The organism is Sulfuracidifex metallicus DSM 6482 = JCM 9184 (assembly GCA_032834875.1).
In the GTDB taxonomy this organism is placed as follows: Archaea; Thermoproteota; Thermoprotei_A; order Sulfolobales; family Sulfolobaceae; genus Sulfuracidifex; species Sulfuracidifex metallicus.
Genome location: CP135238.1, coordinates 851,625 through 907,601, shown reverse-complemented (window position 1 = coordinate 907,601; position 55,977 = coordinate 851,625). Strand labels below are relative to the sequence as shown.

Genomic DNA, 55,977 nt, shown 5'->3' with positions numbered 1-55,977 from the left:
TTGAAGCTTTTGCTTAGTCCCCGTAGAGAGGTCTTTTACTTTGTTCTTGAAGAACAGTGAGAGGTTAAGTTCGTCCATGAGATTTACAACGTCCTTGAGGTTAACGCGAAACTCGGAGGCAGCTTCCCTAACCACGTCCTCCACTGTTATAAGGGTCGGTAGGAAAGGTCTATCCAATATGATTGAGAGCCTCCTTGGAAGAGATATTGGTTTCCATGGGTCCTCCCCGAGAACGGAGATGTGACCATAGGTCTTATTGATCAAGCCGGAGATAATCTTGAGAAGGGTTGACTTCCCAGCACCATTTGGACCAACAACAGCTGTTATTGTACCCCTACTTACGATGAAAGAGATTCCATGGAGGGCTTCAAAATCGCCGAACCTCTTTGTTAAGCCCTCGGCTTCAACAACTGACATCGTGTATAGATTGATTGAACTCATAAAAATATGACGTCTAGGCAAAGTGGCGGAGGAAAAGAGATGGAGAAAGATCTAGCAGGGAAGAGTGGAAGATAGTATGCGGAGAAAGTATGAAGTTAAGGGGAAATGAAAATACGCGATGATAATGATGATAAAAAGAAATAAAAGTTTTTATGCAAATAAATATAAAATAAGAAAAGATGTATCTACCTTCTCGGTACTTACATTCTTTCTCTTTTTCCAATTTCTTGTTTTACTTTAACTACCTTCACGTTTAAAATTAAGAAGATTAAGACCTCATTATTGAGCGACTATGTCTTCATTACTAAGCTTATAGAGAGATATACAATATTTTAAATGTGCTAGAGATGACTATTTATACTCTTCAAGAAGAGAGTGAAGAACCAGCCCTTGTGGACGGGATCTTTGCGGCAATAATGAGATAAATGAGAAAAACGAGGATACCATTTATTTTATTTACTAGTTAAGTATTGGAAATGACCAGAAATTTCTCTACTATTTATTTTTAAAATGATAACAAGATAATAAGGGTAGTCTAAGACCGTAGGCGAAGAGGGATTAAGAAACGTTTTTAAAATGTCCTAGTATTGGTAAAGAAGTCGCCAAGAACATATGACGTCTGTTCGTTTATCGTTGTTATGAAAATCCTTATTTCCTACTCTAAGAAACATAGAACGTTGCTTCGGGTATTAAACGTTTCTAAGAGGTTTCGAGGAGGCAATGTATTGGAAGGGATAAACCTTACTCTCGGAAAGGAGAGATTAGCAATAGTGGGAATCCATAACGCCGGGAAGTCCGTACTCCTCAACATTATGGCTGGAATATGTAAACCTACCCAAGGGAAAGTCATAACAGACGAGGGAGAGCTGAGAAAAACAGTTGCCTACATACCCCAAGTACCGTTGTTTGATCCTCTTTTAACGGTGAAGGACATAGCCAACTACGTGGATGCCTTGCCCTACCTAGACCAAGTCGAGCTGGATAGAAACAAGAGAGTAAAGGATTTAACCTTAGGAGAGAGGAAGAGGTTGTCCCTAGCTATTTCCCTTCCTTTCTACCCTTCCTTTTTATTAGTGGACGAAATGGATCAGGAAAATGTAGATTTCTTCTCCCGTTTTATATCCAAATTTAACGGTGGGGTAATATTAGCCCATTATAACACGAAGATTACTAATCTATGCGAAAAAGTAATGATTCTCTCCCACGGAAGGATAACTTACAGTGGTGGGAAAGACGGCCTCAAGTACAAAGTAATAAGGACCAACCAGAATATCGTCAAACGCTTTCCTGACCTATATGTTACCATGGCAGGTGAGATAGGTGAGGTTTGGGAAAGGAATGACCAGAGAAAAGTTGAGGATGCACTAGACATGGAAGGTGTAAAGTACGAAGTGATTCAAGTTGAAGAAGATGAGGTTTTCCTCCGCTTTTACGCTTGAAATGAGGAGGACATATCCATTCCTCATCCTAGCGCTTATTGCTGTATCCTTATCCTTGGTGATTGTCCAAATTCCCTCAGGTTACTATAACGTGGTTGGAATAGTTGAGTACAACTCCTTATATATAGAAGTGGCAGGTTACGCCTTTAACTTTCATGGGGAAGGTATTCCCATTCAAGTTAATTTTTCTGTTGGAGAACTTTACAAGGTGGTAAACTCCTCAAATGGTGTTTTCGAGCTTTCTATTCCGGTCTCAAACGTAAGCGACAACGGGATTAAAATAAGTATAACACCGCTTGAAAAGAAGGACGTGCTTTCCTCATTTCTCCACATAACCGAGAATGAAACGTTCTTAATTCACGTTAGCGGAAAATATTCAACATTTTGCTCGGCTTCTAATGCTTACTCCTCCTTTAACAACGGCACTTTTTCCATGATAACGGTGAAGGGGGAGACTGTGGTGGCTTCGCCCCCAGTCGAAGTAAAGGTGAATGGAGTATACCATGAAATAAATTCTTCCCTCTCAGTGATTCCATCTCAGGATGTGTTACCAGTTAAAGGAGTTCCTATTCAGTATGGAGCTTCGATATTAATTGGAAAAAATATAAATGTAGTATTAGCTACCTTGGGAATTGACATGGCAATGATCGCAATAGCGTCTTACTTCATCTTGTCTCCCTTAACAAGGAGACAGATGGATCTAGTTATGAGGCTAGTTGGTGTTAACCCCGTGTTCATTTCTAAGTTAATATCCTCATTCATCATGTCCACCTCCATTACCTTACCATCGTTAATTGTCCTATACTTGGTGGATGGAATTCCCCTAGTTTACACTATTTCCCTCCTCATTCCTACCATAGCCTTCTCCCTCTCGCTATGTGGTCTATCTTCATTCATGGGAACAAAAGAAATGCTTTACGTCTCAACGATAATAGGAGGTTACCTCTTGGATATCTCTTTCTATAGGATTGAGGAGATTTCTCTTTTAACCTTGGCATTAACCTTGGCAGGCTGGATAAGACTAATAAGGAGATTTCCATGACAGGGAAAGATGTTCTCTCTTTGTTTTGCTTGGTCTTGTTGATGATACCTTTAGCGACGTTAGCACAAGGTTCGGTAGAGCAGAGTTCAACACAGAGTTCAACACAGAATTCTGGATCCAATCAACCATTTCAAAATGATAATTTAACCGTTAGTAATGATAATTTCACCGTTAGTTGCATTCAAGTGAACCATAATATATCCGCTATAATTGAAAAAAATAGTTTTTATATGTGTCATAATATCATTTGTTTTCTTTCTTTTCCTCCACCTCCTTCAAATCTTACTGTAATTTTATTATCTTCCAGCGGGAAAAACATAACTATTATTGGCAATAATGAATCGAAGGTGTCTTTTTCGTCTCATGATGGTTATGTCTTTGTATATTTATACAATTTAGATTTATACAATGGCTCATTCATTAACGGAAAAGTTTACGTTATTAGCCCTTCGTTAAAAATCGTGAGAGTTGTACCCGTTGATCCACAGGAGTATGTTGAAGGGAAAAACATAGTTTCATTTTTTGTTAATGCGACTCTAGAAAGTGTAATTAAAAATTTCTCAATAAATGAATGTATTTATAAGGTAAATATAACTTTTAATTTAATTAATTTAATTAACAATAGTATAGTTCATATAATTATAGATAAACCTATCTACTTACAATTTGATAACCCCTTCTTGGACATCTTGGACACTAATCAATTCAATTACTCTTATTTTAACATAATAAGCTCTTATATTTTATCTAGCTTCCATGGAAATTATTTGATTTTAAGAGGATATGAAGAAAATAAAAATATAATTTATTATGTAATAGATATAAAGAATGGAACTGTATTAGCACATGCTTTTCCACAATCTTCTAACATTATTCTGTTTAACGGAGGAATATCATGTTATCTTCCTTTAAATCAGACATATGAGCAGAACTATCCCGATAATTATGAAATGTTTAATGCAACTTTTTATAACTTTAACTTTCAGGTAATTGCTAATACAAAAGTTAAATTATTTCTTTTAAGTTTTCCACATATTACTATTCCACCTATCCCTTTAAATCAACCTCTTACTGAATATTCGTATTTATCGGGATCAACTATACCTGGACTGGTTTTCCCCAAAGTTTACATAAATAATGGTTACATCTATATTTTTGAAGGAGTTGATGGAATCTTTAAAACTAATGAAACTAATGTCTTTTTTACACGTAACGCGTCTACTACATTCGAAAAATCTACTTACAAAATATTTCAATTCATATATAATGTCACAGTGCTGAAAGGTAACCAATCTGCCTCGTTCTTTTTCAATAACATAGCCAAGTTAGATTTTAATTATTTAATACAATATAAAGATGGAATATACAATGTAATTAGATTCCATGGCTTTAACATTACAGTCACAAGCTTTAAAAACGCTACTATTATACCAGGATCAGTTCAATTCATATCTCCATATAATAACAGCACTGATATGCAAATATATCTTTCAGGCTTAGGAAATTCGGTGGAAGTCTATAAGAACGGATGGTACCAGATAATCAATCTTAATGATAATGAAAACATTTCGCTACCGCTTAAACCATACGGATTGATAGGGATGTTCAAAGGAATGCTGGTGAGTGCTGAACCCAATAAGGTCTTGGTTTATAGACCTTATACTCTACTTACAGTTTCAATCACTAAAGGATATGAATATTCTTTCCAGCTTTACATAATCTCCGTCCTACTGTTATTACCAGTAATTGTGGTCGCGTTTAAGTTGAAGAAGATCTTATAGAACCTCCATAACTGATAAAGAATTAGATCTTCTTCCTTCTTTTTACATATTAAGGTTATTTAACTATTATCCTCATGGTATTACGCTTCCTTCCTTTTTTATCTCTTTTAACTTAATGCTTAACGATTCCTCTTAAGGTGAAAGATTTTTTCTAGAGAATATCCTTTCTGCCTTCATTCCTTAGAATTTACTATGTTGTCCATCAAATATCAACTTCCAGTTATGGATGTGGTATCTCTATTTTATCTCCTTCCCGATTAGTTCCACTCTAAAGAGTAAGTTGAAGTCGCGAAAAGGGATGCGGAGATATCTGCTACTTAGCCCCAGACCTAGGTCTAAGAACTTGGTGAAGTAAGACAAGAGTTTGCACAGGCCTTATGATGAACACTAACGTATTATGTCTCGTGTCTGGTTGATAAGACTTAGCTCATGCCCATCTTTCTAACTCAGATAAAACGTCAGCAAGGGCAGGGGTAGTTTACGTCTACTATAACGTTCCCTCCCCAATTAGAACTTTACTTATAATCTTTATGTAACCTATAAGCCTATAAGGTAAGGCTTCCTAAATCCTACTAACTTAATCCTGGGCTAATCTAAAATGAAAAAGATTAGGCAAAAAATTTCTTATAAAATATTTATAGGAAAAAATAATTTCTAACCTAGAGGCGAATTAACTCATATATGCATAACATATTCTATTAATTTTAAAGAATAGTCTTGTAGTTTATTCTCTATATATTTGACTTCATTGATTAAAGAAGGGCTCAAATTATAAGTGTTAACCCATTCCTTTACCATCTGTGAATCGACTTCTATATGAAATTGAAGTCCAATAGCTTTACCTACTCTGAAAGCTTGAAAGTATTTTTCGCTATAGGCTAGCAGTTTAGCATTACTCGGTAGTGAAAAAGTATCTCCGTGCAATTGAAAAACAGGTATCTTATCAGATTTAAAAAGCTCCATAAATTCATCAACTAATTTAACTTCTTGAACTCCTACCTCCTGACCGAAAGGACCTTTAATTACCTTTCCTCCTAAGGCCTCTGCAATTATCTGAGAACCTAAACATATACCAAAAATTTTCTTTCCTTCCTTATACCCTCTTCTTACTAATTCTATCTCCCTTTTTATGAACGGATATTTATTCGCCTCATATACACCCATTGGCCCTCCCATTAGAAATAGCATATCGAAGTTCTCATTACCTTCTATTTCATTAGCGAATTTCTCCTCCGCATTGATCTTCAAGTTACCTAATCTTTCTACTGGATTATGATAAATTGCCAAGATTTTCATGCTTAGTCTTATCTTTTACTAAAATAAAAGGATTATAGTGTTATAACTAAAAATATTAAATATTGTATCTTGAAATATAATATTTATGACAAGAAAGGAGACTAAAAAGCAAAACTTTCCTAGCGTTGAATACTCCTTGATAACTTAGTGAATATCGACTAAAAATAGAGATAAAAGTGAAAAATGATCTTCGAAATTTAAAGAGACAGTAAGAACAATTATCCAAAAACCCAAATGAGAAAGATAAAGTACCTTAATTGATGACTTCTCACAAAAGATAAAGGACGACGGAATGCAAAATTAAATCTCCAGAAAATAAAGTGTTAAATCTCACGCTCTACTTCCGAGTGTTTCAAGCCGTGCTTTTCTTGATTCCTCTTCTGGCGATTCTCCTTAGAGAGTGAAAGAGAGTATTTACATCCTTAATAATATCTTTTAGGAATAGACTGGATCTAAGCCGTCCTTTTCCATAGGTACAACTTGATTACAGTACTGATCTTTTTAATCTAGCCATGAAAAGAATGAAAAACGAGGTTGAGTTATCAGCTATCATAGCCTTGATAGTTTTCGCTTTGCAGTACTTTAGTAGAGATGGTTTCTATTTTACCTAATTTAACTCCAGCTATTCTATTCCTTCATTCTGAACTGGAAGGTTTAATTTTCGCCATAGTTTCATTAGCATGGAAGATCATATGGCACGGAGGTACGGCTTTCAAGGGATTACATATCAATTTTTAATTTCAAATGTTTACCTCGTCTTTCTCTCCCATATTTTTAAATGATACCCTTAACAATATTTTGTCAACTTTCTCTATTATCTTAGAAATTTATCTACTTTATATATAGTTCTATTTAAACCTATCTAAGAAATACTGTATAATAGTAATATAGATAGTTATGATTCATGGCATATAGATGTTGTGATACAGATTTCAATAAGAAGGAAGAATTCTTCCGTCACGTTAAGTCCAACGACCTCCACTTTCTAACCTTCTCTGATCGAGTGGAACTAGAAATGAATAGGGACTACGTGTCGAAAGTTATAACTAACCCTAACTTGCTCTTCACTGCAAGCGGGAAAATTTCTATTGTAAAGAAAGAAAAAGAAGACGTCTCCAAAAGCGTTTTCGTAAGAAACGATGCGGGAGATAGAATAAGCTTCGGAAGGATCAAGGGTCCTATATTCGATGGACAACTTCTAACCTACGAAATGAAGATCAACGGAAATCCTGCGACATACAAAGTCTCATTTAGACTCCTTGGTAGAGGAGACGTAACTTACGTAACCATAATAAATAGAATGGAAGCTAAGGTAGGAATACTTGGTAAGGCAATGCCATGGTTAGTACCGAAGGTTGTCAAAGGACCCGCAAGGTTCGCGGACATCCTCAACGACATGATAAAGTCCAGCTTGTCTGAAGTTCAGGAAGTAGTTTCAAGAAAAACTATCGAAAGGAGTTGAGTTCCTTACTAGAGTTTCACACTGTATTTAGATTTCATAAGAGATTATAATATCCTATTTCTCTTTAAATTGAAAAACGTGGAAAATAACTACATGCATATGTGTTATTTTCATAACTTTGACAATCTGTAGATTCTACCCCTTTTCAATTCCTCCATTTCTTCCAATATTTCTTGGAATGGAACTAAATGATCTAATTTCTCTTTCCCATCCTCAACTATCCTTTTCGCCTGCGGGTAAAGTTCCTCAATTCTCTTCACTGCGTACTCCTTGGAGGTTACAAGAGACATGCCGAAATTTATGTGTCTTGCTTCGTCCTCTATGATATGTCTTATCCCTGTAACGAATTGAGGTAAAGAATACTTTTCCCCAGCTCTCCTTAAAACGTCTAGACCGGTAGTTGCAAGAATCCCTTCAGTGACAAGGTGAAAGCGAGTCACTATCCTCTCCAATTCGCCGCTTTGAAAGTCCTCTACTAGATCGTCGAAGAACTTTATATAAGAAGAAGGTAACTCTATTTGACTGAGTGGCTCCTCCCTGAAGTATAAATCGAAGAATTGAAAATGATCAAGCTCCTCCTGCACTTGTTGAGGCGAGTACTCCTTAACTTGATCTGCTAATTTCACACTAAGGGGTTTAAGAACGGACCATCTTTCCATATATCTCTTTGGATAAAAATGGGCTGAGAGATATCTTATACCGAACCTTACCTCATTAGGTAAATCGTACCAATTTCTGTCCATAAAGAGAATCTTCAGTTAAAACTTATAATTCTTTCTTTCAAAAATTATTAAAACGAAATAAAACGCGTAATTAAAGGTTCTGGAAAGAAATCAACAGAAGGGAGACATAACGAGAGGAGCATGAAGAAGGATAAAAACTAGTCATGTCTTAGTGCGGTGGAGGGTTCCTGCTTCGACGCCCTATATGAAGGTGCCATGGCTGCAAGAATGCTTAGGGTCACAGCTATTCCTATAGCTTCAGCCAAGAATATTGGCGAGTAAACCGGGGTAACTTGTAGTCCTTTCAGGAACGAGAAGCCAAGTCCAAAGTGTTCAGAGGTAAGAAGGAACGCCATTAGCATTCCCGCTCCTATTCCTATGATACCTCCAATGAAGCCCATGAGAAGTGCCTCTGCAAGAAACATCACTAAAACGTCATGTCTGGTAAACCCCAAAGCCCTCAGCAAGCCTATTTCTCTAGTTCTCTCAACCACGGAAGTGAACATTGTCGTGGTAACCCCCATGAAGGAGACCACAAAAGACGTTGCTCCAGCCGAGATTAGAAGGGAATTCAGAGATACTAAAGTTTTTCCTATTAAATTAATGAACTCTTGTGCAACTACTACATTAAATGAGGAACCGTACTCTTGTTTTATTGAATTAACTATGGAGTTAACTTGTGAAGTGGAAGATGCTACCACTATAACCCCGCTGTAGGACGATGAAAACTGCTCTCCAAAGGAGAGCGGAACTATTATTGATTTGTCCACGTTAACCCCGAGAAAGCTTCCGAATTCGTTAAGGATACCAGTTATCAAGAATGATCTTGAACCGTTTATTCCGTGGTAGAATAATGTTACTTGTACTGGTTCGCCAGAAGAGAAACCATAATCCGAGGATAAATCATATCCTGCTATAGCTTCATAATCCACACATGGAGGATACTTCCCACTCATGAGAGAAAGTGCTGGTGCAGCAACCTTAAGCTGATTGAGGTTAACTGAGAAAATGGAGACCCCGATCTCACCTTGAGGCGTGTTAGCTAAAGCTGGGATAGTATAGAAAGGTATGGACATTTTAACGCCCGGAATCGCATCAAGCTGATCTACAACATACTGGGTAAGGGAAGGTCCGACACCTGATGGTGTTAGCACTATATCATAAGGGGAGAGGAAACCCGATATCTCAGAGAGAATCGTATTTGAATAGCCCTCTACCATGGAGTTAATTGCAACTATTGCGGCAGGACCGACGGCTATTCCCAAGATGGTTAGGATAGCCCTGGTCCTTCTCTCCTTCACTGACTTCATTGCGAACGATAAAAACTTACTGACCCTCATGTTTCCTTCCCCTTAACGTTAGAAATATAATTAGAAAGATAATTATTACAATTCCAGCTCCCGTTATCAAGCCTAACGGTTTCACGCTTGAGTCATGAGAAGTTGTAGTTGGGTAAGATACTCCCATAGATAGGGAGGTAGTCACGCTCTCTTCGTCGTTAACCGAGTTCAAATAGGAAACTGTGACGTTGAAGTGATAGTAACCCGAAGGTACTGTGAATGAAACGCTAAAAGGAGTAGGTGTGTCTGGGGATAAGTCTCCAACGTAAACTGACGTGTAATTGTCCACGTTTACCATTACTCCTTTAGCAGGGGAGTTTCCATTGTTCACTATCGTCCCAGTTATAACCACGGATCCGTTGACCACTGAGCCCGAAACGTCGTTAACGGAGATGGAAACGTTACCCGTAGAGAACAGTTGAATGTCGCTTACTTGGTTGTAAGGTAAACCCTTATAAAGGAAGGAAGTAGTTACCTCCAAGGGGATGGTTGACGTTGAAGGAATTTCAGGAATCATATATTCTACGAACGTGGTCGTGGTGTTTGAAGGAATTTCAGCCACTGAAACTTGGGGAGAGGATATATAAAGAGGACTCTTTGCTAACATGGATACGTCAACGTCGTAGACTGGCGAAGGTAGAGGATTTGTAACCTTAAGCAAGACAGTGTTATTGGAGGAGTAGTAAATAATAGTGGGAGTTAACTGAACGTCAAGAGAGGACGGATCATTGACCACAACTAAAGGTACAATGTAGGTTTCATTAATTAGCTTGGAGTACTCCGAGAAGAACACTTTAAGTAGAGCAGGATAAACGCCGGAGGTGAGGTTTGGCGGAGCGTACAAGTAGAAAACGAATGTTGAATTGGAATGTGGTTGAAGGTAAAGCAGGGTCTGATTGAAGAACGCGGTTTCCTCTAAACCTCTCACTTCAAGGAATGCACTTACGTCTTGTGCTGGGATTGAGCCATTGTTTACGATGGTAACCGTGAGGTTAGAGTAACCTCCAGCTGGAATTGGAGAGATGATGGGCTTTGCGAATACCGGAGAGAACTGGCTGATGACTGCGGTGAAGTTCCCGTTCACAGTCTTACCGTCATAGGAAAGTAGGTACTTGAAGATGTGCAAGCCAGGACTGACGTTGGCTATTTGAACTGGGTAAGCCAATTCATGTACTGAAAAGTTGCCTAATCCTGGCAAAGTGATGTAGGGATATATGTCAGTAATCCCGCTGGGGGGTATCAAGGTTATGTTTACGTTGCTTATGGGAACTGGAAGGGGATTTTCTACCACTAAGGTAAGGGGAGTTACTCCCTCTTGTGGGAAAGCCAAAGTTGTCTGGTTTGGCTCGCCCCAGAATGAATCCACAATTGATGGTGTGGCGTTATTCACAACGTAAATTGACTTAAAGAATGTGAAGTTCTCCACTTGACCCATGGATTCCAGCGTTGCCTTGAAAATGACTGGGAAGTATCCCGTTAAGGTTTCTGGAACGTAAACTTGGTACTCAAAGGTTAAGCTCTCCCCTGGCGTGAGAGAAACTTGGGTAAAGTTAGTGTAAACTGTCTTCAGGGAAGGTATAAGTGACAGAAGAACTCCAGTGGTGTTGGACTTCAAATTGATGTATAAGTCGGTAAGCGAGCCCGCAGTCACGTTTTTGTCGCTCTCGTTACCTTCAACTGAAATACTTAATGGAGAAAGGGGATATATTGTAGTATTGAAGGACCCAGAGGTAGAATACTCGAACTCCAAGTAATTAGTGAAGGAAACCGTATACTTAACTTGATGCTGGCCTTCGGAGAATGGAGTAACGTTGACTGGTTCAGTTATGGGTACGACCTCACCTTCGGGGATAGCAGAAACTTGGAAACATTGGTATTGCTTGCCAGTTAGCGAGAGAACTCCGTGAGGTAAAGTTACATTTATCTTCACGTTTAAGATAGGATGTTCTGATGGATTTTCTACTACTAAGGTAAGGGGAGTAATCCCTTCTCCTGCCCTAGACAGGATAGGAGATGAAGATGTCCCCCAGACTAACTGTACCGTGGGATATATAACAGGCTTTACGGGAATCGTCACCTCCCCTGTTTCCTGTATAGTCTTACCATTTGTCAAGTTGTCGAAAACTAGGTTAAGGTAACCGGTGTAATATCCAGGGGATGTTGAGGAAAGCACAGTCAAGTCGAAGGTGATAACATAACTTCCAAGAGACGACTGCGTGAAGGAACCTTGGGCCTCTACCTCACAACTTGAGGAAAGGATTCCGGACGGAAGGTAGAGGGTAGCTTCCTCTGGCTCCAAGGTTACGGGCGCGCTAACTATCACAAAGAACGGCACGTCCTTGTATCCAGGATGTGCATTTATTGGATCGTTTGGGGTTCCCCATCCTGAAGCTCCTATTGAAGACTGAACATCAAGGGAGTAGATTGGCAAAAGCACCAAAAACAAGGCTGAGAGAATCAACACCAAGATGATTGTAGCTGCATTTCTCTTCATTCTACCACCCTACCGTCTTTTATTCTAATTGTCCTCCTGGCGTAGGATGCAACGTCCTGATCATGAGTGACCACCACCAACGTGGTTCCCATTTCCTTATTTACCTTAGAGAAGACTTCCATTACCTCCTCAGAGCTCTTGCTATCTAAGTTGCCAGTTGGTTCGTCGGCTAAGATAACCTTGGGGGATTGCGCTATTGCCCTAGCTATTGCAACCCTCTGTTGCTGACCTCCAGACAATTGACTGGGCTTCTTCCTATAAAGGGAGCCTATTCCAACGGCATTCAGAGAAGCCATTGCTATTTTCTCCATTTCTTGACTTGGGATTCCCCTGGGTATGAGGGGCACTTCTACGTTTTCTAGTGCGGTTAGTCTGGGAATCAGGTTGTAGCTCTGAAAGACAAAGCCAATGTAGTAATTTCTTACCTTAGAAACCTCGTTGTCTGACATGGAAGTTACGTCCTTGCCGTAAATGTAAACCTTTCCATTAGTTGGACGATCCAAAATTCCCATGAGTGATAAAAGTGTAGATTTCCCAGAGCCTGAAGGACCCATTATTGCAACAAACTCGCCCTCCTCAAGCGATAAGTTCACATCTACTAGGGCTTGAGTGTCAACCTGACCACCGTAAACCTTGCTAACGTTCTCCAGCTTTATTACCTCCACAAGTAACAAGTAAGGATTCGGGGGTTATAGCCGTTTTCGAAAGTGAAATTAACAAGTTTTCAAAAGTTATCACGCTTAATTGTCTGCATCCCGATTTGGGGAAATGGACTAGATTAGAGTAGGAAATTCGACCTTCACGTTAAGATGAAAACATAAATAGACTTAAAGAGATAAAAAATTTTCAATTACCATGAGCATATGTCAAATTCCGTGAGTTAGATAATCTATCCTTCCTCCGTCAACTACCACAGTCTGTCCAGTCATGTATTCTGCTTCGGCTAGGAATATAGCTACCTTAGCTATGTACTCGGGTTTACCTACCATAGATAACATAGTTCTTTCCTTGAACCACTTCTCTAATTCCTTGATTTCCACCTCGCTCTTTCCTCCGATTGTCATATCAGTCTCAACCCAACCGGGAGCTATGGCGTTCACCCTTATCTTGTACTTGCCGAACTCGAAAGCCATTCTTCTTGTCAACATCACCACCGAAGCCTTGGTCAGTGAATAGAAGGTGTTGCCGAAGGCTGAAGTGCCAAGGGACGCGTTAGAAGCCATGTTTATTATAACTCCTTCTCTCTTTTCCTTCATATGAGGTAAAACCTCCAGAGTAGTGTTAATGACTCCTTTAACGTTGATCTCCCACATTCTGTCGAACTTAGATTCGTCGTAGTTCTCAATGCCGAACAAGTACCAAATTCCTGCGTTATTGACAAGTATGTCTACCTTTCCAAGATTCCTCTCTATCTCCTTTACCATGAGGGATACTTGAGACCTATCGGATACATCAGCCCTAAAGATGTCAACGCCTTCTCCCAACTTTTCTTTTAGCTTTTTGGCTTCTTCCTCAGATGAATTGTAGTTGATGGCTACCTTGGCTCCTTGTCTATGAAACTCCTCAGCGATAGCTCTACCTATACCCTTTGAACCTCCAGTTACTAGGACTACTTTTCCTTGAAGGGACATATAGGATGTTTCACTACATCCCTTTAATTGCTGTCTTCTCTAGGTGGAAATTAACTTGACATGAAAGGAGACCTCGTCTTGTTTAAGATACTGAGATATAAGAAAATTAATATTATATGTATATATATAAAGAAAGAAAATATGTATAAGATATCTTATACATATAAGAGAGAAAGAATAACTAAGCAACCTAGTGCACATAGGAAAGAGATAATGGAAACAAGATTAAAAGTAAAATTTAAACATTTACAAGAAACATGATCAAGCTAAAAAACTTGATAAAAAAGAAATACTACTTGTTTCTCTTTACTTTCCTTTACATGAACTTCTTCAGTACGGATATTGGATTAGTTATGTTTGCAGTTAGTAGTGTTTCCTCGGGAGAGTGTCCGAAAGCGAAGGCAACTAACTGTGAAAAGTATACCAGAGGCATTCTCAAATCTTCTCCGTACTTCTCAGCTATCTTGTTCATGTTGGTCTCTATTGCTACATGACCTAATGGGCAGTCGGTTATTAGTAAGTCTGCTCCATTCCTCTTCGCCTCCTTCAGTATTCTAGCTTCTAAGTGGAGGGCTACTTCAACGTCTGAATAGGCGTGAGGACCTCCACAGCACATTGTCTTGGCTTCAAACGGTACGACTTCAGCACCGAGAGCAGTAAGTATCTCATCCATGAATGAAGGTCTCTCTGGGTCATCCCTTAGGCCCATATAACCTGAGAGGGTATAAGACTTGGGTCTGGTGTACAAACATCCATAATATGGTGCTACCTTCAATCCATTGAGTGGTCTCTTAACCTTGCTCTTCACGCCTTCCACACCTACGCTGTTGTATATGTATTCCACCGCGTGTACCATGAGAAGCTTACTGTCGTAGGCTTTGTTACCCATCTTTTCAAGGTAAGCGTTTACCTTCTGAGCTACTTTAGGATACCTAGTCATGAAGAACTGAGTCCTTGATAAGGAATAATGGCAACCTGGACAAGCGGAAACCACTGCGTCAGCGTTCATTTCCCTTGCTAGGGAGAGATTTCTGGCTGGTAGCAGAAGCCCGGCCATGGTGTTTACGTTTTTAACCTCCAAGGCTCCACAGCAGTTATAATCAGTTATCTTGTCCAGTGGCAATCCTAAGTCCTTAGCAACCAACTTCAATGACTCTTCGTATGACTTTCCGAGGCCGTCCAGGGAACATCCTGGATAGAAGGCCACTTTACCGTATGGAGAGTTCATTGTGGCACCACCTGATATCTTATGTTAACATTTAAATCCTCTGGCCTTATTTCATCCTTCATTGCTTCCTCCAAGACACTCTTAACCTTGTTCCAATCCTTGACCCTGCTTGGTTTCATTACGTCCTTTATAAGTCCTGACTTTAGCAGAGCTCCGCTCATTGATATTAGGTCGCGCAGGCTGAGGGTTACAAAGCCAGCCTTAGCTGAGGCTCCGCCGAGGGTTAGCTCTGATATCCTTCCGCCGTTCTTCATTACCACATCAAGGAATAGTTCGTCGAAAACCGTCCCTGGGTCGGTCTGCACTAATCCATGCTTCAGCAAGTAATTATGAATTGAGTGAACTACTTCCTCAACTAGAACTCCTTTAGGACATCTGTGAGTGCACTTCTGGCAGGAGACGCACCTCCAGATGGAGTTCTGAAGTTCCACTAGGGACTCCTTGTCTCCTTTTCTGGCTAGGTCTATGAACCTCCTTGGGCTGTAGTTTGGATCATACTCCCTCATAGTGCAACCTGAGGTGCACGTTCCGCACTGCCAGCAGGCACTTATGGTCGCACCCTCCAAGGTTCCAGCTATCTCGTCCCAGACGGAGGGATCGTAGCCGGTCTGTGTTCTTTCAATCATAAAAGCGTTCCACGTACCGTCTACTTCCACTCCGTCAACTACTACCTTCTCTTTTTCAATTAAACCTTTAATTATAGGTTTTTCAAGATTTGGAATTGGCAACTTGTATCACCTTTAAATAAGATTTTAGCCCCAAAACTAGGGCAGTTGTGGACAGATGAGACGGGTAAAGCCCTCCTGCCTTCCTGTCCACGGCAAGGAGGGTTGCATAGTCCACATAACGGACGTATGCGTAGACTAAAAAAATTGAAGTTCCGAAGTAGTTCGGGACATCTAACCCGAACACCGAAAGGGTATCCTTCAGCTCTTTCACTGCAGCAAAGAAATCCTCATCTTTCTCCAGCTTCAATCCTTCCTTCAGCACATATGTTATGGAGCCAGTTCCCCTCTCCTTATTCCAAATCCATCTAGTCCATAGAGGGTAATTTTCAGGCTCCATGAAGTGTATCAGTTCTCTAGCCATGTCTCTGAGGTCTTCCTTAGCTTCTTGGGACGAGAGGAGTGACTCTATTGCCAAAACCCTCTCTTCATATGGAAGAGAGGAGTCCTGCAATTTGGAGAAAGCTTGGGAGAATTTTGCAACTCCCACCGTATCAATGATCTGATCGCGGTACTTCCTAGCGTAAAACACTGAGTCAAAAACCTTCCTTATGTCATTATCAGTGTATATTTGAATCTCTTTCATTTCCTTGGACTTCAGATCCATAGCTTTCAGAATGTTAGAAAGAGCTGACTTAGGATCCCCTTTCACAGTATTGAAAGAGTCCATACCTAGGACTGCTTGATAAATATCCTTAACATAATCTATTTGTAAAAAATTGTTAATGGTGTACCACCTGGGCCATGGCCTTCTTGTTGAAGTCAGACTCCTCCCATATACCCTTGGTGGCATATTCGTACGCTTTAATTGCTGCAGCAGTTCCTTCAGTTATGGAGTCTGATATGGTCTTGGGCCCAGTTAGCGCACCTGCTAGAAATATTCCCTTCTTTGTTGACTGAACTGGCATTCTGTCTGGATCCATTGGTTTTATGAAGCCATGGTCTTCTAGCTCCAATCCTAGAGCCTTAGCAACTTGCTTTGAACCTAGACCTAACTCCATTCCGTTAGCTAGAATTACCATATCGTATGGTACTGCCAGAGCTCTGTTCAAGTTCATTGTATCTTCGCCCTTAATTATGACTGTATCGTTAGGACCTCTCATGAACTCTGATATCCTTCCTCTTATGAAGCCCACTCTGTACTCCAATTGCGACTTCCAGTATAGCTTATCTTCCATTAGACCGTAAGTCCTTATATCCATGTAATAGATGTGAACTGTAGCATCTGGTACCCTTTCCTTTATTTCCATTGCTTGTTTAGTTGATACTGCGCAGCATACCCTAGAACAGTAAGTGTTTCCTATAGTAGCGTCTCTTGATCCGACACAGAGTAGAATTGCTACCCTCTTCGGCGGCTTACCTGTAGTTGTCACTAGCTTGTTCTCTGAAAGCATCCTTTCAATGTCTGAAATCTGATAAATATTAGGAACAACACCGTAGCCATACTCGTACTTTCTTCTTGAGTCGAAATGTTCGAAGCCTGAAGCTGCAACGATAGCACTTACCTTCTCAGTCTTCGTTGCTCCCTTCTTGTCCTTTAGAGAAACCACGAAACCGTTACCTTCCTGTTTTACGCCATCAACAATAGTCTCCATGTAAGTCTTAACGTTCTTACTCTCTTGAACCGTCTTTATAAGTGGATCAATTACTTCTCCTGCTGGTCTGAGCTCAGGGAAGAGAAGACTGTACTTAAGCTTCTTTGGAGTTCCTCCTAGATAAGACTCTCTCTCAACTAGGACTACGTTCATTCCCATGTTTACTAGTTCCCTTGATGCGGATAGACCTGCTGGACCTGCCCCAATTACCATTATGGGCTCATTTGCCACTTTTTCACCACCTTTATTTAAGTAAAAATTATTAAAAAACTTTGCTTAAGATGTTACTTATTAGCCTGACCTCCCTGCTTCTTATACCAGGAGACTCTCTCCGGCAGGGTCAGGTAGAAATCGATCTTCCTGTGCTTTGGATATAGGTACTGTGGCTCCGCCTTTCCTTCCCTAAGGTCTTGTAAGTATTGTATGAACTTCTCCTTGTAGTCATCAACTGGCACTCCTATCTTCCTCATGAATCCCTCTACGTCTGTTGCATGCCAATGAATTTGCCCTATGGTATATGGGTCTGCACCCATCAGAATAGCACCGAACTGAGCGTCAGCCAAGACGGGCAGGTTATAGTCGAAACCGTGAGCCTTTCCTGCCCACTGACTCTTGTCTAATGTAGTTACACATCCTGTGTCGCTAGTGACGAAGACATCTGCATGACCTTCGTTTACTGCGGGCATCACTTTCTTGAACAGTGCAAATGACCTAGTGAACTCTCTCTCTGTCAATATATGTCTAAATCCGAATCCACAGCAGTCCCACCAAGTTGAGTAGTCAACCAGCTTGGCTCCGAAGTTCTGTACTGTACCCGATGGTGCTGCGGGCCTCCTTCCCTGCCATACTTCACCGTCATAAATTGTGTCCTCTGGAACAAGTTTATAGATGTGACATGGAGTGTGAACTGCAGCCTTTATGTTGCTAACGTCGTATTTCCTCTGAGCTGCAGCCTTTTTGCTCATAGCGTACATCCACTCTGAATAATGTACTACTTCCTCTGGCACTACGATATCCATATCCATTTTCCTCATGATCGGTCTCAACTTGTCTCTTATCTCCTTCTCTAAGATTATACTGTTCCTCACTTCTTTGTAGTGACCGAAGGAAGTCCCACAGTGTATGAGCGGGAAGTAATCAGTCTCGTAAGCTCTCCACATATTCCTTACGTAAACTCCTGCCAAAGCTACTGGGTTAGAAGCTCCAGAAGCGTGATAGTTCCAGCCTGTACAAGAAGTCTGATGTGGCTCGTCTAGATAGTCAACCTCCAACTTGTTCATTATCCAGAACACTGAGGTTGGATATCCAGGTATGTGACCACATTGACCACAGCTCTTATGCTGCCATAACTTAGTAGTAGGGATCTTCTTAGTTAAACCGTTTAATGACTGGAACTCCATTGGATTATTATAAGGCTTTATATGATGTACTATTATTTCTCCCTTATCCTCTAGCTTGTATAACTCCTCCTTTATATGAGCTAGATTATGAGGAGAACCATATCTGTAGATTACTCTCTGGTAAATGTCATCCCAAGTTAAACCGTCAGACATTGGAAATGCGTCCTTTATCTCTTCGTTCATCTTCTTTTCTACATTCTCCTGTGCCAATTTTTCACCATTTACCATCTTCTTCTACAGCTTTAAAAACTTTATTATAAAAGATTTTTTAAGAATCAAAGAAGAAGTTTTAATAATATTGTAAGTTGATAAAAAAAGTATTTTTACATATCTAGCCAGCTATCGGGTAGCTCATCTTCGTTGAGCTCTCCCTTTTCCCACTTCTCCTTAAGGTCTTCCAAGGTTTGTTTCCTTTCCTCATATATGTCCATAATCATGTCATATAGATCTTTGTCTACACCCTTAAGGTACTCAATTACGCCTGACTCTATGAAGATGGTCATCATCTCTACTGCGGTTTGCAGGGATGCGTGCCATCCTACATCAGTCCTTTGCATTAAGTCTACTGGGACGGCTTGTCTGTATACAGTCATGTTTTTTGATTCTTCCACCGCTTGTGGACCCCAGTCTGGGAAGGTATCTGGCTGGATCATATCAGGAGTTACCTGATTACCAGTTGTTATAACTGTAAGCAAGATCCTTCTATAAGGAGCCAAGATTTCCTTAGCTGAGGGAAGAGCAAATCTAACCGAATATTCCCTTAAAACCATTATTAGTCCTGCAATTTCGTTATTGAATGGACACCTCATGGAGCAAGTGAAACATTGTACGCATGCCCATACTTTCTTATTAGTGAATTCCCAGATCTTATCTACGGCATCTCTCATCATGTACTGTATCATCTCCCTAGGACCGAAGTCATAGAACTTAGCTGCAGGACAAGAAGATGTACAGACGCCGCAGTTGAGACATCCCCTTAAGTAATCGTTAAATCTGTGATCTTCCTTTACTGCCTCCCAGAACTTTACAGCCACTTCCCTCTCTTCAGGTTTGAGATTACTCAGAAAATTCCTCTGCTCCTCGGATTCAGCACCCTGAATATCATAAGCCATATCCATATATCTTGGATCGTCTGGAAGAGGTGGAAAAACTGTTTTTGTTGCCATGATACTTCATTATAAAAATAAGATTAGTTACTTATAAATTTTGTTAAAAAAATGGGTTACTTAACCCTCTTAACGAGGATTCTAGTTATGCCACCTTCTTGCTTTATGTCAAGGATCTGATTTCCAGTCCTTCTAGCCCACGCCTCAATATCAGGCTTCGCTGCTGGATCTGTTGCAAGCACTTCCAACACTTCTCCTATGTTTATCTGCTTCACTGCCTTTGCTGTTTCAAGGACTGGACCAGGACAGTACAATCCCTTTGCATCTAGAGTTTTGGCTATTTTTATTTCTGCCATATATATCACCTTAGATGAAAAGGGTTATACCACCTTCGGCTCTATCCAAGAAGGTAGCTACGCCAGCAACATCGTCAACGAATGGAGCCAAATCCTCCCTCTTTATTCCGAAGAATTCCATCGTGGTTGAGCACGCAATGACTTTGACTTCTCCTACTTCCTTTGCTTGCTCTATCAGTTGAGTCCACATTGGGAAGTTCATTTCCTTCATTTTCTGCATCATCACTGGGCCGAATTGCTCGTAGTTCTTATCGATGGGCTGCATTCCTTCCATGCTCTTCTTAGTAATTGCGTTGAGACCCCAGAAGGTGAAGAACACGTTTACTTCGTATCCTGCAGCTGCAGCACCTGAAGCTAATATACCAACTGGCATCAATTTATCTATCGTCCCAGAAAATACTATGAGGGACAGTTTCCTTTTATTATCCGACGTGATTACTCACCTATTCTTATTTAACATGTAAACTTATTTAAGCTTTTCCGATTTTGATGATTAGTTTTATAAATTTTTTACTTAGAAAAAGTTAATGAGTTATAAACTTAGTAAAGAAAGAAGTAATAAAAGTAATTATCGTAGCTTAGAGATAAAAGATATTCCTTTTTTGACACAAATTAACTATAATTAAAGAGCGGTAACCATATTTTCATTCCTAAAATACACGAGTTGTATAAAAAAGTTAATAAAAAAAGGCAAGTTAAAACTAGAAAAAATATATATTCATATAGGTAAGCACTACTTCAAATCTGGAATCACGTAAATCATCGAAAAAAAATTTAAGTAAGAATGTTAAGAAGATATACCAGATAAAAATGTCCGAAGAACAAAAGAAAAAAGTACTAATAGTAGTCACACATGGTCCAGAAGATCTGGATAGGACGTATGCACCGCTCTTTATGTCATCGATTGCTGCCTCAATGGAATACGAGACCAGCGTTTTCTTCATGATAAAGGGACCAAAACTTCTCGACAAGAAATGGCAGGAAAGCGAGAGAACTAAAGGAGACAATCCCTTCATAAGATTCTTTGACATGGCTAAGGACAACGGTGTCAAGATGTACGTATGCGTTCAGAGCTTAAAGGACATGTGCCACATGAACGAATCTGACGTAGTAGAAGGAGTTGAACTAGTGGGTGGATCAACACTCATCGACCTAACTTTCGACGCAGATAGATCACTTTTCTTCTGATCTCTCATGTATGATGTGCTAGTGATAGGTGCTGGATCCGCCGGCTATGTTGCGGCAAGCGTGCTAGCTAGACAGAAGCTTAACGTTGCTGTGGTTGAAAAGGGAAAATTTGGAGGGACGTGCGTAAACTCAGGTTGCGTCCCAAGCATTTTTCTTTTCGATTCTTCTTTCATGTTATCAAGATGGCAGGAGATAGGAGACTATAAAGGGTTAGACGTAAAGGTAGATTTCTCGAATTCCACTTTCTCCAAGAGGGACGACGTGGTATCTTATTTGTCCTCGGCTGGAAGGTCCCTCATCGAGAACGCTGGAGGTCATGTTTACAAGGGTTCAGGAAGGATAATTGACAAAGGAGTTGCAGAAACCGACGAGGGAGAGAAGATCTGCTTTAAGAAGCTCATTGTTGCCTCTGGCTCGGTTCCTAAAACTCCTCCAGGGGTCATGAGCGAGGACGAGGCAGTTAACTTGGAGTATGTTCCCAAGGACATGATAGTAGTAGGTGGAGGTTACGCTGGAGTCGAAATAGCTCAAATATTCTCCAGGCTAGGGTCATCAGTGACATTAATTACAAGAAGCAGGATAATGAAGGGCTTTTCCGAAAAGGCTAGGGAATACTTGTTACAGTCCTTGGAGTTTGATGGTGTTCAAGTGAAAGAATTTCACGAAGTAAAGAGGATGTCTGAGAGAGAAGTCTACACGGAGAACGGAACGTTCAAAGGAGAAGTCGTAGTTTCTGCCACTGGAAGAACGCCTCTCATACCCGATGGATTGAAAAGTTACTCTATTAACGTGAAGGAAAACGGAATTATTGTGAGACCAACCATGATGACTGACGATCCGTCTGTGTTCGCAATAGGTGATGTTGTTGATAAGCCAAACAAGACCGCTCATTCTGCGATGCATGAGGCGATAGTTGCATCGTATAACCTAATTGGAAGGAAATTGGAAGTAAAGTATAACTGCATACCTCAGGTAGTATACACGGATCCCCAAATAGGTGTAGTAGGAAGTGCGAGTCATGCTGTAAAGTTTGCCGAATTTCCCTTTAATGCTGTAACTAGAGCTACTATAGCTGGAATGAGGGATGGGGAAGTTAGAATTGGTTTTAACGAAAAAGGGGAGACTGTATTTGGGGAAGTTATAGGAAAAAATGCTGAAGAGTTGATTAACATTATTACCCTTGCTGTGAGACATAAGATTACAGCATTCGAACTAGCAACTACGGTTTTCGTACATCCGTCCTTGTCTGAGGGCATATCAAATGCGGCAAAAACTATGTTTGACTTGGACATTGATAGGTTCAAGTAACTTGATGAAGATAACGTAGACAGTTTATTAGATACAGTGGAGAAATATAAGGATAGTGATGAAGATTTGTCATTGGAAGAATATCTTAAGGGTAAAGGTGGATCAGTCAGAAGAGAAGGCAATCAGGAATGGATAGACCTTGATGACTATTCTTTTTACATAGAAGGAGATACCTTGTATATTCCTATACCTTTACCTACTGGAAAGGAGAAACTTGACGATCTGGTCGGCATGGGAATAAAGTACGCTAGGGCATCGAGGATATCGCAAGGGATAGGTTCGCCACTATCGTACGAAATTAAGGGAGAAGAAGTAATCGTATACAGGAAATTCTCATCAAGGGAAGAACTCGAGCAAAAGTTAATAAAAGCACTTGAAAGCATTGAAGGGTTGAGGTATTACATTTGAGTTACGATCCAATTGTAGAGCAATATATAAAGGCAATTAAGCCAAACGTAAGGGTAACCCACTGTAAGGCTGGTGACATACTTGAACCTTTGACTTCCGCAATAGAGGTGACGGAAAAGGAGGAATGCGATAAGCCTTTCATAGAGGTATCAAGAAAAGGAGAGAGCAGGAACATATTCGTGTACAAGGGAGTACCAATGATAAACGAGTTCTGGCCTTTCCTCAACGCACTTGTAAGAGTTTCAAATAACCTTGTCCACCTAGAGGACAAGGAAAAGGAAATGGCATCACAGCTAGCAGGAAACGTGAAGTTGTTCGTGACTCCAGACTGCACTAAGTGTCCTATCGCAGCTGAATTGTTATATCAAGTAGCTATCCTTAACGACAAGGTTAACTTGGAAATAATAGACTCAAGTGTCTATGACGATTTAGCAAATAAATTCAGAGTAATGTCTGTCCCAAAGATTATAGTCAACGATAAGACCGAGGTCCCCGGAGGATTCCCGCCAGATATCATATTGAAGATGATCTTGAAAGCGACTCAAAAGTAATTAGCTTTACACCTATCTCGTCGGCTCTCTTAATCACATTCTCATCCAGGGTAAGAAGGTATCCCTCCAGTTCTTTGGCAACGAGAGCGGCCTCGAGCTCGTGATCTTGGATCCCGGTTATTTTTGGGGGCTTGTGAGAATATGCTCTTACCTTGAATCCGGCATCCAAGGAGGAATCAACGTCTATGTTATTCTTTAGAGCGTAAGAAATGCCCATGGTAGTCAAATAGAACGTTACGTCCTTTACCTTGACTAGGTCATTCAGATACACGTACGCGCTGGGAGCGACAACTACTATCATAGGGCGACTGTGCCTTTCATGATTAAAAGTGTTACTAAAGTTTCTGAAAAACGATTAGGTCTAACCGCTAGATGAGGGTATAAGACATACTTTTTAACAAGTTAATATACTTAATAAATAGGTTAGTTAAAAATGTCCTCTTCACAGAAGGTTGTGGATCCTTTAGAAATCCTGTCAAATCAAGAGACAATAGAAAGCTTGTCCAAGTTATTGGAAGGAATGCCATCTCTAGTGAAGGTAACTTCTAAACTTTCTGAAATGGACAAAAAGGGAGAACTTGACGTTCTCATGGGCATCCTTGACCAATCTGCTTCTATATTGGATGCTGTGCAGAAGGCTGACTTGATAAACACTCTGATAACTTTCTCAATGGATCAGATAGGGAAAGTGCAGGCATTGTGGCCTCTACTTGAGAAGATGACAAGCGAGAGAGCTCTGTCCCTCCTACAATCTATGGATATAGACGGATTGTTAACTGCCGCAGAAAAAATGACTCCTCTATTGCAGAAGATGACCAGCGACAAAGCATTGAAGCTTTTGGATGGAATGGATATAGACGGATTGCTGAACGCCACTGAGAAGTTGATGCCGATAATGCAGAAGATGACTAATGAAAGGGCACTGAAGGCTCTACAGAGTATAGACTACGATACTTTGTTAGAAGCTACTGAGAAGTTGACCCCGGCTCTGAATAGGATGGCATCAATGATGGTAGATCTACAGAACAAGGGTCAACTGGACATGCTTTTGAACACCGTGGAGCAGGGATTATCCCTACTTGATGCTGTGCAGAAGGCTGACTTGATAAACACTCTGATAACTTTCTCAATGGATCAGATAGGGAAAGTGCAGGCATTGTGGCCTCTACTTGAGAAGATGACAAGCGAGAGAGCTCTGTCCCTCCTACAATCTATGGATATAGACGGATTGTTAACTGCCGCAGAAAAAATGACTCCTCTATTGCAGAAGATGACCAGCGACAAAGCATTGAAGCTTTTGGATGGAATGGATATAGACGGATTGCTGAACGCCACTGAGAAGTTGATGCCGATAATGCAGAAGATGACTAATGAAAGAACCTTGAAACTGATAGAGGGAATTGACATAGATTCATTATTGTTAACTATGGAAGCCGCAATGCCGTTACTAAAGAAGTTCACAGATCCCAACATGGTGAAAATGCTGACTCAGCTAGACTGGGATTCCATGATGGGGATGATGGGCAAGTTTGCTGAGCTCCAGAGGACCGGCGTAATGGATAAGATGATGTCTATGATGGAGACATTTGGAGACCCACAAGTAATTGACGGATTGGTACTAATGTCTTCAAAATTCGCCACTGCTATGAAGATGTGGATCAATGAGTTACCCTCAGTGAAGCCAGCAGGAAACGGATTTCTACTTAAGACAGCAGGAATACCAGCTGATGAAGACGTGAGATATGCCATAGGTATTATGATGAGCTTGGCTAAAGATATAGGAAAGGTCTTTAGACAAGGCTAAATTTCTATAAACACTTCTTAAAAATAAACATATATTTTTTGATGATGATGTCAATATTTTTTATTTTCTTACTATTATTTTTGTTATTTAGTGTGATTGATTATATACACAGAGATTCACAAATACCTATAATTTAGAGTTGAGAAAGCATAATACAATTTCTCATGTTGTAATATGACTCAACTTTATTTATAGCTACATTGCAGTATGATAGAAAGAGATAAAAATACGTTAACTCTTCTTTAAAGCCTGCATTCTCTTCCTAGCCTCATCGAATATATCTTTGTCAGTACTAGTTTTTTCTCTTTTCAATCCTACAATTGATGAACTGACACCTGAGAGACCTGCAAGGAAACCCACCATTCCGAGATAAGAGTTCTCGCCGTATCCTCCGCCTCCATAGGAGATTACGTTGAAACCTAGATTACGCTGAATTTTAGCTACTTTCCTTCCAAGGGAATAATACGACCATGACGTTAAGTTTAATGACTTTAGGTTATCGTCTATCATTCCATCAACGCCTGCGACTACTAAAACATATGAAGGATCAAAATCCTCCAGCAAATCCAGAAATGACAACGTATCTTCAAAGATGTCATCACCTGAACCCAGCGGAAGACCGATGTTGTAGTTTAGTCCTTTACCTTCTCCTTCTCCCCTTTCCTCTAGTCTGCCCGTACCAGGAAAGAATGAACCATTGTAAGCGAACACATTAATTTTTAACACCTTCTCTTTATAGAGCATTTCCTGAACCCCATTTCCATGATGTGCGTCAACGTCAACTAGGGCTACCCTCTCTCTATTATTCAGAAGTCTCTTCACCGTTATTACCACATCATTAACTGGACAGAACCCCATTGCTTTGTTTGGAAGAGCGTGATGAAACCCACCCAGCGGAACGTATATCTGATCTATGAACTTGGATCGCTCCAACGCTGTTAAAGAAGAACCAACTACCAAAAGGACGTCCTCAAAAATCCCTGGATAATGAACAGTGTCACCAGAGTCTAAAAAGCCCATATGTTCTACCTTGCTCACTTCCTTAAGCTTGTTAACGTATTCCCTGGTGTGAACTTCCAATAGAACTTCTTCAGACGCTTGTTCTGGCTTAATCTCCACAAAAGATAAGGAATCCCTAGCTAACTCTATGAACTTCCTTATTCTAGCCTTGCTCATATCCCTTATCATTGGGTGAGAAAAGGATATGTTCAGGAATCTATCGTCCCAGACTACCCCCAACATTTCTTACACCTAGAAAAGAGCTGGTAGAGATTCACTTCATCTCCCTCCTTGAACTCCGACTTCATGAAGAACCTAATAAGAGGATAACCTCCGTAGCTAAGAACTGCCTCCATGAAGGGGGATCCGCACAGGGGCTCATTTACTAGAACCTTAAACGAAAGATCGTAATCCCAAGAGGAGATTGCTCCAGCCTTCCATTCAAAGAGAAAGGCATTCCTTTTAATCTTCTTTGCCACGTAACCCATTGGAAGATCTTGAATCTCAACTCTCTGACCTAAAGAGGTATACTCTCCGAGAATTCCTCCATAACAAGCAAAGGGATAGCTCACGTTTAGGATGCCTTTAGACACGCCTAAACCGTGGATCTTCCCCGCTTTAGCGTAGTCCACAACTTGAACGTCAAAGAAATCCTCCTCGACCTTGAGAACCTTACCTACGCTTGATAGTTTATCTTCAGTTAAACGTGGGATTCTAAACGTAATGCCCTCCAAATGTGCATGAGGGAAGTCGCCCCCAGTGTAAGGTGTTGAAAGAAACTTGCCTATTGCTTCTCCCTTCCTAAAGGTCTGTCCGGCAGATAAGAAGGGCTCCACGTGAAGCATCTTCACCTTGTATCCATCTACCTCGAGGAAGGAAACAACGTCGTAGTTAACCTTTGCGTGTCTGTTGGGTCTACCTACCTTAACTTTTTCGCTGTGCAATAAGGTTCCTGAGAAGGGAGCAATGAACGTCTCCATGTCTGGGGACGATACGTCTACAGCTTCCCCGTGAACGTGGGAAGGAAAACCGCTGGAGAAAAAACTTAGCGGAGTTGACTCCTCAAGTGAAAGGAGAGGTTTCAAGATACCATGCTCACCAAGGAGGGTAACTTGGTTGCCTTTAATGCCCTTAGTGTCTGCTGTTTAGATGGATACCAAGGGATATTCTTCATGACTCCTCCCGGTCTCTCGTTAGAGTAAGGTCTGTTGCATCCAGGGCAACCACTGGTCATGAATGCTGGGGAGAGATCCTCTACCTTTATATCAGAAGGCAGGTGAATGTCTTTTAGCCTCTCTTCCTCATCGAACTCAAATGCATCAGAACTCACTACCTCGTTCTCGATCAACCATCTGGATAGTTGCATTCTTCTGTAAACGCTGACGGGCACAGGCTTAACCTTCTCCATCGGCGTCATCTCCTCTGGATAGAAGGCAAACAAGCTCAGTTTAGCTCCTCTTGAGTGAGCATATAACATTAAGTCTACGGCTTCCTTCTCCGTCTCTCCTAACCCTATTATGAGGTGAATTCCTGCGTTCATCCTGCCGAAGACGTCCACGGCTTCATCTATAGCCTTAATGTACCTATCCCAGGAATGCATGCTCCTGACCGGCTTACCTCTGACATTATCGAAGACTTCCTTACTTGCTCCATCTATTGCGACGTCTATCATGTTGGCTCCAGCCTTCTTCATTTCCTCCATGTGCCTCCTAAATGTGTACGTTGCTGTAACCAGCTCGGATATTTGGACCTCAATTCCAGCCTCCCTGATCCTCTTTGTTATCTCTATTGCATCAGGAGAGGCTCTCGGATGAGCTAATTGTCCCACACAGATCCTCTGAATCCCGTAAGTGGGGTCTCCTTGTCTCTCCTTTATTCTTTTCAATACGTCATTTAGAGGTCTAAGGGGCCACTCTACCCTAATCAAGGTCTTGCAATCTGGACCTTCAGCCACTTCTCTGGCTTGTCCGCAGTATTGACAGTTAGCCTTACAGCCATCGGGATAATATTGTAGTAGGTTTATTGTAGTGTTCAGTGCGCCCTTTAAAAAAACTCCTGGAGAGTAACCTAGGACCATGTCTGCACCGAAACTTAACCTAACCCAATCAGGACTACTTACTTGGATCATATATCACACCCTTAATATGTCCTGAACAACGTTGCCACAGCAAGCGCTGCTCAGGTGAACTGGACGCCTCCCCTGTGCGTAAACTATTGTTTCCTCCTCGGGGAAGGCTATTCCGTCTATGCCGTAATCTACGGCAAATTTTTCCACCTTGAGGTAAGGTGAGCCCCTTGGTCTAGCACAGCCCAACATAACTGGAACTTGAAACTGATCCCTTGCCTCCCTCATGACTGAAATCATCTCTTCGGGGGATGGTTGTCTGCTTCCCTCCATTTTCGTGCCTACCAAGGGCATCAGCCCAACAACGATAACGGCGTCAGGTTTTACCTCCGTCAGGAGGTCCAGAGCATGGAGGTCTCCTTCTAGTCCCTTTTTGCTTAAGCCGACAATTACGTGGGGGGTTACGCGCATTCCGGCCTGCTTCAAGTACTTGAAGGAGTTCAGGTAATCGTCTACGGTGAAGGGCTGACCTAGAATATCTCTTATTGTCTCGTCGTCTCCAACCATATCAAGGAGAGCTATTCTCACGCCTGCCTCGCTGAACTTCTTAGCTATCTCTGGGGACTTTACAACGCCAGTGTGGGCTATAATCGTCATTTTCTGTGCGTACTTCTTGGTGATGTCAGAATACTTCCAAATTGGCACATCTCCTCTAGCTGTAGAACCGCCTGAGAGGATTACCCCCTCATCTCCCCTCATTATTGCGTCCACGAACTCTTTCTCAAAAGAGTTTACGGTAGAGCCATCCTTCATTCCTTCAAGAACTCTTTTACCGCAATGCTTGCAGTTGAACGCGCAAGAGGTACCAGTTACTGAGATAGGCTTCCAGCCCTTAGATGAATTCATGTAGTCGTTTTCGTATCTCTTAAGCATTGGAGAGTAAAGAAACAGAGGTCTCATGAGTTTATCACCTCCTTTATTAGATTGAATAAATCTTGTGGTGTCATTCCTATCATCTTGACTGAACTTCCCCAATCCCTGATTTCGTCGTCTATCGTCTCCGCTCTGCTCCACTTCAGTCTAGCCTCAAGATCGTATATTGCTCTCCTGGGCTCAACGAAGAAGTCACCTGTAATTAAGACTGACTCTATCATTCCCTTTCCGGCCATCTTAACTTGAATCTTCACTAAACCTCCTGGAAGCTTCCTTTCGAGGTACTTAACTCCCTCTCCTTCCATAGTCTTCCTTATGTTGAAAACCCAGTCAGACGAGGAGTACTTCATGTTAAGCTTTTCTATCTCTTCAACTTCCTGAGAGGTGTATCCTTCATCAACAAACTTAATTCCTAGGACATCGGCAAAGGAGGATCTAGCTTGGGATATGACCTCTCCTATTTCCACGTTGCGACCAAGTTCCCTGTTCACCCAAGTTAGCCTATCTCTGAAGTCCTTGTAGAGTTTGTCCTTCATCTTTTCCGATGACATTTTCATTACTGCAAGCATGTCATCTACGTTAAAGTCAACAAGAATGGTCCCAGTAACACCTATGTATTTTCCCTCGGAGAAAGCTCCAATTCCCGATATCTTCCTACCGTTTACCTCTACGTCGTTCTTGGGTCTAAAGGAAGCTTTTATACCCATCCTATCTAACGTCTCTATTACGGCATCTGCGCTCCTCCTGAGCGCGTTCTCTGGAGTGTCACCTAGGAGGGAGGAGTGTGAATATATTTCCCATCCCATTTGCCAAGGCCCCATAACTATTGTACCCCCTCCTGTAGGTCTCCTTCCAACGGACCATCCACGCTTCTTGATCTCGTCTAAGTTAACCTCTTGTTCCACGGATTGATGGTACCCTACAAGCACTGCAGCAGGATCAAATATGACAAACCTTAACACGGGCTTAGCTCCGTGAGATACTGAATCAAGAAGAGCTTCTTCTCCAGCCAGTATATGAGACTGGTCGTTTCTCTCTAAAATGAACCTGAATTGATCCATCGGTTATAAGAGGTTAAATTAACATAAAAATATTTCTTAATAAAATATACGTGAAAAGCAATTAGAGCCTTCATTTCATTCAGTGAATTTTTAAATGGACAAAAAACATACAAATTAAATATGGAGACAAAGGAAATCTTGACAAATTTCAAGAACGTAGCGGTGGTAGGTTTCTCAAAGGATCCTACCAAGCCTTCCCATAAGGTTCCCATGTTCCTTAAGGAACACGGATATCACGTTATTCCAGTCAACCCAACGGTGAAGGAAATTAATGGAATGAAGTGCTACAACAATCTCGAGGAAATTCCAGACAGGGTAGACGTAGTTGAGGTTTTCAGACCTTCTAAGGAGGTTGAATCAATAGTGGAGCAGGCTGTAAGGAGAGCTAAGGAGAAGGGAGACGTAAAAGTAGTCTGGTTACAAGAAGGAATAGTTAACGAGAACGCTAAGAGGCAGGCAGAAGAGAACGGACTAATATTCGTGCAGGATAAGTGTATGTATAAAGAATACACTAAGTATATTGAAGGAAACTAAAGTTCTCAAAGTTTATAACGATTAAAGTTTTAATACTATAAAATTCAAAGTTATACCATGAGTTCACAACTAGAAATTTTAGATAACGCTAAGGAATCGATAAAGTGTTGTCTTAAGATAGGGGATACTGATTTCGATTCCTTAGTCCTATTAGCAAAGTTAGGAAGACCAATGTCGTCAGAAGAAATGGCCTCTACAATGAACCTTAGCAAGACCACCGTGGAGAATTCCCTAAAGAAGCTTTTAGATCTGGATCTAATAGAGAGACAAAAGGCAAACGATGAAAGCAAAAGGATAGGAAGACCAAAATACCTTTACGTAATTACTGAAGACCTATTCATCAAAATAAGGGAAAAACTGGATAGATGTGCAGATACTATAAAGAACTCGTTTTCAACATCCGCCTAAGTTTTTTAGATCTTTCTCATTAGCGGGCTCCGTCCCGTTCTTCCTCAGTGAGATTATGAAAACTCCATTCTCGCTCTTATCCTCCAATATCTCGCACTTTACCAACTTCGCAGCATCTAAAATCATGCTCCTACATCTGGAATCCTTGAATAGAACCCTTATTTCCAAATTTTTCTCCGTCATTAACTTGGTGGCTACCTTCATGAATGGACCTGGACACTCCAAGCTCGTAAGATCCATTTCTTCCATGGGTTATTAGATGTAAGTCAAAGCTAAAAATGTGTTTAGTGTAAGTAAAGAAAGCAACACTTAGAAAAAATTTTTATGTAATGATTCTTCACGTCTTTGGATGAAGGTAGTCTGTCCAGTTTGTAATAGATTGTTTGAAGCTGAATGTACACCTTACAAGGAAATAGTTGAGGAAATGATATACTACTTCGACACTGAGATGTGCCTGCTCGTGTTCAGAAAGGAGCCGGAGAAGTTTATTTACAAATGTAAATGAGAAAAAATTTTAGTTAAAAGAAGAAATATTTTCAATTTAATTGAAATATAATCTAAATATTAGTGGGCGAATTCGTTACCGAAGGAGCCAGAGAAGATATCCGCACAGTACTTAAAGTCTCTAGCTATCTTCTCGGTTAGTTTCTCATAAGAAATTGAAGTATATATAAACCTAGGTCTTCCCCCCTTGCTGTTAGGATCCTTCTCCCTCTCTATGAAACCTAGGGATGCCAACTTGTTCACGGATCTATTTATGGAGGCTTTACTCAGGTGCAACATAGACGACAGCTCATCCTCTGTCTTTCCAGTGCCCTTCATGAGAACTCTCAAAACCTGAAAGTCGGTGTCTGAAATGTCATAACAGAAACCTAAAGCGTCTATTAAACTAGCTTCCTTTCCTGAAGGTAAACGTATTTTAACATTCTCTATTTCCATATGATATAAAAGCTAATAACAAATATATAAATCTTACCTTATTAAAGAAAAAAAGGTAATTCCCGATATTACATCCACAAGCCCCTATTCATATCGTGGAGTTTGGTAGCCAGGGCTATTTGGAAGTAGCGAAAGACCTCTATGACGAACTTTACAGCTTCTTCATCTGACATAGGGTTTATTTTGTTGTTCAAGTCATTGATGAAACGTGTAAGGTCGTTCATGGTATTTCTCTCCATTTGGTATTGACTTAAGTTGAGAATCTCCCTTATTTCATCCTTAGTATGTGCTTCTTTAATCCTCTTATACATGGCTGAAACGCATCCCTCACCACCTTTGCCGAAGAGAGCGTCTTCCGGGTTCCTGAGCCATCTGGCGTAAGTTGAGGCTATTTTCTTTGCCTCGTTCTCTACTGATGCCATATATATAGATTTGAGAGTCGGTATTAAAATGATGAAAAGATGAAAAGTCTCTTGCTGCTTTCAGGAGGAATGGATTCGTCTTCAGCGGCATACATATTATCTAAGATGGATGACGTAGACGCCATATTCTTCAACTACGGTCAAAGGTCGTTTAAGCAACAGAAGAAGGCAGTCATGAAGGTGGTGAAGGACCTTGAAATGAAGCTAATTGAGGTTGACGTGAAAGGACTCGGAGACGTCTTCGCCCAAGGAGAGTGGATGAGACCTCATGAACCAATCAAACATAGGAACGTCATCCTTGTATCTACAGCGTTAACTTACGCCGCAGAGAAGGGATATGACGAAGTGGTTTTAGCTACTATAAACGAGGACTGTGAATATGAACCGAACAAGGCGACCATACTCAGGGATCTTAAGATATTAGGTGAAACCGTAGGGGTAAAGCTATCTACTCCTTTCGTTAATTTGAGCAAGGCAATAGTTCTCAAGATGGGCGTAAAGAACGGCTTAGATCCTTCAATAACTTACTCGTGCATGTTAGGACATGAGAAGCATTGCGGTAAATGTTCCCAATGCGAACATAGGAAAATAGCATTTAAGAGTGCTAATATTACAGATCCAACGCAATACATGGAATAAAACTTGTCTATCTCTAGATTAAAAATTGACCAGATTAATAAAAATTAATAAAAAAGGAATGACTTCATGTAACCTTCAGAGTTCTTAGGGCTCTTCCCAGCTCGTTCAGATCATTTATCATGAAAGTGGGAGAATACTTGTCGCATTCCTCTCTTCTATTGACACAGATTATCCTCACCCTGGAATCATAGAACCTACAAGAAAGCAGATCCAACGGGGAAGCTCCTATGGTTATCACTTCCAGCGGATCCCATTCGCTGACCTCAAATAGCTCCTTGTAAGGTATTAGCGAAGGCTTCGTCTTGCCCTTGTTATACACTAAGATGCTTGGCTTAAGTTGAACCTTTTTTAAAAGTCTCTCCGTTTCTTCCTTTGAGAAGGGGGAGAGAATTGCCATGTCCTTTTCGTACTCCTTCAGAACCAAATAGTCCCCATATGTCTCAGCGTTACCTAAGGTGGGCAACTCGAATGAGCCTTCTTTGTATATCTTGTACAATCTTTCGGTCAGATTTGCCTTAAATATGACTCCGTCTAACCAGACAGCTAATTTCAAGGTTACTTAATTTTAAAAATTAAAATTTATAAACTTTGAGAGGCAAAGTCTTCTGTGAAAGCGGGTAATTTCTATTTCCCTGACGAACTTTTATATGATACAGAAAAACACATATGGATAAAAATAGAGGAAAACATAATAACTGTTGGAATTACAGACATGGGACAATACGTTGCTGGAAAGATCTTTCAAGTAACATCTAAGGACGTAGGAGAAAAGGTAAATTCTAGGTCAAACTTATTCACTTTGGAGAGCGCTAAGTGGATTGGAAAGTTCAGACTTCCAATTGAAGGTGAAGTGATCCAAGTGAACCAGGAGGTAATTTCAAATCCATCGAAAATAAACGAAGATCCTTACTCAGCATGGATAGTGAAGATCAAGGTGGAAAAACCTGAAGGTGTAAAGGAGAGATTCAAGGATGTAAATCAAGCGATACCAGAGTTCCAAAAGGAGGCGTCTCGCCTTGTCAGAGAAACAAGTAGTACTTAACGCAATAGAGGGTTACAAGTTCGACGTCATGTTAGCTGGAATATTGGACGATTCTTTGCTTATAGTATCCAAGAATAAGGTTCCTGAGTTTTATGAGGAGAACTGCAAAAGGTATAGAATAATTCATTATTACCCTGATGATTACATCAACCTTTTGTTGCAGGGAAAAGAGAACGAGGTTTTCAGACCTTTTCATGTTTATTATTTCGTTAAAGTATACATGAGGAAGGTCCTTGACGTTTTAGCTTCTGTCGAGGTAGCGAGGATGGCAGATGAATGGCATAGGAATCAGCCATAATGGGCTCTAGTCTTCCTTAGCCATTCCCTAAAGCACTTCCTAGAACAGAAAATGTTCAACCTGCCATTTATCATTAAAATAACTTCTGCATAATCAACTTCCACGCCACAATTTGAACATTGACCAAAAGAAGGAATTGAAAATATTTGCCTTGAACGCTTGGACATTACAAAAGCTTAGCTTGTACCTTTAAATAGCTACCGTCATTGTCTTCTGTATAGAGCCCTTTAGCGTGGTCAATAGTTTCTCCAGATCAGTATCAAGCCTGCTGTATAATTTTTCCCTGTCAACCCAATACATGAAGTTTGGTCTTCCTTTTCTCTTGTCCTCACTTTGTACCTTTTCCCTTTCTACCAGCCCCTTGTCGATGAGACTATTTAGGGATTTGCTTATGGAAGCCTTCGTTACGTTAAGTTTAGACGCTATATCGTCAGTAGTCATTTTACCTTCCGTCATTAACATATGAAGTAACTCTACGTCACTTTTAGAAAGTCCGTACATGAATGCTATAAATTCATGTATGTCGACTTCTCTCCCGTCTGGAAACTTTATCTTTTCAGCCATTTGCTTTCACTAATACTTTATTAAAGTTCTAAGCTTAAATAAAGCATATATACTAAGTTATACTAATGTACACAAATGTATTTCATAAAAACTTAACACTGTTAAATAAACTCTGTTAATTAACAGAGTTAAGGTATTCATTTAGTGAAATGAATAACAAAGATAATAATGAAATGTTTCATATACTTTGATTAGGGATCCTTGAGGAAATTTACGTTAAAATGTGAGGAATCATTTTACAAGGTGGTTCCTCCGCTCAGAAATGCATTGGTTGATAAGCTGATGGAAAAAGGTCTTTCATTGAAGAGAGCATCCTCGATTGCAGGGATATCTGTTGTAACATATGAGAAGAACAAGAAGAAGTTTGAGAAGGAAATAGCTATTCTTAAATCCAACGAGGAAATGAACGAAATGTTGGAACTTACATCCATGAAATACGTCAACCGAATTGACGAGGGACCATTTTGTGTAATGTGCAGCATTGCCAGGGTAGTTCTTGATCTTGAGAAATGCGAAAGCGTTAATAAATAATATTATTTCATTTTTATAGTGAAGAAGGGACCTTTACTCTTTATCTGTTCAGCTTCGTTCTTTATGTCCTATTTCTCTAGGCTAGTTTGGAGCATCGTATCAAGCTTCTCTACCTTGAAGCCCACACAGGTGGAGGATGGAGTAATATTTTCTCTGTTTTTCGTTGGTTACGTTGTAGTTCAAATACCATCAGGAATTATAGTCGACTCAGTAGGTCCGAGAAAGGTAATGGTAGGTTCTCTTTTAGGACTGTCAATTGCATCTTTAGGGTCAGCAATCTCCCCTTCAATCTTTTGGGAATATGTAAGTAGTCTAGTAATGGGATTATCTGCTGGCTGGATATATCCAACTACAATAAAAGTAATTTCGGGCAACTATAAGGGGAGGGATCTCCACAATGCGATCGGACTTTACAGCCTGGCTTGGCCTCTGTCTATTGTTACTTCGGGGTTTCTAATTCCTCCTTTGGCTACGATAAACTGGGAGTTACCTTACATCGTTCTATTCTTCATGACATTAGCCCTCTCCATAGTATCATGGAAGGTAATAAGAGAAGAGAGAAAGCCCATTTCCAGAAGGTCGATATCCTTCGCTAAAGATATAAGAGTAATTGCAATCTCCGCAGGTGGGTTCATGTTCTTCTTCTCTTACTGGAGCTTAACGCTTTTCCTGTACAAATTCCTTTTAATCGTACATTATAACCCGATAATCGCTGGAGTCATTTATTCCTTCACCGCGATAGCTGGAATTCCTTCCACTATAATTTCAGGAAGAATACTTGATATCATTGGAACTAGAAGATCCTTGTTAACTTTCGTAGGAATGTACGGGATTTTCATATTGCTCATAGATTTCACGTACAAGTTTCTAATTCCTCTTTCCTTACTCTTCTTAGCTATGGGATTCGTAAGGTTTATAATAACTCCCTCCCATTCAAGTGCCCTCGCGTTCATTGGAGGGAAGAACAGTGGTGGAGTGTCTGGGTTCGCAAACTTCTTCTGGCAATTTAGCGGGATCGTAAGTTCCATCGTATCGCCATTAATAGTTGAAAACTTAAGCTACCAATTACTGTGGGCCTTCATGGGAACCATAACCCTTCTGTCCTTGTTCTTCTATTACATGGTTAGGGTTAACGATTTCAACGTATCCTAAGAAGACTAAAGTGTGTTAAAATTTTCACAAAAAATGTACAACTTCCTATTGATATTATCAAGATCAACATGATTAACGCTTTTCGTTAAGAAAATCGTTTAAGCTAACCAAATGGGTTTCATATAAAAAATATTAAGGAGGAGGTCAAGAAGCTTACTCAATAAGTTTTTATAAATATACATTTCTATACACTTTAATATAGATATGTTAAAAATAATTATAAAGTGTTGGTGCACTCGCATTCACCCAATTAGGAGAAGAGAAATAAGGAGGTGTCATGAGTGGGATGAAAGGAAAAATTGTATATAAAACATACAAATTACTAATCAAAAGGTTTAAATTAAAATTGGAAACTAATTGATTATATTAAGCTCTAATATACAGACATAATTAAATACATACGAGAACCTATTATTGTTTTTGCTGTTCCGTCGATTCCGCTCCGCTATTATTCCCAGTTTGCTGGCTGGGTTGCTCTGAAGTCTCTTGTTTAGCTTTAGTTGGAGGCTGTTCTTCCTTCTTCGATGTCTTCTCCTCCTTCTTCTCTTTCTTAGGCTTAACTATCCTTTGTTGCCTTATCTGAAAAGTTAACTTGGCTCCAGAAGTAGAAGTACACTCCTTGATCCAAACATCTCCTTCCTTCTTCATGGGAGTGCATTGAACGCTGTTTCTTTCAACTACGTTATTCACAAATTTCCTTGCATTAACCAACTTCCTAAATGGGTGCTCCTCAACTTCAACTACCTTTCTCTTGGTTCCTTGCTCTCCCTTCTCATGTTTAACTACCTTTAACTTCACAGGATTTTCTCCCTTATCGTCTTTAACTGTTAGCTTGACGAAATACTTGACAACTTTCATGAAAGAACACTACGTTGATTAAAAATAAAAGTTTGACTAGAGACAATGTTATCATGATCTCAACAAACGAAATAGTGAGCATAGCCGTAACTTTCGTGCTGGGATTATTGATAGGATTCTTAGTGAGAAAGTTGTTTGCGGTTGGCATAATACTTGTGGCGATAGTAGTTTTGTTAATGGCTATAGGGTATTTATCTCCTGCTACGGTTGAATCGCTTCTTGAATCTGTAGGAGCACAAGTTCCAAAGGCAATATCCGAAGCTAAATCGATATCACATTATGTTCCATATGACTCCATAGTTTTCGTAATAGGCTTTATCATAGGATTGGTAAAGGGCTAAGACCAAGCTTGATCCTTCCTTTCTATCTTTTTTAACTTATACCTTCTCTCCTGTTTTTGTTCTAGAGAGATTAAATCACACTGTTAAGTTAGCATTGCTTTTAACCGTTTGAGAGTAGAGATTACACGTGAACGTAAAAAAAGAGAAAATAGGGGATCTGGAAGTAATTAAACTGCCTGACGAGGCAAAGGAGCTACCATATAGCCTTAGAGTGATCTTGGAGAACGCCTTGAGGAACGGCTTTAACGAAAGCGCTGAGAGAATAATGAGGAGAAAAATAGGTGAAGAAATAGAGTTCATGCCTACAAGAATAGTGATGCAGGATTACACTGGAGTTCCTTTACTTGTTGACTTGGCTGAAATGAGGAGTGAGGCTAAAAGGAAAGGTAGAGATCCCAACATGATTAATCCATTAGTTAGATCTGACCTAGTCATAGACCATTCAGTTCAGGTTGACTATTACGGAACTTCCTATTCCTTAGAATTAAACATGAAGAAGGAATTCGAAAGGAACTTGGAGAGATACAAATTCCTCAAATGGGCTCAATCATCATTTACCAACTTGAGGGTAGTTCCTCCAGGGAACGGGATAATACACCAAGTGAACTTGGAATTCCTTTCATCTGTAATAGACGTAAAGGATAACGTTGCTTTCCCAGAGATAGTTATAGGAACTGACTCCCATACTACCATGATAGGAGGAATAAGCGTCTTGGGCTGGGGTGTGGGCGGACTAGAAGCTGAAGGTGTAATGCTGGGAGAGCCTTACTATATGAACGTTCCAGAGGTGGTGGGAGTCAGACTAGAGGGTAAAACGAGGGAGGGAGTGACTCCTACGGATGTTGTGTTATACATTACTGAGATGCTAAGAAAGAAGGGTGTAGTTGGGAAGTTCGTTGAGTTCTTTGGGGACATCTATTCTTTGCCCGTTCCAGATAGAGCTACGATATCCAATATGGCACCAGAGTACGGTGCGACGGTGGGTTACTTCCCCATTGACGATAACACGCTCAAGTATCTAAACGGAACTGCAAGAAATGAAGAACTGGTGAAGAAAGTTTCCTCTGAGATTGGGTTAGTATATAATAATGAGCCTAAATATGACACTGTAATCGAAGTTTATTTAAATGAGATAGAGCCCGCCATAGCCGGACCCAAAAATCCAGAAGAAAGGATACCACTGAAGAAGGTTAAAGAATCAGTAAGGGGGTTAATGGGAAACTCTAAGGGAAAGGTAATAGAAGACGGTTCAGTGGTGATCGCTGCAATAACCAGCTGCACCAACACTTCAAATCCTTCAGTCATGTTAGGAGCTGGAATTTTGGCTAAGAAGGCGGTATCCTACGGACTAAGGAGTAAACCCTTCGTTAAGACGAGCATGGCTCCTGGCTCACCAGTAGTCATGAATTACTTGTCAGACTCAGATTTACTTCCTTACCTTCAAGCTTTGGGATTCCATGTAGTCGGCTTCGGTTGTACAACGTGTATAGGAAATGCAGGTCCTCTTCCTAAGGAAGTTGAAGATGACGTTAAAGGTGGGGTTAGCGCTTTCGCCGTCCTTAGCGGAAACAGGAACTTCGAAGGAAGGATTAACCCTTACCTTAAAGGTGCGTTCCTAGCTTCGCCGGAACTGGTTGTGGCTTATGCGTTAGCGGGTAGAATCAACATAGATTTCTACAACGAACCCATTGGAAACGATCCAAACGGAAAGCCAGTCTTCCTGAAGGATGTTTGGCCCTCTAATCAGGAAATTTTAGAGAAATACGAGATGGCAATGAGACCTGAAATTTACGCCAAGAGAAAGGAATCTATATTTAGCGGAGATAAGATGTGGGAATCCTTAAACGTAGAGGGAGGTACAACTTACTCCTGGGAGAGCTCATCTTACATAGTTGAACCTCTGTGGTTCTCTTCAAGAAGAAAGATTTCAGACGTTAAAGGGGGAAGAATCCTGCTACTGCTTGGGGACAAAGTGACCACTGACCACATCTCTCCTGCAGGTCCAATACTTCCTGACTCTCCAGCAGGTGTTTTGCTAAAATCCATGGGGATAACTGAACTAAACACTTACGGAGCTAGGAGGGGAAATCACGAAGTTATGATGAGAGGAGGGTTTGCAAACCCCAAGTTGAAGAACTTCCTTGTAGAAAGAAACGGTGGATATACGAAGCATTTCCCAGACGCAGAGGAAATGTCAGTTTACGACGCGTCAATGAAATACATGAAGGAAGGAGTGGATCTTGTAATAGTAGCCGGAAAGCAGTACGGTACGGGAAGTTCAAGAGATTGGGCTGCTAAGGTTACATACCTTTTAGGCGTTAAGGCTGTTCTAGCTGAAAGCTTCGAGAGAATTCACAGGAGCAACTTGGTCTTCATGGGCGTTGTTCCCATCGAGATACCTGATTGGAGAGGTCTAGGAGTCAAGGGCAATGAGTTAGTAGACATAGATGGATTATCTAGAGTTAAGGCTGGAGGCAAAGTTAAGGTAACATTTCGTGGAGAGAAGGAAATAACCACAGATGGAAAAGTGAGGATAGACAACGAGGCAGAAATGAAATACGTTAAGGCTGGAGGAATCCTTCATTACGTGTTGGATAAGATGCTCGATAAAAAGTAATTTTTTTATCGCCGTGTATCATAAAAATTTTTTATTTCTCAAAACAGAGTAACAGGGTAATATTTTAAAAAAATTTATATCAAGGGAGGGACAATTATATACTTACAATGAGGCTCCAAGGATATGATATAACCTCCATATTAACGCCTGAGACACATTACGTTGTGTCTCAGTTAGAACCGCTTAATGGAAGAGATTTACCTTCCTTTGTGAGCATGGACGCTTCAATGAACGAGATTAGGAGAATAACTTTCAACGAAAGGAAGACTTCGTTTTATGCCTTCTACAAGTATGCCGTAAAGGTAAAGGGAATTGGAAAGATGGAATCCTTAAGGGGAATGAATAGAATAGAAATTCAAGTTAGAGGAAGACACATAGAGATGAAAGGATTCAGGGAGGGTAAGCTGAGGGCTATCCTGTCAGTATACGACGTGCCTACTTTGACGTGGAGTCTAGAGGAAATTGAATCGTTCCTCAAGGGTAGCTTCGGCCTAGCTCTGAAGAAAGGAGACGTAATAGAGGCGAAAAATCTGGATTTCGTAAAGGATAACGTAAGGGTAAAGATTATCGATGTGGATTCTTGGCCTTTACCCCTCTCTCAACTTCCTGGTAACCTCACTGGTAACCTCTTTTGATAACCTCCTGGTTTGCTCAGTTGAACCTAACCTCTTTGTAGTTTCAAGTTCGTTCGATAGCCTCCTGGTAGTTTCGATTAGCTCTATTCTCCTGGTCTGTTGTGCAACCTGATTTAGCTGTGTCAAAGTCCTCGTAGCTTCTACCAATTCCTCTCCTTGGATCTGCTTAGCATACTTGTTCAAGAGCTCGTAATAACGATACTCAGAGATTAAGTCGTTGTTTACACCGGCCATGAATGTCTGCTGATCCTTTGCAGGTTTAACTTCGATGGGCGTCATGACGGCTTCTTGCTTACCTGTTGCTGGATCCTCGTATTGAACCTTCACAGTTAAGAAAGTTCCGCTATAGTTAGCGGGCATTTCGGTTTCTCCTAGAACCTTCACAACGTTTTCTACAGCGTTCACCTTAACGGGAAGAGACGAGTAATTAAGGAGCTTGGTTCCAGAACCCTCAGTGATCAAATCCACTATAACGTTCTTTGCGGCTATCTCCGTAACTGCCTTCTTTGGAAGCTTCTCCGCTATCTCGTTTGGATCGGATATATGATAGAACAGACCGTTTGTCTTATCTGCCAGTGTCTTCAACAAGACCTCGTTGTAGTCATCTCCTATCCCAAAGGCTATTATTTGAAGGTCTTTGAAGAACTGTATTGCTGAGTAAACTTCAGTGTTAGTTTGATCGGTTGGATTTCCATCGGTCAGTAAAAGAACGTAGCTTGGCATCTCATGAGATCTAGCTATCTTGTTTGCAGTCAACAGAGCAGTGTAGAGCGCCGTTTGACCTGATGCAGTTATTGATGAAAGATCTTCGACAGATTGCGGATCCACAGCCTCCTTTATTACCTTAACGCTATCGGAGAACGTAATGAAAGTAACTTTGTTCCCCTCAGGTATTCTAGAGAGGAGAGCAGAAGCACCTTGTTTAGCTACGTCCATCTTGTATCCCGTCATAGATCCGCTTGTATCCAAGAGGACTATGTAATGGAAACCTCTGGCCGTACCCATTCTCTCTGGTACTAACATTACCTTGAACATGTACCTCAAAGGAGATGAAAAAGAGTACTTATGGCTAGTTTCTACTCTCATAGATAGGGTCATTCATTCTCACCTAGAATTTTCAATACGTGGAAACTTTTGTTCTCGTCCATTATTAACACACCTGCTGACATTTGGTGATACCTGCTAGAAAAAACGGTTATAACTTTGCCATCCATTTCCCACGAGTATCCATCCTTTACTTCATGTGCCCTTATTATACCCTTTAGATTATTTGAGGCAAGGAAATCTTCAACCACGTTCCTGCCAAAGTAGAAAGTGCCCTCCCCCCTTACGTTAGGAAGGAAACCATCAATGCAGTCTCTAGGATCGTTCCAGAGCAATTGCATAGCCACTGGATCTGACGGTTCTTGGTCTCCCTTAGGTAAGGAATTAAGGTTCTTAACATCTTTCAATAAAGGAGACAAAGAATCGCTATTCATGTCCTTCGCGAGTCCTCCGTGCACGCAGAAGTACCCATTAACTGTAATTGCATAAGGCATGTTGGAAAACATCTCAACAAACCTCTCGTAAGGATATTCGGGAACCTTTTTAGATAACTCGTTTACAAAACCGTAGTGATAGTTAGTTATGGGACTCTCATGATTTCCCCTCAATATTACCAATTTTCCTTCATTTCCCTTCTCTTTCTCTGCTAAAGCCTCCCTCAAAATAAGTATTAAGTTCTCTAAGCTTTCAGGTCCCCTATCTACGTAATCTCCCAAGAATACGATCTTACCTACAGTATCATCCCGAAGGAATTTCATGAGGGTATAAAGAGTTACATCGAAGGCCCCGTGCGTATCTCCTACGAACACTATTTTCTTGTCTGTGTTTATTTCCCCCAAATATGCTTGCTGTTCCTTAAATAGAGAGTTGGAGTCTTCAAGTATCTTATTCAAGGTTTCTTTGTTAGAAATTATATCCCTTATTGCTTGATAGGCTTGTTCCTGTTCTTCCTTGTGTTCGGATAGAAATTTAGATGCCTTAACTTCCTCCTCTGTGGGGGCACGGAGCACTTCCATTACTCCTTCACTACTTTTATCACAGTGTTGTTGGCAAGTTTCAACACGGAGTTAGGACCAATCTCTGCTTTACCTTTCACTGGCTGGAACATCTTACCATCATATATGTAAGTTCCATTGGTACTGTTGAGATCCTCTATCTCGAGCTTTCCTCCTTCATACGAGATAATTGCATGCTTCCTTGAGACCTCTGGGTCAGGTATTACTATCACGTTTTCAGGGCTTCTGCCCAATGAGATAGATGGAAATACGTCAAACTCTAGAGGTATCTTTGTTTTGTTAAATTGTGGATTTGGAGTGTTTATGAACTGTAAATAGAACCTGCCTTGCTTCTGTTCCACTGGCTGTTGAAGCTGTACCTCCTGTTGGGTTGCGTTTGTTGGAACTGTAGGTGGCTCATTTATGACTGCTTCGGCTGGCTGGCTTGACTCTTGGGGTGTATCCTGCGTTACTGGTTGAGCCTGCTCCACGACTTGTTCTGGCTGAGGTGAGGTTGGTTGTTCTGGACTCTGAGTTTCGGGAGCCATTTGGGTTTCGTTTTCAGGAGCTGTTTGAGCTTCAGGTATAGATGCAGATGGAGTCAAAGAGTCAGGTTTCTTTGCTCCACATCTTGTACAAAAATTAGCATCGTCTAAATTTTCATTCCCGCAAAATGGGCATTTCCATGTCATGTTTGTATAATAGCTTGCAAAATACTTAAAAATTTCTGTCCATCAAAACATTAGGTAACAGCATTGGTAGTTTCAGTTAAACTGACTCAATCTTACACAGTCGCTAACGTGAATAAACCTACAGAGTCTGGCGTTGTAGTTTATATAATACCGGAGTCTGCAGTTACGCTCACTAATACCCACTTCATAATTGCGGTGGACAACAGTCCTTCCATGAAGAACGACAACAAGCTAGATACTGCAATGCAGGCTGCACAGAACTTCCTGGCAACTTTGCCGCCAGGGAACCTCGTTACATTAATGTACTTTGCAAATCATCCACATATAATATATCAAGGACCCACGGGACAACCTATCACGATTGAGAGAAAATTTGAGGGGACAACAAGGCTTCACGAGGCGTTAAGGGAAATCATAAGAATATCGTCACAGAACAACATGGCCACTAAGGTGATTCTATTAACAGATGGACAATCGGTTGACAAGACCAACGTTAAAGATTACAAGGCACTTCAATTTCCCCCCTATGTTCAATTAATCTGTTTAGGAGTTGGAAGGGATTACAACGAGAAAATATTAAAGACATTAGCTGACATGACCGGAGGACTATTCTATCATGTGGAGGATCCAAATTCCCTTCCTATGTTCTTCGAGAGTCAGAAATCTAGAAGCACAGCAGCTTACAACTTGGAACTTGATACACCCAGAGAATTCACTCCTCTTAACTACAATCCACCAATTAGGATTCCTATAGTCGAAAACATGGTAGCGGTATACGGGACTATTTTAGTTCCTCCTGGGAAAGATCCATACACCGCTAAATTCGTAGTTAAATACATTGAGCCTGCTGATGGAAAAGAGAGGGAGGTGACTAAATTCATTACATTCAACAGAGGAGACGAGCAAGAAGTAATGGCATCTGTTAACGACAGAGTACAAGCCGAAATCAAGTACTATAGACTCTTAAGGGAATACGAACAATCGTTGATGAACGGAAATACAGAGTCAACGCGTATACTACAATCACTTCAGGAGGCAGCAGAACAGACTAGGAGGGAAGACTTAATTGAAAGCACTAGAAAGCTAAGCGGTGACTTTAAGACCGATCTGTCTGAAATTACAAGAAAAATGAGGTCACAATAATTTCTCGACATTCACACAAGGTTAGATTTTTCCTTTAACCTCCTCCATTTAAGAGAGGAGAGATCTTATACATGCTATACTTTATGTAGTATCATGTCTTCTTTTTATAACAGTAATGTAATATTTCCTCTTTATCATTAGAGGAATAGAAAGCTATCCAAACTTTTCCTAAAAGGTACAGAGACCAACGTGTAATTTGAAAACTCAATATAGCTCTTTTTAAAGTGAAAAGTAAGTATAATCCATGAGCCTAGCACCGATTATGGCAGATTATTTGAAGAGAATCGGAGCTGATAACGTGCTCATTAAGGGCATAAAGAGATATGGTAACTCCATCCTTCACAGCATCATGATTAATTGTCTGGTAAACGGTTTCACCATAAAAGAAGGAAATTTCGTTGGAAGGCTCTACGACAACGAACTAGGAATAGAAATATACACGCCTAAAAGGGAAGGAGTTACCGTAAGATATGGAATCAAAAAAGGGGAATTCAACTTAGATCCTATTTTTATTCCTGCATACCCTAAGTTCGTTGTCGACATGAAACTTTGGAACTATCTAACCGATGAGGAGAGGAAGGACTTGATAAGACAAATAGGTCTATCCATTTCTGTTACAAGAAAATATTTCTGGGACGGAAACTTGGTTATAGCAAATCAACCATCTTGTCTGGATTTTATGTTGAATTACATGTTTAATGGCTTCTCCTACAAGGTTCCCAGGGAATTTAAGTTAGAGCATAACTCAGTAGTTCTGGATCCTTATGCTGAAGACGAAATAGATGAAGATTTGATTAGAAGAACGAAGGTCTTTATAATAGGCGGTATTGTAGACAAGGGAAAGAGGTTCGACCGGGCAACCGAGTACTTAACAAAGGTTTCAGGTTACCAAGAAGTGAAGAGATACAGAATAACGTTGAGGTCTTCTATAATAGGAGTTCCTGATAGGATAAATAAAATTCTAGAAATCCTCATGAAGGTAATTCACGGATCTACCCTTGAGGACGCTATAATAGAAGAACAGACTAGCTCCGAGAAATTGGCTAGAGCTAAATATGAAATCGTCAAAGGAAATAAGGACTTAAGTTGGTTGAAGATGGATGATAGACTTGTCGAGAAGCTCAAAGGAGAATAACATCTCTTATTGCAGAGTAACTTTATTTCCTTTAAAAGGGATAAAATAAAAAGCGAGAATATGGTAAAGGTAGCTATACCCGTAACCGATGGAAAGGTATCTGGACCAGGAGAAGCTGAAACCGTGAAGATATTCGAAGTGGCTGGGGAACCAAAACTTTTGGAAGAGTATCCTAACCCTGCTCTTAAAGCTATGGCAGCCAGAGGAGCCCATATGCTTAAGTCCGCTCTGGATAGGGGCGTGCAAGTTTTTATAGTAGCGGAAATGGGACCACCAGGAGTACGGCTAATTCAAGGAAAGGCTAAGGCATACATAGCAAATGAAGGGACTCCTGTAGAAGAGGCACTGAAACTTCTTAACGAAGGTAAACTTCAAGAAATAGTCAAACCTACGCATGACCATCCAAGGACTCATTGAATTACCACGTCAATTGTCTTTTAACCTTTTCTTTAGAACGTAATATGCATGGATTTAGGGACATTCTCTTTGAGTAGACAAGATATAGCAAGGAAGTGTATTGCAGTTCTGGGGATAAGGGGTTCCGGTAAGTCCAACTCGTCTAAAGTACTGATAGAGGAAGCCATTAAGGAAGGACTACCGGTTACCGTTATAGATCCCGACGCTGAATACGTGGAGTTAGTTAACTCCTTGGGAGGAGACGTACTCACAAGCAAAGATGATCCATTGTTGACTTCTTCTATTCATCATAAGCAGGGTAAAAGCTCCGTTATAGACATGAGCGATTGGGACGTGGAATCATTCGCTTTCCTTTTCAAGTACTTGACTAACCTTTGGGAACTATCTAAGGAAGAGAGGAAAGACAGAATAATAGTAGTAGAAGAAGCACATGAGTTCATACCTCAAGGAAAAGTTTCTGGGATATCCGACGTTATAACTAGACTTGCCCTCAGAGGAAGGAAGAGGGGAATAGGAATAGTCCTAATTAGTCAGAGATCAGCCAAGGTAAACAAGGACGTACTGACGCAGAGCGAGATATACCTCCTGCACAAGGTAGTTCATCCTGTAGACTTGAAAGTCTATAGGGAAATATTGCCTATGAAACCGAAGGAAGTTGACGTATTGGTGCCTTCCTTAGGTGTAGGAGAGGCCATCCTTTATATGGAAGGAAAGACACAGAAGGTAAAGTTCAGACAGAGCCCTCATCAAGGTTACGTTGTGCCCGCTTCTTCATCCCAAGTAAGAGAAGAAACCACCATTTAAATAGGAATAATTCTGTTAGTGTTGACCTTAAGGTTTAAACTTTAGATACTGTATATAGACTATTTAGAAAATGTTTATAACTAGGTTCAATTTAAGTTATTGTATGTTAAGGTCAGTTTTCGTAGATTTAGGGGAAACTTTAGTTGGATTCAGACCAAGAACTTTCGAGCTCATATCTTCAGTCTTAAAGGATTACGGCTATAGTTTGGACCCATTGCAGGTATACAGAATAATGATGAGGGTAATGGGAAAATACAACTACCCTGATGAACAAGGAAGTAACCCTTTTGACGTGGAGGAGTTCATGTATGAGCTTGGCATAGTCTCTAAGGATATAATGAAGGAAGTACAAGAAAGGGTTAAGTACGGAGATTCTCACTTCGTTTACGATGATGCAATCCCGTTTCTGGAGGCCGTTAGATCTATGGGATTAACAACGGTACTAGTATCTAACGCTACGCCCAGAGCCAGAGAGATCGTAAAGGAATACGGTTTAGATAAATATCTTGACAGTCTAATATTTTCTTGTGACGTAGGACTAATAAAGCCTAATCCTAGAATTTTTTCATTAGCAATGAAAATAGGGGGTTTTCCTGCGGTTCACGTAGGGGACATATACGAGATGGACGTAATAGGAGCTAAAAGAGCCTTCGTGACTCCTCTACTTTTGGACAGGTTTGGATTATATCCAGACGTAAAAGAAGTCAAAAAAGTCAGCAACTTAAACGATGCCCTCAAGGAAATTCAGAAAATGGTCGAAATAGAGGAAATCCAAAAGATTAAGACAATGCAGCCAGTGTAATAAAAAGAAAAATGTTTGTATCAAATATTAATCAAAAATATTATCATTTTCATTTAAGAAGTACCAACACTTAACTCTATTCTCTCCTACCCTGACTACCTTAGGTTCGTCCAAGATGCACTTAATCCTCAACTTTCTATCCTTTCTTGATAACTCACATGAGTCATGAAATGGACAACCGACGTCTGAAAACGTGATCTGATTATTGACCGGAGTTCTCTCTCCCCTGCTTCCTATTCTCAGAACTGAGTTAATTAGCGTTAAGCTGTAGGGATGATAGAACTCCTTTCCCAAGGCTTCCTCCATAAGCTTTCCACGTGCAGCTACTAGGATTTTATCGCAGAAGTCGATGTACTTAGCCGAGGATAGAAATAACAAGGAATCCGCTCCTACCTCTTTCAACACCTTGTAAGTTTGCTTTATCACAAGCGGTTTGAGAGGATCATCCACCTTAGAGAAAAGGTCTCCCACCAATGCAAGCCTTAACTCGCCTATAAGTAACGTTGAGATATAAGCTACAGCCACCTCCGAGTTGTCCATTTCTGTAAGTTTGAGTCCAGGGTTCAGCCCAGATACCTCAATAGCCCTGATTACTTGGTCTGGATTTCCCTTAACCTTATACATAACTCTTTGCAGAAAGTTCTGAAATGACACTGGAGGTTTGTCCTTAAGGTTTGAAGGAATATACCTTACTTTGGACAAGTCCACGGGCTCACCGTTGTCGTCAAAGATGTTGACCTGTTGTACAAAGTATCTCTCATTGTCCTCTCCAAGCATGCATGATATTCCTTTCACGGAAATTTTATCTATATTCATTTTTTATTCACCAATGGATATAAATTACATTTAACCTTCTTGCCCCCCAAATCTACATAAGGGGGGTTCTGAAGACATTTTGCTGAAGAAAATGGACAGGAAGAACTGAACTTACAGCCTTTTCCTAAAGGAGAAGGTCTTAGATAGCCTCCTAAGTAGGCTTGGGTGTAAGGGTGCAAAGGATAGGATAACACTTCGCTTCCCTCCTCGATCACTTCTCCCTTTAACATAACAACTACATAATCCGCCATCCTGGAGATTACTGCTGGGTCGTTATCCAGAATCACGAAAGATGAGTCAACCACAGACTCTAGATCAAGCAACGAGTTCAAGATTACGTTGACTTGAGTGTCATTGAGCCCACAGCCTATATCCTCTACGAATATCAGCTCGGGGTTCAAGAAAGAGGCTAGAGCTATAGAGGCCTTCTTAGCCTCTACAGGGTTCAGTTGAAAAGAATACTTATCCAGAACGGAAGTCTCTAAACCTAACAGTTTAATGTACTCTAGGGCTAGATCTTCAGCGTAATGTGACTGGTCTGAGTGCGATCTGACTATTTCCACAAAGTGAGATCTAATGTCATACAGCTCGCTGAACAGAACATAAGGATCTGACGGTATCTGACTAATCTTAACCCAGAGGTAAGATTTGAATTCCTCGTCTTTCAAAGCCAGAACATCAACTCCATTTAGATAAAGGCGACCCCACGATTTTACTTGTTTCATAGAAGCCTTAACTATGTATTCCTTGTTGCTGTTCTGTTCTCCTAGAATTCCAACGTTTCCATCCATTTGTCTCAATGTGAAGCAATCTATCTTTCCAGTTACCCTGAGACAGTCGAATTCAATCATTCCTCTGTGCACCGCTTACCATTAAGTAGAGTCCAATCAGGAATATGGCTCTGAAAATTGAAGGTATTAAAAATATCCACCAAGCGTAGAGGATACCGTCTAATCTTCCTGTAACCAAGATAGTAGTCAACGTTGGGAATCTGGGGTCTCCAACTCCTAAAACGCCCATCAAAGTATAGACGCTAGCTCCGTCTACCATTCCGTTGAGGAAACTTATGGTCGTGGTCTTTCTTATCTTGTACAGCGAAACCCTGAACTTCTCTATGAAAGTCTCCGAAAACTGAGGAAAGGAATATTGGGAAGGAGTAACTATCTCTCCTATTTGTCTAGCTAGAGAACCCCAGCCTGTGAAAGATATGATGAGAATTGAGAAAATTATAGGGGTTGCCAATACGAAGCCCTTAGGAACACCAAAGAATAGTGCTAGAGATAACACGAGTGGGCCGCGGGGAATTATAGTCAATGCGTCGGGAATTCTGACTAGAGCATGTTTGGGCTTTCCCCTAAGTGCACCAACTACAATTCCATAAGGTAGACCTATAAATACTTCCAAAGCTCCGACAGAGAGCGCAACTAGGATTGTGTTAAGTAGTGCTAACGCGTTCTGATTTATCATATTAGATCCGTTAATGTACGTGCCTAAAGGGTATTGAAGGGTAGGCGGCGATAGGGGTTTACCACCAGGTAGATTCACTATTGAAAATAAAGACGACACTGCTAACGATATTGAAGTGATAAGTAAACCCATGAGGAGTGTTTTGTTCATTTTCTCACCCTAACTCTTGGGTCGAAAAGACCGTATACAAGGTCCGAGATCAGATTGGATATGGCTATTATGACAGTGTATAGCAGAAAGATACCCTCCAAAACGTGATAGTCGCCGTGAACTACGGCGTTCCAACTTAAGAAACCAATCCCAGGGATGGCAAAAGTTACTTCGGTGAAGAAATCTGAGAGAAGGAACTCTGAGAATATAGACGAAATGGAGTTAAGCAAAACTACGCCTATTCTTCCAAACACGTGACGATAAAGCAGAATTTCTTCCGATAACCCTTTCATGGAATGTCTGGGGATCTCTGTAGACCTGAATTTGAAGACTACGTCATACATTCTGTTTGCAGTTATTCCTATTGTTGGAATAACGAGGGACATGACTGGAAGAATAAGGTAAGTAAAGAGTGGTGAGCCTATACCACCACTGGGAAGTATCTGAAGGCCGTAATGGAAGGCGTATATTAAAGATAAACCCAATACCCAAGAAGCCAGCGAACTACCTATGTACTTCCATTCCCTGAAAATAGTGGAAGGATTAGTGATGCTTCTCATGGCTATTGCGCTGCCTACGAAAACTGAGAAAGGCATTGCTATACTCAATAGAAGGGAAGTGTAACCTAAGGATGTAAGTAAAAGGGAGTCTACGCTAACCTGAAACTGCTGACTTATCCCCCCATTGAACGTTAAGATGTTAAACATTGAGGTAAAAATAGAATTTCCGTGAAGGACTTCTAACACTAAAATTACTGTTACCGTAATGACTATAACCACGAGGGCGTTTACTATCCTCTTCAAAGCGTAAGAGCTAAGGGATCCCGACGGACTTCTAGATTCAGCTAAAGGTCCTATTGCACGATATTGTGCCATGTAAAGTAACGTTTTAAGACCCAGAAGGGTGCCAAGGAAGACAGCGAATATGCCATAAATTGACAAATAGGCAAAAGGTTGCACGTATCCTTCTACAGAATAAACGTAAAAGGATGGCGAACTCAGCTTAACTGGAGCTATACTGGAAACGTTCTCTCTGACTCCATTCACGTAAAGAACTGGATGTGGCAAGCCGTGGGAAAGAACCGACCAGTATCTATATTGCCAGTCCGAAGGAGGAACTGCACAGTCTCCGTATCCATAGTTCACGTCCTTGTATTGATGTGAAATTATGGAAACGTAAGAGAAAAGGATTCCTGAAAAGAGAAGAGCCAAGCTAATGGCCGATAAAAGGTAAGGCTTCATATGTTTGTTGAAAGGTACACCGTGTAGAGTATAAACTTTTTCTACATTTTAGTTAGAAAAGCTACCTTATAAGGTAGAGTCAAAATGGATAAGCAACAGATAAGGGAAAAGATATGGAAAACTTTAGAAGATAATAACGTAGCGTCTTTTCCACGTCCTGTTTTCGGAAGAATTCCCAACTTCAAGGGTTCTTCTATAGCTGGAGAAAGACTATCTAGGCTGGATTTGTTCAAGAAGGCAAGGCTAGTAAAAGTAAATCCTGATTCCCCACAAACTAAGGTAAGGGAATTGGTGCTCTCTCAAGGAAAGAGATTGCTAGTACCAACTCCTAGACTAAATGGCGAGTTCTTTCTCCTCGACGGGAAGGAGGTAGATCCACGAAAGGCGTCATCAATAAAGGGAATTACATCTTTAGGGGAGAGAGTTCCCATAGAAAGCATAGATAAGGTTGACTTAGTCGTGGTAGGTTCAGTTGCAGTTACGATTAAGGGAGATAGAGTTGGAAAAGGTGAAGGTTATAGCGAACTTGAGTATGCTATAATGAGAGAGCTTGGAAAGGTAGATGAAAGAACTCCGATAGTTACCACTGTTCATGAAATGCAAATAGTTGACAGCATCCCCCGAGAACCATTTGACCTCTCCTTGGATTGGGTGATTACTCAAGAAAGGGTTATTAAGATAGATCCAGAAGGTAGAAAGCCATCAGGCTTGATCCTCAATTTACTCCCTAGAGAAAAAGTTGAGAAAACCCCTTTCCTTAAGGAATATTTAAAGCGTTACCATCCTAACTACTTCTATGGCAAGTTTTCAAGTTGAGGAAGAACTTAAGTGCGATAAAGATTCGGTAGTGAAGAAATTAAAGGACATTCAGGCAATGCCACAATACTGGAAGGGAACTAGAGAGATTAACGTATTATCAGATGATGGAAAGATAGCTGAAGCGAAAATCAGGTTCGCATTTCCGGCTTCAGGAAAAGTTAGAATAACTAGGTTAGAGAACGGAATAAGAATTGATTATCTGGAAGGACCCTTTAAGGGATATCAGGAAACCGTAGTTAAAGATGGGAAGATCGTTTCGAAATGGGATGTTAAGTTCAATTGGATGTTTAGAGCAATGGAGAAGAGGAATATAGAACACTTTAAGGAAGGCACAAAACACGCCTTACTTAGACTTCAAGGAATCTAAGTTGAACCTTAACTTAGCTCACTATATTTCTTGAAAAGATTTAGACAATAATAAATGGAAGATGATATTCTAGTTCCTACTTTGTTTCAGAAAACGAGAATTAAAAAACGTTAGCTACGCATTCGTCTTAGTATGTATATTAATATTTATATTAACTTGTTATGTCAAATTCCATTTCCCACTCTTTCCCCTTTATTTTCTTCCTTCTTGAGTTTCCTCTCGTCCACCTTTCTTTCATATTCCATGATAATCCTATAGGAAAGGGAATTCAAATCTCCATTTTCTCTCACGAAGGGGATTACCATATCCTCTTCATGAATATAAAACACGTACTCTAAATCATATCCCTTCAAGTTTCTAACTACGTATTCCAGATTCTTTTCATCGTCATAGGAATTGAATTTAGACAAAAGGCTGTCTAATGCTGGAATCAAAGACTTCATAACTTTGTAACAGCTTTCCACCTCTTCACCGTTGAGTACGTCCTTACCGTTCACTGTAACGCATGACTTATCTTTATAAGCTATTCTCCTCCCTCCTTCATGAATCTCTATTGAAATCCTGTTTCCCTCACAGTCTAAATATTCCTTGAAGAATATCCTTCCAGAGGGATCTAAGCCAGTGATGAGAATTTTCAAGTTATCACCTCATTAAGAGGAAGACGTGATATCTTATGCAGTCCATTAGACGATCATGATAATCTCCCCTTTTCATTGCGATGTAGTCAAGGACTCTATCGTCGTTCAGGAGCGTTTGAGCGTACTCCTTAGTAAAATCGCTCTTTTCAACTAAAGGAGATATATCAATTGTTATGGTGTTTATCTTCCTTCCTTTCACTAGCTCATCCAAGTACGGATTAGTATCCCTAATTAACTTAGAAATTATTTTCTCAACGTCTTCCCTGTTCATGCCTAGTTCTTTAGCTATCGCCTTCACGGGTCTGTTCTTGCATCTCCTTATTGAGACCTCCTTAACCTTATCCATGATATAAATAACGTGAAATGAGAACTTAAACCTTAACAAATTCTCGAAAAAATGAAAAAAGATGGATTAAACACGTTAAGACTCTGAAACCCTTTCAGTATCTGTCTCCCTCCACGGTTCAGGCTTCTTGGTGAAATTGGCCTCACTCTTCATTCCCGCTAACCTCTTAGCTACTTCCTCAGCATACTTGAAGTCGTAAAGTCTGTTGAACATTATCCTTTGTGCAGCAGGGCTTCCTGCTCCGTGGACTGACTCAATCATGAATGCCACTCCAAGGCTTGTGTTTTCCAGCAGTCTCGTCATCCTTAGTCTATCTTCAGCTGAATAGTCCATCATTCCTTGCATATACTTCTCTATGTAACCCCTCAGCTTGGGATTCTTCAAGTCCCATTCGCTTGGTGCTGTACCCAGCATTCCTCCTGCAATGTCAGTGGTTATCTTGGTTATCTCGGACGGGAACCTCGTAACGAGGTGTTTTGTCACGTTTGCGTGCATTGGGTTAACCCACCATGCATCGCCTACCTTGACTGCGTTAAGGCTGGCTGCGATTCCTGCTGCATACATTGTCTCAGTTAGGAAGACGGCTTCAGTTAATTTATCTTGGATATGAGATGCCTTTTCTACACCGTTCTGCTTAGCGAGGTTGGATGCTGAGCCTATTATAACGTCAGCTAAGCCAGCCTTACATCCACCGTAACCTTGTCTATGATAAGCCGAGAATATTTCTACTAGAACTCCGCTGAACTCCCAGTCACCTAACATGAAAACTCTTTCCATGGGAACGAATACATTATCGAATATGACTAAACCTTCGTGGTTATAGAAGTAAGGCAAGCCGTCTATGTCTCCTTCCTCAAAACGTCTTGCGTCGTTTAATTGCCTTCCCACAACTATCTTGACACCCTCTGTATCTAGTGGGACTGAAAACGCTACTGCATAGTCTTTGTCTTCTTTGGTCATCGCTCTTGTGGGAAGAACTATTATTTCCTCACTTGCAGCCACGCCGGTTATGTTAGCTTTAGCTCCAGAAACGTAAATTCCGTCCTTAGTTACCTCGTTAACCTTCACGTAAACATCTGGGTGAGGCTGTTCGTGGGGTTTAAGGGTTCTGATTCCCTTTGCATCGGTCATAGCTCCAGCCAGAGCTATGTCCTCCTTCTGAACATGCTTCAAGTACTCCACAAACCTTTGATAATAGTCCTTCCTACCCTTCTCTGCCATTATAGAAGTAGTTATATACAAGGTGTTGAGGGCGTCGAATCCCACGCACCTCTGGAAACAAGCTCCTACCTTATGACTTATTTTCCTAAGTAACTTTACCTTTGCAGCTAAATCCTCCGGTGATCTGTGTATATGTGTAAACCTGTTTACCTCCTCGTTTATGAAGGGGCTCCAGGCTCTTCCAAGATCCTTAGAGTCTTCCTCCCATGCCGCATCATATGTTGCCTTAAATGCCATTACAGATGGCTTCAAAAATGGATTCCTTGTTACGTCATCTACCTCCTTTCCCATTACAAATATTTCAGCCTTACTTCGATGCGAAATTGACTCTAAATATTGCTCTCCTGTTCTTAGAACCATACCGAGTATGTCTCTGATTTAAAGTTTTTAAGCTTTAGTATAATTTGACCTATTATTCGAAATAATTTTCGCCAGAAAGCTTACGAAAGCGATCTAAATGAACTAATGGAAGAATTTATACATTCCTAAATCTTCCTTCCCTTACCATGTAAATTTAGAAAAAGT

The 55,977-nt window shown here is 40.7% G+C and carries 66 protein-coding genes (1 of these 66 cut by a window edge); 28 read left to right on the top strand and 38 right to left on the bottom strand.

What is annotated here, in order from left to right:
- Window positions 1-417 carry the start of an ABC transporter ATP-binding protein gene (locus RQ359_RS05340; protein WP_054839191.1) on the bottom strand. It extends 459 nt beyond the left edge of the window, so only the first 417 of its 876 coding nucleotides appear in the window; it begins with the start codon at window positions 415-417; its stop codon lies off the left edge, out of view.
- A gap of 749 nt (window positions 418-1,166) precedes the next feature.
- On the opposite strand from RQ359_RS05340, the gene RQ359_RS05335 reads away from it, so the two are divergent.
- From RQ359_RS05335 to RQ359_RS05325, 3 genes are all read left to right on the top strand, one after another.
- Complete coding sequence (locus RQ359_RS05335; protein WP_240900199.1) at window positions 1,167-1,880, top strand: ATP-binding cassette domain-containing protein; 714 nt, start codon at window positions 1,167-1,169, stop codon at window positions 1,878-1,880.
- Window positions 1,843-2,922 (top strand): hypothetical protein, encoded by a 1,080-nt coding sequence (locus RQ359_RS05330; protein WP_156017604.1) that lies wholly within the window; start codon window positions 1,843-1,845, stop codon window positions 2,920-2,922. Before RQ359_RS05335 ends, RQ359_RS05330 begins: the two co-directional genes overlap by 38 nt.
- Window positions 2,923-3,602: 680 nt before the next feature.
- Window positions 3,603-4,703 carry a hypothetical protein gene (locus RQ359_RS05325; RefSeq protein ID WP_054839186.1) on the top strand — a complete coding sequence of 367 codons (1,101 nt, stop codon included), beginning with the start codon at window positions 3,603-3,605 and terminating at the stop codon, window positions 4,701-4,703.
- A gap of 675 nt (window positions 4,704-5,378) precedes the next feature.
- Here RQ359_RS05325 and RQ359_RS05320 read toward each other — a convergent pair.
- Entirely contained in the window at window positions 5,379-5,999 is a 621-nt protein-coding gene (locus RQ359_RS05320; protein ID WP_054839384.1) for a type 1 glutamine amidotransferase, read from the bottom strand.
- 591 nt (window positions 6,000-6,590) lie between these two features.
- On the opposite strand from RQ359_RS05320, the gene RQ359_RS05315 reads away from it, so the two are divergent.
- Together RQ359_RS05315 and RQ359_RS05310 are read left to right on the top strand one after the other, a co-directional pair.
- Window positions 6,591-6,737 (top strand): hypothetical protein, encoded by a 147-nt coding sequence (locus tag RQ359_RS05315; RefSeq protein ID WP_157043063.1) that lies wholly within the window; start codon window positions 6,591-6,593, stop codon window positions 6,735-6,737.
- 166 nt (window positions 6,738-6,903) lie between these two features.
- Entirely contained in the window at window positions 6,904-7,461 is a 558-nt protein-coding gene (locus RQ359_RS05310) for a hypothetical protein (RefSeq protein WP_156017606.1), read from the top strand.
- A gap of 110 nt (window positions 7,462-7,571) precedes the next feature.
- Here the strand turns inward: RQ359_RS05310 and RQ359_RS05305 are convergent, their stop codons facing one another.
- The 13 genes from RQ359_RS05305 to RQ359_RS05245 all read right to left on the bottom strand — a co-directional run bounded on the left by RQ359_RS05305 (window position 7,572) and on the right by RQ359_RS05245 (window position 20,494).
- Window positions 7,572-8,204: a ferritin family protein gene (locus RQ359_RS05305; protein ID WP_156017609.1), complete on the bottom strand. Its 633-nt coding sequence runs from the start codon at window positions 8,202-8,204 to the stop codon at window positions 7,572-7,574.
- Between the two features lie 137 nt (window positions 8,205-8,341).
- Window positions 8,342-9,523 (bottom strand): ABC transporter permease, encoded by a 1,182-nt coding sequence (locus RQ359_RS05300; RefSeq protein ID WP_156017612.1) that lies wholly within the window; start codon window positions 9,521-9,523, stop codon window positions 8,342-8,344.
- Complete coding sequence (locus RQ359_RS05295; protein WP_156017615.1) at window positions 9,510-12,017, bottom strand: COG1361 family protein; 2,508 nt, start codon at window positions 12,015-12,017, stop codon at window positions 9,510-9,512. The genes RQ359_RS05300 and RQ359_RS05295 overlap by 14 nt, the downstream gene beginning before the upstream one ends.
- Window positions 12,014-12,682, bottom strand: a complete 669-nt coding sequence (locus tag RQ359_RS05290) for an ABC transporter ATP-binding protein (RefSeq protein ID WP_054839225.1) — start codon at window positions 12,680-12,682, stop codon at window positions 12,014-12,016. Before RQ359_RS05290 ends, RQ359_RS05295 begins: the two co-directional genes overlap by 4 nt.
- A gap of 201 nt (window positions 12,683-12,883) precedes the next feature.
- Window positions 12,884-13,648, bottom strand: coding sequence for a glucose 1-dehydrogenase (locus RQ359_RS05285; RefSeq protein WP_054839226.1), 765 nt, complete (start codon window positions 13,646-13,648; stop codon window positions 12,884-12,886).
- A 316-nt stretch (window positions 13,649-13,964) separates the two neighbouring features.
- Window positions 13,965-14,876, bottom strand: a complete 912-nt coding sequence (locus tag RQ359_RS05280; protein WP_054838480.1) for a CoB--CoM heterodisulfide reductase iron-sulfur subunit B family protein — start codon at window positions 14,874-14,876, stop codon at window positions 13,965-13,967.
- On the bottom strand, window positions 14,873-15,604 hold the full coding sequence (locus RQ359_RS05275; protein WP_054838479.1) for a 4Fe-4S dicluster domain-containing protein: 732 nt from the start codon (window positions 15,602-15,604) through the stop codon (window positions 14,873-14,875). The genes RQ359_RS05280 and RQ359_RS05275 overlap by 4 nt, the downstream gene beginning before the upstream one ends.
- Entirely contained in the window at window positions 15,585-16,271 is a 687-nt protein-coding gene (locus tag RQ359_RS05270) for a hypothetical protein (RefSeq protein ID WP_156017999.1), read from the bottom strand. Before RQ359_RS05270 ends, RQ359_RS05275 begins: the two co-directional genes overlap by 20 nt.
- A 52-nt stretch (window positions 16,272-16,323) precedes the next feature.
- Entirely contained in the window at window positions 16,324-17,409 is a 1,086-nt protein-coding gene (locus RQ359_RS05265) for an FAD-dependent oxidoreductase (RefSeq protein ID WP_156017998.1), read from the bottom strand.
- A gap of 71 nt (window positions 17,410-17,480) precedes the next feature.
- Entirely contained in the window at window positions 17,481-18,824 is a 1,344-nt protein-coding gene (locus tag RQ359_RS05260; RefSeq protein ID WP_156017621.1) for a CoB--CoM heterodisulfide reductase iron-sulfur subunit B family protein, read from the bottom strand.
- Window positions 18,825-18,919: 95 nt separating this feature from the next.
- On the bottom strand, window positions 18,920-19,762 hold the full coding sequence (locus RQ359_RS05255; RefSeq protein ID WP_156017624.1) for a 4Fe-4S dicluster domain-containing protein: 843 nt from the start codon (window positions 19,760-19,762) through the stop codon (window positions 18,920-18,922).
- Between the two features lie 56 nt (window positions 19,763-19,818).
- Window positions 19,819-20,058, bottom strand: coding sequence for a sulfurtransferase TusA family protein (locus tag RQ359_RS05250; RefSeq protein WP_054838484.1), 240 nt, complete (start codon window positions 20,056-20,058; stop codon window positions 19,819-19,821).
- Window positions 20,059-20,068: 10 nt separating this feature from the next.
- A complete protein-coding gene (locus RQ359_RS05245) occupies window positions 20,069-20,494 on the bottom strand; it encodes a DsrE/DsrF/DrsH-like family protein (RefSeq protein WP_054838477.1) in 426 nt (141 codons plus the stop codon).
- A gap of 374 nt (window positions 20,495-20,868) precedes the next feature.
- Between RQ359_RS05245 and RQ359_RS05240 the strand changes: the two genes are divergently transcribed.
- The 4 genes from RQ359_RS05240 (at window position 20,869) to RQ359_RS05225 (ending at window position 23,513) form a co-directional block, all read left to right on the top strand.
- Window positions 20,869-21,246, top strand: a complete 378-nt coding sequence (locus RQ359_RS05240) for a DsrE family protein (RefSeq protein ID WP_156017632.1) — start codon at window positions 20,869-20,871, stop codon at window positions 21,244-21,246.
- 6 nt (window positions 21,247-21,252) lie between these two features.
- The gene (locus RQ359_RS05235) at window positions 21,253-22,554 is read left to right on the top strand and encodes a dihydrolipoyl dehydrogenase family protein (RefSeq protein ID WP_054838476.1); all 1,302 of its coding nucleotides are present in this window, start codon (window positions 21,253-21,255) and stop codon (window positions 22,552-22,554) included.
- A 66-nt stretch (window positions 22,555-22,620) separates the two neighbouring features.
- Complete coding sequence (locus tag RQ359_RS05230; RefSeq protein WP_054838483.1) at window positions 22,621-22,962, top strand: hypothetical protein; 342 nt, start codon at window positions 22,621-22,623, stop codon at window positions 22,960-22,962.
- The gene (locus tag RQ359_RS05225) at window positions 22,959-23,513 is read left to right on the top strand and encodes a thioredoxin family protein (RefSeq protein WP_054838475.1); all 555 of its coding nucleotides are present in this window, start codon (window positions 22,959-22,961) and stop codon (window positions 23,511-23,513) included. The genes RQ359_RS05230 and RQ359_RS05225 overlap by 4 nt, the downstream gene beginning before the upstream one ends.
- Here RQ359_RS05225 and RQ359_RS05220 read toward each other — a convergent pair.
- Window positions 23,476-23,814: a PIN domain-containing protein gene (locus RQ359_RS05220; protein ID WP_156017635.1), complete on the bottom strand. Its 339-nt coding sequence runs from the start codon at window positions 23,812-23,814 to the stop codon at window positions 23,476-23,478. The two genes, RQ359_RS05225 and RQ359_RS05220, sit on opposite strands and share 38 nt — an antisense overlap.
- A 132-nt stretch (window positions 23,815-23,946) precedes the next feature.
- Here RQ359_RS05220 and RQ359_RS05215 point away from each other — a divergent pair, with 132 nt between their 5' ends.
- Window positions 23,947-25,317, top strand: coding sequence for a DUF1641 domain-containing protein (locus tag RQ359_RS05215; protein ID WP_457921253.1), 1,371 nt, complete (start codon window positions 23,947-23,949; stop codon window positions 25,315-25,317).
- 231 nt (window positions 25,318-25,548) lie between these two features.
- Here the strand turns inward: RQ359_RS05215 and RQ359_RS05210 are convergent, their stop codons facing one another.
- From RQ359_RS05210 to RQ359_RS05190, 5 genes are read right to left on the bottom strand one after another with little or no spacing between them, the layout of a single operon-like run.
- On the bottom strand, window positions 25,549-26,559 hold the full coding sequence (locus RQ359_RS05210) for a histone deacetylase family protein (protein WP_156017643.1): 1,011 nt from the start codon (window positions 26,557-26,559) through the stop codon (window positions 25,549-25,551).
- Window positions 26,547-27,401 carry a hypothetical protein gene (locus RQ359_RS05205; protein ID WP_054838473.1) on the bottom strand — a complete coding sequence of 285 codons (855 nt, stop codon included), beginning with the start codon at window positions 27,399-27,401 and terminating at the stop codon, window positions 26,547-26,549. The genes RQ359_RS05210 and RQ359_RS05205 overlap by 13 nt, the downstream gene beginning before the upstream one ends.
- A complete protein-coding gene (locus RQ359_RS05200) occupies window positions 27,398-28,444 on the bottom strand; it encodes a radical SAM protein (protein ID WP_054838472.1) in 1,047 nt (348 codons plus the stop codon). The genes RQ359_RS05205 and RQ359_RS05200 overlap by 4 nt, the downstream gene beginning before the upstream one ends.
- A 3-nt stretch (window positions 28,445-28,447) precedes the next feature.
- Complete coding sequence (locus RQ359_RS05195; protein WP_054838471.1) at window positions 28,448-29,341, bottom strand: radical SAM protein; 894 nt, start codon at window positions 29,339-29,341, stop codon at window positions 28,448-28,450.
- The gene (locus RQ359_RS05190; protein WP_156017646.1) at window positions 29,338-30,375 is read right to left on the bottom strand and encodes a lipoyl protein ligase domain-containing protein; all 1,038 of its coding nucleotides are present in this window, start codon (window positions 30,373-30,375) and stop codon (window positions 29,338-29,340) included. The genes RQ359_RS05195 and RQ359_RS05190 overlap by 4 nt, the downstream gene beginning before the upstream one ends.
- 120 nt (window positions 30,376-30,495) lie before the next feature.
- On the opposite strand from RQ359_RS05190, the gene RQ359_RS05185 reads away from it, so the two are divergent.
- Window positions 30,496-30,909, top strand: coding sequence for a CoA-binding protein (locus tag RQ359_RS05185; protein ID WP_054838469.1), 414 nt, complete (start codon window positions 30,496-30,498; stop codon window positions 30,907-30,909).
- A gap of 57 nt (window positions 30,910-30,966) precedes the next feature.
- Window positions 30,967-31,317 carry a MarR family transcriptional regulator gene (locus RQ359_RS05180; protein ID WP_054838468.1) on the top strand — a complete coding sequence of 117 codons (351 nt, stop codon included), beginning with the start codon at window positions 30,967-30,969 and terminating at the stop codon, window positions 31,315-31,317.
- Here the strand turns inward: RQ359_RS05180 and RQ359_RS05175 are convergent.
- Window positions 31,303-31,566 carry a sulfurtransferase TusA family protein gene (locus tag RQ359_RS05175; protein WP_054838467.1) on the bottom strand — a complete coding sequence of 88 codons (264 nt, stop codon included), beginning with the start codon at window positions 31,564-31,566 and terminating at the stop codon, window positions 31,303-31,305. The two genes, RQ359_RS05180 and RQ359_RS05175, sit on opposite strands and share 15 nt — an antisense overlap.
- A gap of 100 nt (window positions 31,567-31,666) precedes the next feature.
- Between RQ359_RS05175 and RQ359_RS05170 the strand changes: the two genes are divergently transcribed.
- Window positions 31,667-31,822: a hypothetical protein gene (locus RQ359_RS05170; RefSeq protein WP_170267531.1), complete on the top strand. Its 156-nt coding sequence runs from the start codon at window positions 31,667-31,669 to the stop codon at window positions 31,820-31,822.
- 59 nt (window positions 31,823-31,881) lie between these two features.
- Here RQ359_RS05170 and lrs14 read toward each other — a convergent pair whose 3' ends face one another.
- Both lrs14 and RQ359_RS05160 read right to left on the bottom strand, forming a co-directional pair.
- Window positions 31,882-32,256 (bottom strand): HTH-type transcriptional regulator Lrs14, encoded by a 375-nt coding sequence (gene lrs14, locus RQ359_RS05165; RefSeq protein WP_054838466.1) that lies wholly within the window; start codon window positions 32,254-32,256, stop codon window positions 31,882-31,884.
- A 68-nt stretch (window positions 32,257-32,324) separates the two neighbouring features.
- Window positions 32,325-32,678 carry a hypothetical protein gene (locus RQ359_RS05160; RefSeq protein ID WP_054838465.1) on the bottom strand — a complete coding sequence of 118 codons (354 nt, stop codon included), beginning with the start codon at window positions 32,676-32,678 and terminating at the stop codon, window positions 32,325-32,327.
- 39 nt (window positions 32,679-32,717) lie between these two features.
- On the opposite strand from RQ359_RS05160, the gene RQ359_RS05155 reads away from it, so the two are divergent.
- On the top strand, window positions 32,718-33,317 hold the full coding sequence (locus RQ359_RS05155; RefSeq protein ID WP_054838464.1) for a 7-cyano-7-deazaguanine synthase: 600 nt from the start codon (window positions 32,718-32,720) through the stop codon (window positions 33,315-33,317).
- A gap of 64 nt (window positions 33,318-33,381) precedes the next feature.
- Here RQ359_RS05155 and RQ359_RS05150 read toward each other — a convergent pair whose 3' ends face one another.
- Window positions 33,382-33,870 (bottom strand): HAD family hydrolase, encoded by a 489-nt coding sequence (locus RQ359_RS05150; protein ID WP_054838463.1) that lies wholly within the window; start codon window positions 33,868-33,870, stop codon window positions 33,382-33,384.
- Between the two features lie 54 nt (window positions 33,871-33,924).
- Between RQ359_RS05150 and RQ359_RS05145 the strand changes: the two genes are divergently transcribed.
- Entirely contained in the window at window positions 33,925-34,359 is a 435-nt protein-coding gene (locus tag RQ359_RS05145; RefSeq protein WP_054838462.1) for a glycine cleavage system protein H, read from the top strand.
- Window positions 34,334-34,657 carry a hypothetical protein gene (locus RQ359_RS05140; RefSeq protein ID WP_240900203.1) on the top strand — a complete coding sequence of 108 codons (324 nt, stop codon included), beginning with the start codon at window positions 34,334-34,336 and terminating at the stop codon, window positions 34,655-34,657. The genes RQ359_RS05145 and RQ359_RS05140 overlap by 26 nt, the downstream gene beginning before the upstream one ends.
- On the opposite strand, the gene RQ359_RS05135 is transcribed toward RQ359_RS05140, so the two are convergent.
- Both RQ359_RS05135 and RQ359_RS05130 read right to left on the bottom strand, forming a co-directional pair.
- Window positions 34,648-34,824 (bottom strand): hypothetical protein, encoded by a 177-nt coding sequence (locus RQ359_RS05135; RefSeq protein ID WP_054838461.1) that lies wholly within the window; start codon window positions 34,822-34,824, stop codon window positions 34,648-34,650. The genes RQ359_RS05140 and RQ359_RS05135 overlap by 10 nt on opposite strands.
- Before the next feature lie 22 nt (window positions 34,825-34,846).
- Window positions 34,847-35,221: a helix-turn-helix domain-containing protein gene (locus RQ359_RS05130; protein WP_054838460.1), complete on the bottom strand. Its 375-nt coding sequence runs from the start codon at window positions 35,219-35,221 to the stop codon at window positions 34,847-34,849.
- Window positions 35,222-35,422: 201 nt separating this feature from the next.
- Here RQ359_RS05130 and RQ359_RS05125 point away from each other — a divergent pair, with 201 nt between their 5' ends.
- Window positions 35,423-35,752, top strand: a complete 330-nt coding sequence (locus RQ359_RS05125) for a hypothetical protein (RefSeq protein WP_156017649.1) — start codon at window positions 35,423-35,425, stop codon at window positions 35,750-35,752.
- Window positions 35,753-35,770: 18 nt separating this feature from the next.
- Window positions 35,771-36,904 carry an MFS transporter gene (locus RQ359_RS05120; protein ID WP_162309003.1) on the top strand — a complete coding sequence of 378 codons (1,134 nt, stop codon included), beginning with the start codon at window positions 35,771-35,773 and terminating at the stop codon, window positions 36,902-36,904.
- A 411-nt stretch (window positions 36,905-37,315) separates the two neighbouring features.
- Here the strand turns inward: RQ359_RS05120 and RQ359_RS05115 are convergent, their stop codons facing one another.
- The gene (locus tag RQ359_RS05115) at window positions 37,316-37,762 is read right to left on the bottom strand and encodes a hypothetical protein (RefSeq protein ID WP_054838456.1); all 447 of its coding nucleotides are present in this window, start codon (window positions 37,760-37,762) and stop codon (window positions 37,316-37,318) included.
- 53 nt (window positions 37,763-37,815) lie between these two features.
- Here RQ359_RS05115 and RQ359_RS05110 point away from each other — a divergent pair, with 53 nt between their 5' ends.
- The 3 genes from RQ359_RS05110 (at window position 37,816) to RQ359_RS05100 (ending at window position 41,355) form a co-directional block, all read left to right on the top strand.
- Window positions 37,816-38,103, top strand: coding sequence for a hypothetical protein (locus tag RQ359_RS05110; RefSeq protein WP_054838455.1), 288 nt, complete (start codon window positions 37,816-37,818; stop codon window positions 38,101-38,103).
- A 127-nt stretch (window positions 38,104-38,230) separates the two neighbouring features.
- Complete coding sequence (gene acnA / locus RQ359_RS05105; protein WP_338117007.1) at window positions 38,231-40,720, top strand: aconitate hydratase AcnA; 2,490 nt, start codon at window positions 38,231-38,233, stop codon at window positions 40,718-40,720.
- 107 nt (window positions 40,721-40,827) lie between these two features.
- On the top strand, window positions 40,828-41,355 hold the full coding sequence (locus tag RQ359_RS05100) for a hypothetical protein (RefSeq protein WP_054838454.1): 528 nt from the start codon (window positions 40,828-40,830) through the stop codon (window positions 41,353-41,355).
- Here RQ359_RS05100 and RQ359_RS05095 read toward each other — a convergent pair.
- Genes RQ359_RS05095 through RQ359_RS05085 form a run of 3 tightly spaced genes read right to left on the bottom strand, consistent with a single transcriptional unit; the run spans window position 41,308 to window position 44,086 of the window.
- A complete protein-coding gene (locus tag RQ359_RS05095) occupies window positions 41,308-42,453 on the bottom strand; it encodes a vWA domain-containing protein (protein ID WP_054838453.1) in 1,146 nt (381 codons plus the stop codon). The two genes, RQ359_RS05100 and RQ359_RS05095, sit on opposite strands and share 48 nt — an antisense overlap.
- Window positions 42,450-43,415 carry a metallophosphoesterase gene (locus RQ359_RS05090; RefSeq protein WP_156017655.1) on the bottom strand — a complete coding sequence of 322 codons (966 nt, stop codon included), beginning with the start codon at window positions 43,413-43,415 and terminating at the stop codon, window positions 42,450-42,452. Before RQ359_RS05090 ends, RQ359_RS05095 begins: the two co-directional genes overlap by 4 nt.
- A complete protein-coding gene (locus RQ359_RS05085; RefSeq protein WP_054838450.1) occupies window positions 43,415-44,086 on the bottom strand; it encodes an FHA domain-containing protein in 672 nt (223 codons plus the stop codon). The genes RQ359_RS05090 and RQ359_RS05085 overlap by 1 nt, the downstream gene beginning before the upstream one ends.
- Before the next feature lie 63 nt (window positions 44,087-44,149).
- Here RQ359_RS05085 and RQ359_RS05080 point away from each other — a divergent pair, with 63 nt between their 5' ends.
- The 5 genes from RQ359_RS05080 to RQ359_RS05060 all read left to right on the top strand — a co-directional run bounded on the left by RQ359_RS05080 (window position 44,150) and on the right by RQ359_RS05060 (window position 48,387).
- Window positions 44,150-45,229, top strand: coding sequence for a VWA domain-containing protein (locus tag RQ359_RS05080; protein WP_054838449.1), 1,080 nt, complete (start codon window positions 44,150-44,152; stop codon window positions 45,227-45,229).
- A gap of 244 nt (window positions 45,230-45,473) precedes the next feature.
- A complete protein-coding gene (trm10, locus tag RQ359_RS05075; protein ID WP_156017658.1) occupies window positions 45,474-46,364 on the top strand; it encodes a tRNA (adenine(9)-N1)-methyltransferase Trm10 in 891 nt (296 codons plus the stop codon).
- A 60-nt stretch (window positions 46,365-46,424) separates the two neighbouring features.
- Entirely contained in the window at window positions 46,425-46,781 is a 357-nt protein-coding gene (locus RQ359_RS05070) for a NifB/NifX family molybdenum-iron cluster-binding protein (protein WP_054838481.1), read from the top strand.
- 69 nt (window positions 46,782-46,850) lie between these two features.
- Complete coding sequence (locus RQ359_RS05065) at window positions 46,851-47,585, top strand: ATP-binding protein (RefSeq protein WP_240900205.1); 735 nt, start codon at window positions 46,851-46,853, stop codon at window positions 47,583-47,585.
- 103 nt (window positions 47,586-47,688) lie between these two features.
- A complete protein-coding gene (locus RQ359_RS05060; protein ID WP_156017661.1) occupies window positions 47,689-48,387 on the top strand; it encodes an HAD family hydrolase in 699 nt (232 codons plus the stop codon).
- A 27-nt stretch (window positions 48,388-48,414) separates the two neighbouring features.
- Here RQ359_RS05060 and RQ359_RS05055 read toward each other — a convergent pair whose 3' ends face one another.
- Genes RQ359_RS05055 through RQ359_RS05040 form a run of 4 tightly spaced genes read right to left on the bottom strand, consistent with a single transcriptional unit; the run spans window position 48,415 to window position 52,061 of the window.
- Complete coding sequence (locus tag RQ359_RS05055; protein WP_156017664.1) at window positions 48,415-49,203, bottom strand: ABC transporter ATP-binding protein; 789 nt, start codon at window positions 49,201-49,203, stop codon at window positions 48,415-48,417.
- Window positions 49,200-50,054 carry an ABC transporter ATP-binding protein gene (locus tag RQ359_RS05050; protein WP_054838443.1) on the bottom strand — a complete coding sequence of 285 codons (855 nt, stop codon included), beginning with the start codon at window positions 50,052-50,054 and terminating at the stop codon, window positions 49,200-49,202. The genes RQ359_RS05055 and RQ359_RS05050 overlap by 4 nt, the downstream gene beginning before the upstream one ends.
- A complete protein-coding gene (locus RQ359_RS05045; protein WP_156017666.1) occupies window positions 50,047-50,820 on the bottom strand; it encodes a peptide ABC transporter permease in 774 nt (257 codons plus the stop codon). The genes RQ359_RS05050 and RQ359_RS05045 overlap by 8 nt, the downstream gene beginning before the upstream one ends.
- Complete coding sequence (locus tag RQ359_RS05040; RefSeq protein WP_156017668.1) at window positions 50,817-52,061, bottom strand: ABC transporter permease subunit; 1,245 nt, start codon at window positions 52,059-52,061, stop codon at window positions 50,817-50,819. The genes RQ359_RS05045 and RQ359_RS05040 overlap by 4 nt, the downstream gene beginning before the upstream one ends.
- Before the next feature lie 84 nt (window positions 52,062-52,145).
- Here RQ359_RS05040 and RQ359_RS05035 point away from each other — a divergent pair, with 84 nt between their 5' ends.
- Window positions 52,146-52,877 (top strand): 5-formyltetrahydrofolate cyclo-ligase, encoded by a 732-nt coding sequence (locus RQ359_RS05035; protein WP_156017670.1) that lies wholly within the window; start codon window positions 52,146-52,148, stop codon window positions 52,875-52,877.
- Window positions 52,858-53,247, top strand: a complete 390-nt coding sequence (locus tag RQ359_RS05030) for an SRPBCC family protein (protein ID WP_054838437.1) — start codon at window positions 52,858-52,860, stop codon at window positions 53,245-53,247. Before RQ359_RS05035 ends, RQ359_RS05030 begins: the two co-directional genes overlap by 20 nt.
- A 164-nt stretch (window positions 53,248-53,411) precedes the next feature.
- Here RQ359_RS05030 and RQ359_RS05025 read toward each other — a convergent pair whose 3' ends face one another.
- The 3 genes from RQ359_RS05025 to RQ359_RS05015 form a co-directional block, all read right to left on the bottom strand.
- Window positions 53,412-53,885 carry a hypothetical protein gene (locus tag RQ359_RS05025; protein WP_054838436.1) on the bottom strand — a complete coding sequence of 158 codons (474 nt, stop codon included), beginning with the start codon at window positions 53,883-53,885 and terminating at the stop codon, window positions 53,412-53,414.
- A gap of 4 nt (window positions 53,886-53,889) precedes the next feature.
- Window positions 53,890-54,231, bottom strand: a complete 342-nt coding sequence (locus tag RQ359_RS05020; protein ID WP_054838435.1) for a hypothetical protein — start codon at window positions 54,229-54,231, stop codon at window positions 53,890-53,892.
- A gap of 75 nt (window positions 54,232-54,306) precedes the next feature.
- On the bottom strand, window positions 54,307-55,812 hold the full coding sequence (locus RQ359_RS05015; protein WP_156017672.1) for a 4-hydroxyphenylacetate 3-hydroxylase family protein: 1,506 nt from the start codon (window positions 55,810-55,812) through the stop codon (window positions 54,307-54,309).
- Between the last annotated feature and the right edge of the window lie 165 nt (window positions 55,813-55,977).

Coding starts and splice junctions, on each gene's coding strand:
- RQ359_RS05190 (WP_156017646.1), bottom strand. CDS start 30,375: ATGGATCAATTCAGGTTCATTTTAGAGAGAAACGACCAGTCTCATATA.
- RQ359_RS05255 (WP_156017624.1), bottom strand. CDS start 19,762: ATGGCAACAAAAACAGTTTTTCCACCTCTTCCAGACGATCCAAGATAT.
- RQ359_RS05300 (WP_156017612.1), bottom strand. CDS start 9,523: ATGAGGGTCAGTAAGTTTTTATCGTTCGCAATGAAGTCAGTGAAGGAG.
- RQ359_RS05035 (WP_156017670.1), top strand. CDS start 52,146: ATGGATAAGCAACAGATAAGGGAAAAGATATGGAAAACTTTAGAAGAT.
- RQ359_RS05265 (WP_156017998.1), bottom strand. CDS start 17,409: ATGGTAATTGGGGCAGGTCCAGCAGGTCTATCCGCATCAAGGGAACTA.
- RQ359_RS05135 (WP_054838461.1), bottom strand. CDS start 34,824: ATGTCCAAGCGTTCAAGGCAAATATTTTCAATTCCTTCTTTTGGTCAA.
- RQ359_RS05270 (WP_156017999.1), bottom strand. CDS start 16,271: ATGGACTCTTTCAATACTGTGAAAGGGGATCCTAAGTCAGCTCTTTCT.
- RQ359_RS05295 (WP_156017615.1), bottom strand. CDS start 12,017: ATGAAGAGAAATGCAGCTACAATCATCTTGGTGTTGATTCTCTCAGCC.
- RQ359_RS05280 (WP_054838480.1), bottom strand. CDS start 14,876: ATGAACTCTCCATACGGTAAAGTGGCCTTCTATCCAGGATGTTCCCTG.
- RQ359_RS05040 (WP_156017668.1), bottom strand. CDS start 52,061: ATGAAGCCTTACCTTTTATCGGCCATTAGCTTGGCTCTTCTCTTTTCA.
- RQ359_RS05260 (WP_156017621.1), bottom strand. CDS start 18,824: ATGGTAAATGGTGAAAAATTGGCACAGGAGAATGTAGAAAAGAAGATG.
- RQ359_RS05095 (WP_054838453.1), bottom strand. CDS start 42,453: ATGACCCTATCTATGAGAGTAGAAACTAGCCATAAGTACTCTTTTTCA.
- RQ359_RS05320 (WP_054839384.1), bottom strand. CDS start 5,999: ATGAAAATCTTGGCAATTTATCATAATCCAGTAGAAAGATTAGGTAAC.
- RQ359_RS05220 (WP_156017635.1), bottom strand. CDS start 23,814: ATGATAGTAGTTGTCGCTCCCAGCGCGTACGTGTATCTGAATGACCTA.
- trm10 (WP_156017658.1), top strand. CDS start 45,474: ATGAGCCTAGCACCGATTATGGCAGATTATTTGAAGAGAATCGGAGCT.
- RQ359_RS05090 (WP_156017655.1), bottom strand. CDS start 43,415: ATGGAAGTGCTCCGTGCCCCCACAGAGGAGGAAGTTAAGGCATCTAAA.
- RQ359_RS05210 (WP_156017643.1), bottom strand. CDS start 26,559: ATGTTGGGGGTAGTCTGGGACGATAGATTCCTGAACATATCCTTTTCT.
- RQ359_RS05310 (WP_156017606.1), top strand. CDS start 6,904: ATGGCATATAGATGTTGTGATACAGATTTCAATAAGAAGGAAGAATTC.
- RQ359_RS05045 (WP_156017666.1), bottom strand. CDS start 50,820: ATGAACAAAACACTCCTCATGGGTTTACTTATCACTTCAATATCGTTA.
- RQ359_RS05100 (WP_054838454.1), top strand. CDS start 40,828: ATGAGGCTCCAAGGATATGATATAACCTCCATATTAACGCCTGAGACA.
- RQ359_RS05195 (WP_054838471.1), bottom strand. CDS start 29,341: ATGAGACCTCTGTTTCTTTACTCTCCAATGCTTAAGAGATACGAAAAC.
- RQ359_RS05110 (WP_054838455.1), top strand. CDS start 37,816: ATGATCTCAACAAACGAAATAGTGAGCATAGCCGTAACTTTCGTGCTG.
- RQ359_RS05170 (WP_170267531.1), top strand. CDS start 31,667: ATGAAGGTAGTCTGTCCAGTTTGTAATAGATTGTTTGAAGCTGAATGT.
- RQ359_RS05020 (WP_054838435.1), bottom strand. CDS start 54,231: ATGGATAAGGTTAAGGAGGTCTCAATAAGGAGATGCAAGAACAGACCC.
- RQ359_RS05305 (WP_156017609.1), bottom strand. CDS start 8,204: ATGGACAGAAATTGGTACGATTTACCTAATGAGGTAAGGTTCGGTATA.
- RQ359_RS05155 (WP_054838464.1), top strand. CDS start 32,718: ATGAAAAGTCTCTTGCTGCTTTCAGGAGGAATGGATTCGTCTTCAGCG.
- RQ359_RS05055 (WP_156017664.1), bottom strand. CDS start 49,203: ATGAATATAGATAAAATTTCCGTGAAAGGAATATCATGCATGCTTGGA.
- RQ359_RS05240 (WP_156017632.1), top strand. CDS start 20,869: ATGTCCGAAGAACAAAAGAAAAAAGTACTAATAGTAGTCACACATGGT.
- RQ359_RS05085 (WP_054838450.1), bottom strand. CDS start 44,086: ATGACATGGAAATGCCCATTTTGCGGGAATGAAAATTTAGACGATGCT.
- RQ359_RS05285 (WP_054839226.1), bottom strand. CDS start 13,648: ATGTCCCTTCAAGGAAAAGTAGTCCTAGTAACTGGAGGTTCAAAGGGT.
- RQ359_RS05175 (WP_054838467.1), bottom strand. CDS start 31,566: ATGGAAGAAATGGATCTTACGAGCTTGGAGTGTCCAGGTCCATTCATG.
- RQ359_RS05235 (WP_054838476.1), top strand. CDS start 21,253: ATGTATGATGTGCTAGTGATAGGTGCTGGATCCGCCGGCTATGTTGCG.
- RQ359_RS05180 (WP_054838468.1), top strand. CDS start 30,967: ATGAGTTCACAACTAGAAATTTTAGATAACGCTAAGGAATCGATAAAG.
- RQ359_RS05115 (WP_054838456.1), bottom strand. CDS start 37,762: ATGAAAGTTGTCAAGTATTTCGTCAAGCTAACAGTTAAAGACGATAAG.
- RQ359_RS05250 (WP_054838484.1), bottom strand. CDS start 20,058: ATGGCAGAAATAAAAATAGCCAAAACTCTAGATGCAAAGGGATTGTAC.
- RQ359_RS05050 (WP_054838443.1), bottom strand. CDS start 50,054: ATGATTGAATTCGACTGTCTCAGGGTAACTGGAAAGATAGATTGCTTC.
- RQ359_RS05200 (WP_054838472.1), bottom strand. CDS start 28,444: ATGATCCAAGTAAGTAGTCCTGATTGGGTTAGGTTAAGTTTCGGTGCA.
- RQ359_RS05060 (WP_156017661.1), top strand. CDS start 47,689: ATGTTAAGGTCAGTTTTCGTAGATTTAGGGGAAACTTTAGTTGGATTC.
- lrs14 (WP_054838466.1), bottom strand. CDS start 32,256: ATGGAAATAGAGAATGTTAAAATACGTTTACCTTCAGGAAAGGAAGCT.
- RQ359_RS05070 (WP_054838481.1), top strand. CDS start 46,425: ATGGTAAAGGTAGCTATACCCGTAACCGATGGAAAGGTATCTGGACCA.
- RQ359_RS05130 (WP_054838460.1), bottom strand. CDS start 35,221: ATGGCTGAAAAGATAAAGTTTCCAGACGGGAGAGAAGTCGACATACAT.
- RQ359_RS05030 (WP_054838437.1), top strand. CDS start 52,858: ATGGCAAGTTTTCAAGTTGAGGAAGAACTTAAGTGCGATAAAGATTCG.
- RQ359_RS05315 (WP_157043063.1), top strand. CDS start 6,591: ATGGTTTCTATTTTACCTAATTTAACTCCAGCTATTCTATTCCTTCAT.
- RQ359_RS05160 (WP_054838465.1), bottom strand. CDS start 32,678: ATGGCATCAGTAGAGAACGAGGCAAAGAAAATAGCCTCAACTTACGCC.
- RQ359_RS05185 (WP_054838469.1), top strand. CDS start 30,496: ATGGAGACAAAGGAAATCTTGACAAATTTCAAGAACGTAGCGGTGGTA.
- RQ359_RS05215 (WP_457921253.1), top strand. CDS start 23,947: ATGTCCTCTTCACAGAAGGTTGTGGATCCTTTAGAAATCCTGTCAAAT.
- RQ359_RS05015 (WP_156017672.1), bottom strand. CDS start 55,812: ATGGTTCTAAGAACAGGAGAGCAATATTTAGAGTCAATTTCGCATCGA.